We start from the raw sequence: 56,096 nt of genomic DNA on the forward strand, positions 1-56,096 counted from the left end.
GTCGCTCTTACTCCCATATGTGTCCCATTACCATCTACACCAGTAGCAGTTAAATTATTATTTGAAAGACTTGTAGCAGAACCTTTATCATTAGGATTCCATGTAACTGTATCCATTTATTTTATCATCTCCAAATTAACGAAAATTTCTTAATAATTAATTTTTACGTCTCCACTAAACTTTAAAAATATTTGTAAGTTAGTATTACTAGCATAAACAACATCATATTCGCTGTCTTTCACTTCTAACCAGCGCCCTTTGCCATCATATTGTAAATCAAGATTATCTATATTTTCTACATCTGAAATATCATCCATGGAAAGTAAATATGCAAACCTTATTTTCTTGTTTGTATTAAGCAAATTCCAATAGGTAGAATTTATAGCATTAAATGTGGCCACACTCATGCCCTTCTGCTTTACGTCTTCCACAGTTAAACTTATATTTTCCCAGTGATCAGTATCAAAAGTTTTCCATGTTTGTCCACCATCTACACTACATACTACTTTTACATTAGTTCCAGTGGCAGTAATTTTAAAATAATCTACATTATCTACGTAACTAAGGTCTTTATCTCCACTGGCAACTAAAAACCTATCTTTCGGTATTACTGTTAAATCTAAATATTTATCTAATCCATCCTCATCTTCTTGCATATCTTCAATGTTCTTAAAAATACTCTTATCTATTTCACAAGAATATTCTCCATTATCTGTTCCTATGTCCCCAACATATTGCATCTGATAATTATGTTCTGTTTTAAGATGTGCTGTATTGTCAAAAACAATCATATCATCAGACTGAAAATCACTTGATTCAGAATTACTAAATAAATTTAGAGTTTTTATAACATCCTGTTCAGCACTAGGTTCCCATTTTAAGACATTCACTCTTGGAACTTTGAAATCTACAGTATTTATAGGAATATCCACTTCATATGGAGAGTCTGCACTCCCTACTACACCCATTTTGCTTATTTGTTTTAAGCTTAGCCCTGCTACGTCCCCTATGTTTCCAATATCGATAGTAGTAAATTTTTGTTGATCTTCAGAATAAACTACAATTTGTTTATCTTTTTTATTTGCAACATTTACATCACTTAATTCTTCAAATTTAGTTATTCTATGCTGAATTATTTCATCCAGTATCTTCTGGCTGCTCCATCCTGTAGCTTGTGATGTCTGGCTATCATCCAAAACAACATCCTTATTTAAAGTCACGCTGAAAAATTCACTCATGTATCTCACCTACTCACTTATAACAAGTTGAAAATCTCTTACTGAGAAATTATGATTATCTACATTTTTAGTTATTTTTACAAATATGTCTTTGCTCTGACCTTGTGGCAAGTCCAAAGTTATAGTATCCGAATAAATTTCACCATCCAGACTCAGCTGAATTAAGTCGTTACTTGCAGTTTCTATTCCAATATTCAATCCTGTATAATCCACAGTATCTAAATTTTTAATAGTTATACTTTCATTCAAATCTTTCAATATGCCAGGACTTGTATTTGTAACAACTAAGCCATTATAGATTATTTCAAGTTCGTATTTGCTAAATATATATACATCACCATATTTTAAATCCAATAAGCCAGATCTATACAGTTCATTATTGTTAGTATCTTTAAAAACAAAATATCCTTGAATATTAGAATCTAAAAATATCTTACATTCTAAATTACCATCAAAAGTTCTAGTTTTAAGTAAATTATTATTTGTATCATACAGTTCACAAACAGTATTTTCAGGAAAGTTTTGCAGTATTACATAAGGGTTAGCATATACTCTATAGTTATTCAGAATAAAATCTTCATTGCTGTATTTCTCAAAACCTTGATGAAGTATTTCATCAGCAAAATTCATTCCACCTATATTGGTATAATTGATTCCATCATCTGATGTATAGGCTTGTATATAATTGTCCTGCTTTAGTATTTTCCAGAACCTATGCTGCTCATCTTGTTTTTTATCTTTAATACCAAAGGCATATTTTTCATTATCAAAATATATTGTAGAGTAATCATCTTCTCCCATGGGATTAAAGTTTCCTTTTTCTACTTCCAATACAAATTCGGGAAAATTGAAATCTCTTTCAATCTTATTATTTGAAATAAGTTTAACTTTTTCTGAAGCAATATCTCTAGTTACATTAGCACTTCCAGCAAAATCACTGAAAGAGGAGGTTAAGAAAAAATTCTCAACCTCCAGTAATCCATCTTTAACTTTTATAAGTTTCATGTAACCAGCTCCTATACATTAGGCTGCATCATGTAATCATATGGTACAAATTCAACTACCTGTACATTAGTAGTTCCCGTACCTTGGGCTATTAATAACTTCGCCTGATCAAGTGCATCTTGATAACAGTTAGTTGAATAGGTTTTTATAGGAACCCCTTTATCATCTGTTATTCCTCCATAATTTAGTTGCGCTAAATTCTTACTTTGTAATACTCCCCATTCCTTTTGACGTGGAGTTTTAAAATCTACTGTACTAGGAATTGCTGCCATTACCACCATCTCCTAAAATATTTTTCTTTTCTATATTTTGAGTTTCTAGATAATAATATCTTTTACCCTTTGCCTTGTTTAAAGCTTTCATTAAATCACTATTCTGAGCCATTCTATTAAAGTTTCTTTCTATATCCATAGCCTTTGAATTTCTCCAAAGTGGAACTAAATTGAAATGGTGTCGTTTTAAGTAATCTATCAAATTTGCTATAAGTAGGCCTACGGCTTGTAATCCATTATCCAAATTTAAAAAATATACTTTCTCTGCTTCCCATCTAATCCACCTGTAAGCCCTGTAATAATCTGCATTAGGCTTTAAAATATCTAAAGTATACCAATCATATAAAAGTTCCATTATAAACTGCATTGACTCCTTCCCGCTACAACACAACCACCCTTGTACATTGTCATGCCATGTCATAATCAAGATATTTACTAAATCCAGCATTATTTCAATGCTTACAGCATAAGCAGGAATATTCCAATCTATACCCCAGGTATTTCCCCATCCTATGGGATGATTTGTAAATCTAAGGTACTCATAATAAGAATTATTTAAAAGTTCCTCATTGTAGCTAAAATCCATATTAGGAATAATTAAATTGTCTCGTGGATCCGTTGAGTTTAGCCACCACCATCTTTTTGTAATCTCTATAAATTTGTTATTATTGACCTCTTTATACAAATCTCTATTAAAACTACCTAAGCTACGGCTTTCATTCTCAAATATATTAAGTACAGTAGCACCAGATAATGATTTTCCTGTTTGTCTGTAAATATTTATAAGGCCTATGCCCTTTAAATACTTATCCTGCATTTTATTTATCTTAGTAATTATTTCTCTGTTCAATAAAGTACTATAATCAAAATAAATATTCTTTTCTGTATATCTTATAAAAAGTTTACTGATATCCTTAAATATGTGATTAACCACTAATCTATCCAAGCCATAATTATCTACAATAACTGAAAGGTTTCTTCTATTATCTTTCCGTAATAATTTAGTTTTTAAATTTCTAAAAATCTTTTTTATGGTGACTCTATCCAGATTTATTAATCTGTAGGACATAAATATATTTCTCAATACTTCTCTTTTTAAACTAAATACAGCATCTCTATAGTCCATATGTTTTAATGCAATTCTATCCACAAATCTTTGATTATACTTACTTATATTTTTTATATCATACCTTTCATAAGATTTATTCTCATATAAAAAGGTCTGGATAAAATAGACTCTGTCAAAATATTTTTCTGATGATTTACCTATAAATCTAATTTTATAAGACAAAGTAAATATTATAGATTTATTCTTATCCATTGGCTTTTCACTTAATTTATGCATATAAGTATCATTTATAATTAAATTGAATAGTAAATTTTCCCTGTTGAAATGTACAAGAGAATCATTTCTGCTTATTTGTTTATCTTTAGATTCCTGCAAATTTTTATTTCTTTCCAATTCAAATTCGGTGAAGCCAGCATCTTCAAGACTTTTACTACATTCCACATTTATGATAATGTCATTTGTATTCCCCAATTCAATACTTCTGTCGATATTTAAAATTATATTTCTGAATTCTTCTAAAGATATTCCTGGGTTTATGTTTATGCCTCTATTTTCTGCTTTTAAACATTTAAAAATAGATTTACTGACATCATAATTGTTTCTACGTAAAAGCTTACTGCTATTTTTAACTATACTTTTATTCCAAACACTACGTAAAAGTTTATTTTCTTTACTCTTCTCAATCTCTTTTATGGTACTTTCACGAAGTAATTTTAGTCTTTCAGCTTTAAATATTTTTCCTGTGGTATCATATTCAAATGTAGCTCCAGAATAAACATCCCCTGCATATCTAAAATTACACAAGGGAACTATATGCAAGGGCATTTGACCACTTCCTATTCGGCAGCCTTATAACATCTAATGGCAACGCAATAATTTACATTTGAGCTATTATTCAAAAAATTAAATGGGGCTGTTATTTTAAATTTTTTATAGTTTTCCTCATCATCAGTATCCTTTGCATATACCAGTTTGTCCATATCATATATGCTGGATGCATCTCCAGCCAGAACATTTATCATTTTCCCTCTTTCCATATCAACTGGATGAACAAGAGTGATATCCGAAAATTGATGTTTTTTATGATTCCATCTTGAACCTTCAACATTACATTTATCCATAAATACATTTGTAGAATAAAAAGCCGGATAATGTGGCTGATATGGCATTCCTATCTTGTTTGCGATCATGCATACATCTGTTACTCCCGTGGCAGTTCTTTCACCATATGGGTTACTGTAATTTGGATCAATATCACTGGATGTAGTTATTCCAAAGTTATACACATCATCCGTGTAAGCCGAATCCTCTACAGGCTTTAATGCTCCAATATAAGCATAACTTGTCAGATAATTATTATAAGGTGCAACATCTGCGCTTGGATCTCCTCTAAGCACAAGATTTATACTGTCCTTGGTAACATTTAACCAATATTGTACTGGTAAAAAATCTTTTATTTCAGGTTGTAGACTTCTATACCAGGCCAGCCTATAATTATAGTTTTGTTGCACATCATCCGCTATATTTATGTCGTCACCTGCTTGATTGAGTTCTGTTGCTATCTGTAACCTTATATTATTCAATGCCTGTGCACCTATTACAGCACTTACATAGTCGCCGTAACCGCTACCTGATATGTCTGGATTTTCACCTGCCATTATTTCAAGAACTTGTGCATCTGCTCTATGCCCTGTACCTCCTCCTGCAATAAGATACATGTGTAAGCTTTTAAAATTTACTATAGCTTGTTTTTCTTCCACAGATAAATCTTTTGACACTCTATCAATCTTTACATAAAAAGTCTTTCCATAACTTGTGGTTGCTTTTATTATGCATGTATCACTTTGTTTATTTATTGTATATTCTGTCTGAACCTTATCTGTAGTACTTCCATCTGTTATTAAGTTTACAGTTTCAGGTTCTAAACTAGCACCAATATTATCTATACTGGATGGTACTACCAAATCCCATTTATAAATACCTGCATTCTGGGTTATCTCTGTAACAAGAGCTTTAACTAAGTTCTTTACACTGGTATTGCCCTCTACATAATAAAAATCCTCTGTTACTGCCATATAATTACCTCCTTATTCTCTAAATAAATCCTTTCTAACAAACATGTCTGTTATTTTTTTGGTTTTTAAATCTATACTACATACTCCATAGCCAAGAGAACTGCTATTCTCAACTGCAATATTATATTCTTTGAGGAGAACCACATTATAAGACCTCTTTTCATATATTTTCAGATTTATAGGGTTCTTTATGGGGCCACCATTGAAATCATGAATATATACTTCCAAAGTTTTATCATAGTGACCCTTAACCGATATTATTTCAGGATTACTATTAGTCATATGCTCTACATAGTCCCAATTGAGGTAAAATCCATTATAGGATTTGTTGTCAAAGAACACGTGCATATTTCCCATAAACCCATGGAGATCCATGTCTGTATCATTATTGTCTTCCCACTGCATACGGACTGCTATATCCCAATCATTTGGTATATCTCCAATGTCAGGATTTTCAGGTGCTGCAGGATCTATTGTAATTTCCTTTCCTTCTAAGTATTCTAAATCAATTACAGCCTGCCTGCTGTTTCCACTTAAATTGTGTAAAATAAAAGAAATAGGTATATTTGCATTTACTTTACAATAAGTATTAAAGTATTTATGTTCTCCTATTTCCTTTGTAGTCGCATTGTCTATTATTCTATTTTTATCTATTTCAATACTGTACCTATCTTCCTTTTTCCAACCTGTCTGGTTTAAATGTAGGCCAGTTAAAAAAACATCCTTATCAAAGACAAAATCTTTCTTATAATCACTTATAATTGCAGGTATATCCAGCAAAGCTGCCTGAACCTTTTGAGTACCATCATATTTATACATTATGAATTGTTCTATTCTATTTTTAAGCCCTTTGTACTTTTCATCTGGTAGCAAGTCCTCTATTTCACTTAATAGAGATTCTATATCTCCAGTATTCAATTGGGGGTATTTATCTTTCATTGCATTATCTACAATTTGCAGCAGATTCTTTTTCAATTCATCTTCTAATTCATCAAAATTTATAATATACTTTGGTAAACTCACTACTATGAATCCTCCAATATATTAAAATCCACCCACAATATTTTAGAAGAACCACTGACATTATTAAATACAAAGTATATTTTTTGGCCTGCAGTTACCGGATAAAAAACATTAAAGAACTTATTTTCTCCATATTCCTTAGTTCGGACACCAGTAAATAACACTGTATCTTCAACCCTTAAATCCCATGTATCTTGGAAATTCCACGCTGATTGAGAGGCTGTTATTCCAGTAATTCTTCCTGCTTTAGGTACTGTAAATTCTATGGTATAGGGACCTTCGGGTGCTGATATCTGAAGCATTTGTCCATATATTTTCTGTATACCACTTATACCTAGATTACCAGAAAGACCATCCAATTTAACTCCGAGAGCATTTAATGCTTCTATTAAATCTGTATAATTCACACCTTGTATTTTATCTCTTATCTGAGTAAGCAAGTCTTCCATATTATCTGTAGGTACTGTTATACTTCCAATATCAACATTTACTCCATTTTGCAGATAATCTTTTATAGCATCTGCCAGCTCATCAAAATTTATTACGTATGAAGGTAAACTCAATTAAACCACTTCCTAAATATAATCTATATTATCAACTAGATTATCCGAGTCTTTATTAATTTGTACTGTTTTAATACTACCATCAGGATAAGTTGTTTTTATTCTATAAACTTTCCCACTGCTATCCCTAATAAGTTCCTCACTCCACTGGTCTGTATCAGTTCCATACACACATTTAATAACTTTCTTTGTAGAAGGATCTCTCATTAGCTTAACCGGATATTCTACAAGTTCTCCCTTATACGGCTGCTCACCTGTATCTATAGATACCTTATTTCTAAGATTCCTTTTTCTTAGCTCCTGATTCAGTACATAAAGTACAGGCTCTCTAAAGTTCTTAAATCCATTATTAGACATAATTAACTTGCCTCCTTCATAACACCAGAAGCAATCAATTTTGGTATCTCGTAAATTGTAGTTTTATCTCTCATGCCTTCTAATTGTAAAGTATCTGTGTAGCCATCTCCTGTTACTTCTGTATCTATACCAACTACTAAATAATATCCCGGATTTGTATTATCTCTTAACAATTTTACTACCTGGCCTAAATCAATATTTTTATTACCTAAGGTTGGCAATACTGTAAGCGGGGTGCTCTTTCTCCAATACTCTAAATACTTCCATCCTGCCACAGCTTTTCTCTTTTCTTGGGTATTTGCCAAAGAATTGTCTATTATTTCATACCATCTTTCACCATTTAAATAAGAAGTCATACTTGGATCTTCAAATTTATCAAAGGCAATATAATCTTCATTTTTAATTTTTACGCTACAAGTTATTTTAAGAATGTTTTTCATTAGTGTTGCATCTCTGCCAGCATTGTCAGAGGAGTTATTCGTAGAATCTTTGTATACCCAGTCAAAGTGGTTAGCATCTCCACCGCTTTCTATATACGGAGGATATTGATCTTCCAAAACAATTGTACCTGCTTTATTGCATCTAATAATTGCATGCATTGTTTCTAAAAAACTTTGTATAACATCTCCATACACAGTACCTTCTGTTATTTTTAAGCTAGAAATACTATAATTAGTTCCACCCTCTTGATAAAAATTTAATCCCGCCCTATTCACTAAGTCTGCAATTACGTTCACCGCGGTAGTAACACCATAATTTATATCTTCATCCGTAGCATTTAAAAGTCTATAAAACATATCATGGCAATTTAGCGTTATTGTTTTATTTTCTTCGTTATACTCATATTTTTTTATGACTCCTGAAAGCTGAATTACATTATCAAAATAGATTTCAATATGAGCATAATTATCTATAATTCCAGAGTTACCTCCTTGAAATGCAGCTAATGGCAATTTTTCATATTCCATAATTACAGTTGCTTCCGTAACTTGTGTATCCCTTGCTCTATTTATCTTTACATCTATTAGACTATTTATAATCGTAATCTTATCTGCATCTTCAGTTCCATAGCTTACATAACCCATCTTTTTATATATAGTTATGCTATAACCCATTATCATCACTCACCCAACCTGAAATATCATGATTGCATAAAAGTTGTATAGCTATATAATATATATCTCCTTCAATTGGAGTATCTGGGTCAAACTTTTCCTGGATATATCCTTTGTAAGTCACCCCGAACTCGTTTATTAGTGTAAATCTTTCAGTACACCTACTTAGAAAGGTTAAATATTTTTGTGCATTAGCCTGAGTCTCTGCATCCGTATCTCCCTTAATTTGAAAAGATAAAGTACATTCAACTATACAATCGCTCTTAATATTCTCCTGAAACTGAGTATATCCAGATATCGTTCTGATTCCCTTTCTGAAATAAGCTGGCCGTGGTGGTTTATAATTTGTTATTACCGATCCTGTATCTATACCATCTGAATATAAAAATTGTACATTGAATCCATTAAGCCTTGATATATCCAATCATAAGCCACCTCCTAGTCCCTTATAACATCATTCATGAAGAAATCCACTAAACCATTTTTCAGCGAACTCTTAGCCATAGATCTTACTTCATCTGTAAGTTTTGCAGTACCTTTTTCTCCTGTATCGGCCACGGTTACATAAAGATTTATTTTTGGATCGAAATTAAGAAATTTACCTGCGCCAAGGTTGCTTAATTTTCCGTCCTGGCTACCTCCGTAAGTACTATTTGCTACAGCGTTATCAAGCCCTGAAAGGTTTAGCTTTGTATTGCCTAAATTTTTAATACCATTTGCCAACCTGGAGAATCTATTTCTAATAGCATCTTGCATTTTATCTAATCCATTTATATATCCTTGCCCTGTATTAACACCAAATCCATCAAAAATAGCTGACGGTGAATGTATCTCAAGTGCCTCTTTAAAAGTATTTTTTATAGAACTTGCTATGGATGACACTTTATCTTTTATCTTACCAGCCATGCTACTAATACCATCAAATAAGCCTCCAAAGATAAATTTACCTATAGCCTTCATATCCGCCCCCAGATCGTGAAAAATCATTACCCATCCTTTAGCTGATTTAGAAAGAAAGTCTTTAAATTCATCAAAATACATTTCCCAGCCTTTAATAGCCTTAGAGAAAAAATCACCAACGGATTTAAATATACTTTTTATAGCTTCTCCAAAAGCAGATGCATATTTTTTAAAAGCATCCCAATGTTTGATTACTGCATATACTATTAATCCAAGTCCAGCTATTACTCCAACTGTAATTAAAACAGGTGGATTTATAAGGGCTGGCAAGGCTGTAAAAATGCTTGTAGCACTCCTTAAACCGCTGAATACTTTTGATACTGCTGAAACTGCAGACCCAATTTTACTCATAGCTCCAACTACTGTAGCAGTTGATGTGATTATTTTACTAAAAATAATCATTGTAGGTCCAAATGCCGCAGCCATAATTCCTAAATAGACAATGGCCGTTTGGATAGGTCTGGGTAAATTAGAAAAACCATTGGCCAAAGCAGATATAAAATTTGCAGCTTTTTTTATTCCAGGTGCCAGAACATCTCCAATTCTTATTCCCATGGTTTCTATAGAACCTTTCATACTTTCAATAGCACCTTTGAGGTTATTCTGCATTGTGTCGGCCATTTCTTTTCCTGCACCGTCACAATTCTTAAGTCCCTTTTCAAGATTCCTAAATTTATCCGGTCCCTGATCCACCAAAGCAAGCATTCCTGACATAGCTTCCTGCCCAAATAAAGTTTCCATTACACTTGCTTTTTGTTGTTGAGTCAATCCAGATGTTTTATCTTTTAATTGCTGTATTACATCTCCTAAGGGAAGCATTTTACCATGTGCATCAAAAAAATTCATTCCTAATTCCTTCATTGTTGATGCTGCCGCTTTAGTTGGACTTGCTAAATTTGTTAGTGCTGATCTTAAAGTTGTTCCTGCCTGTGAGCCTTTAATTCCTGCATTACTTAATAGTCCTATGGCTGCAGTTGTATCTTCAAAACTAATTCCCAATGAATGAGCAACTGGAGCAATGTATTTCATTGCCTCCCCAGTATCAGTTATTCCTGCATTTGTATCTGCTGCTGTTTTTGCCAACACATCCGCAACGTGAGTAGCTTGACCAGCTTCCATCCCAAAACCTCTAAGTGAACTTCCTGCTATATCAGATGCAGTAGCTATGTCCACATCCCCTGCTGCCGCTAAACTTAACATTCCAGGCATGGCTTCCAATATTTCATTTGTTTTAAATCCTGCACTTGCTAAATTCTCCTGACCCTCAGCTGCTTCAGTAGCACTAAATGCTGTATCAGCTCCAAGTTTAATAGACTGTTCTCTTAATTTGTTCAGGTCATCACCTGTAGCCCCGCTTATGGCTTGCACCTTTGACATTTGAGCTCCGAAATCCATAGATGTTTTAACCGCCGCAGTTCCAACTCCAACTAAAGGAAGCGTTACAGCTGCTGTTGCTGTTTTACCAACGGTGTTCATTGCTCCACCCAAACTCTGTATTCTAGTCTCTGCAGAATTATTAGAATTCATGAACTGCTTCATCTGCTCTCCTGCACTACTTAAACCATTAGTAAATCTTGAAGTGTCTAATTCCATAAACGCAACTACAGAGCCTGCATTTATCGCCAATATACCACCCCCCTGTTTAGGGTATAAAAATAACACCCTAGATTAGAGTGTTTTATTATGTTTCATCATCCATTTAATCGTATCCTTGTTACTTTCATTACTACTTAAGTCAATATTTTCTTTATAATCCCACTTAGGAGTTCTAGGCTTTTCTTTAGAAAGTTCACTTAGTATATAATCACATGCTTCATCAAAACAAAATGCTGTGTAGTTATCTTCTATGCTTAAAATTTGGCTTGGTCTTGTCTTGTATGTCTTTGCCATCATTATCACTGAAAGAATCCTTTTTGATTTTACGAAAAGATTTTAATCCTTCCACCCCCAATTGACTATATGCCCAAAGTTCAAGCTTTTGCTCATCCGTAAGTTTCAAACCTGCTTCTTTTAATTGTTCTATGCTTGGCTCTATTAAAGTATTTTTGCATATTATATCAATAATATTCCCATACTCTTTTAAATCAACTTTTTGTATGTCTTCCTGATAGAACAGTTTTCTTGCCACCCCTAATAGTTGATTAGGTATTTCTCCTTCTTGGCATAATCCTAAAATAGAAAGTCTTTTTACCCTTACATGAATAGACTTCTCTCCAGCAAAAGGTCTTAATTCTATTACTTCTGTATATTGTTTTTTCAGCTCTTCCAAGCTTGTTACTCTTAATTCTTCCATTTAAAATCCTCCTATGCTGTAGTAAATTCAACCGTTACAGCAGTTGTATTCCCACTACTATCTGCTTTTCTAATTGATGCTGCAGTAGCTTCATAAGTAATTCCTGCAACTATACCAGTTGGTATAAAAGTAATAATTTTCTTAGTTGTATCCATGGTTACATTACCAGAAACAATTGAACCATCTGATTTTTTAGTAACTTTGAAATTAATAGCCGTAACATCTGCATCATTTACAGCATCAGCAAAAGTCCATGTTACCTTACAATCTGTCCCTATTGTAACTCCAGGAGTTCCTGTGGATTCATCCGGATTTGTAGGCACTGGTGGGCTAGGTACAGTAGGTATTGAGCCGTCACTTGTATCTCCATTAGGTAAAGTATCCACATATTCAATATATACTGGTTTTTCACCTTTTTTGGGTCTGCTGGTAGATTCAAATTCAGGAACATAAAACTTTCCATCTTCAAATTTGAATTCCACTGGTGTTCCCTTATTATGTCTAAAGCTAAATTTGGCATACTTAATAGTTGAAGAATCATAGTCTTTTTCCTCAGTGTATAAATTTAAAGTATATGGTACTTTATTTACTGCTTTTCCTACCTCGGCTCCTTCATATCCGCTGGATGTAGCAGTTCCTCCATCTACTAATGCCATAACTTCAGGTGAAAATGTATTATCTGTAAGTTTAATATTGTATCCTATGCATATATCATCTGTTCTATTTATAGCAATTATCCTGTTTTTAACTCTCAAAATATCTTCTTTACCTTTACTAAGATCCGGTTTGATATCAGCTTTTTCTGCTGTATCAAAAATAAAGGATTCGCCTGTAATTTCGTTTATAATTTCTCCCAATGCGATATTTGCAATGGGCATACTTTCTGTAGAAGTTGTAACATCTGACATTCTGTTTTACCTCCTTAATCTTTGAAATGTTTGATACTCAATTGTTTGCGTATATCCGCTCACTGTATCATCAATTACCACTGGTGTAATATTTCCTGTAGATCTTATATATTCTTTTAATTGACTCAAGAAGTTCTGGATCTGGCATGTATAAGGCTCCATGTCCGAATAATTTGTCAAAGGATAATAAATTATAATATCTAATGTCTGAGAGCCTATTTGATTACTGCCCTGAAAACCTGAAGTTCCTGTATTTTTTACTACAACATAAGGAGATGTGCATTTTCCCTCATGCTGTCCTGGGGAATACACATCTATTCCTCTGCTTTTTAATAATAAAAAAACACGTTCCCATACAGTACGTGGTATATATGTTCCATTTATATAATTTTGCAATAAATCTCCTAGAGATGCATATCTAAAACTAACTCCCATATAATCACCTTACTTTAAAAGATTAGCCATACCGCTCACAAATTCAGGAGTGAGTTTTCTAACTGTAGGTCTTAATATTGCATACTTTCCCTCATTAGCTAGTTCTAGTTGAGCAAATGAAGGCGATACTTCCATACCAACTTCATTATCTACACTTTTACCTTTAGCATGTGCCAATTCAAGGTATGGAGAATATTCCATATTGCCAGCCACAAAAGCACTACATTTGCTATTATCTTCCCATTTAAATCCACCTTTAATTGTCTGCCTTGCATTTCCCGTTCTGTTTTCCCATTTGGCATTACTCTTAGCATAGCTTTCCATCTTTTTACCAGAACTATCGCAATAAACTCCAACAGCTGCTTTCATTTTATTATTTACTTCTCCCATCATAGCAATCTTTTTTAATAAATCAGTTGCATCAAACTTAAATCCATTCATGTTCTCACTCCTTTCTCCTCAAATAAGTATCCCAGACAATGTCCTCAATGTTTCCCTTATCAATTATTTCATACATAACATCATCAAGAATAAAATAATCATGTTCTTTTATTTTTATAACCTCATCATCTACTATCAGTAAAAGTCTGTCCTGGTAATTTCTATTTAGATTCGCAGCTTCCGTACTATTGTTAACTATATTAATAGAAGTACTTCCTATATGGTAATACCCCCTAACAGCTGAAACATACTGATCTTCTTGCTTTTCTCCAAACACATTCTTACCCATTCTTAAAACTATTATATCTTTCATAAATGGAGTTACTTTCTTAATTAATTGATTTCTTATTCTCTGCTTTCTTGTTTCATCCCATCTCATTGGCCGTCAGCCCTTTGCATATTTGTAATATAATTCGGTGCTGGTTTAAATTGTTTTGCAAGTGTAAGCCAGTATTCTCTATTACTAGAAAGTTTTATATCGGATAAGGTAAGTGAATCATCTGCTACGGCCTTTTTCATACATCCTTCGTAACTTGCTTTTTGAATATCTCCATTATTTTTATCAAGAAGCAACTGCAAATCCTCATCATCAAAGTATGGATATCCTTTTTCCTGAAGATTAAATTTTAATATATCTAAATTACTAGCCACAACTCTCACCTACTTACCAGGTGGAGTTTGTGGTGGAACGGGATCTTGTGCAGCCGTTTGTGGAATATATTCTATATACCCTTTATCTTTAAACTCTTTCAAGTCAGATTCTCTTATCTGTAGTTTTTCTCCTGCCTTTTTAATTTGGTTGTCATATTTAATATTTACTTTTACAGTTACTTCAATCATAGTCTCCTTAGTTGATGCCATTTATATCAATCCTTTCCTTAAATAAATTAGGCATAGAGATTTTAATTTCTCTATGCTACTGTTGCTATAAATACCTCATCTGAATGTTCAAATGAAGGCATACAAATTTGAGATACTTTTGTCTGTATCTGCACTGGGTCTGTTTTCTTCACGGTTGTTACAGCTATTCCATTTCTAACTATTGAAACATTGGCAGATGCACCACTCATTAAATCAGCTTCTTCAGGAGTTGTACCATAATGTGTACTTCCAAGAGTTCCTTTAGGAATTAATGTTATCTTGTTATCTGGATAATATGGAAGTTGAGTAGTTCCATCTTCAGCAAAATACTTACCATTCTCAATGGCTACGCTTACCCCTAACTTATTTTGTAGATACGCAGTTATAATGGCATCTGTCATTATGGTTGTACCATCTTTGTTTATGTCAAGCTTTATAGCTTTATTCTGCTTTATTAAATTAAATGTAGCTTTAGTCATAACAAGTATGGATGGGGTTACTCCTTGATCTGTTTCTATGGTATTTACCCATCTTTCTATATCCCCTACAATATCAGCATTATCAAAATCATTCCATTTAGCAGTTCCAAGAAGTACTTGCTGGTGTCCTGTTGGTATTTCAAAATCCAAGGATATATCAGCATCATCTGTAGAAATATATATTTTACCATCTGATAGTAACTGCATCCTCATTCTCTCTGCTTGAATATCTGCACCATCAACTAAAGTAGATATATCTCCATAGATATTATTAAGAATAAGGTCTCTCATCTGTTGGTTGTTGGCCTGCATAGCTAAAAGTAAATTTTGTCTGTCTCTTTCCTTTATTACAACAGATTCCTTGAAAAACGGCATCTCTTTAGTCTTTTCATCAACACTAGCCCTTAATGCTCTAACTCTTACAGCTACATCAAAAGCACTTGGTTTTAAAGCTACAGCTTTATTCTTAGCACCCTTTATAAGAGTTATATCTATTCCCATTTGTTTTGATGCTGGAAATAAAGCCGCTCCTAATAAGTTCTGTGGTGGTAAATTTGTTATATATGTTGTTACATTTTCAGGATTTAAAACATCCATAAAATTAATAGGCATTGATTATCATCTTCCTTTCTATACTATTGATATAAGTTTCATTGCTGCAAGTGCTTCAGCTGTAGGCTGTGTAGGTATTTGTGTGCTGTCTATGATTCCATGTACAACCACAGGCACTGCTTCTGTTCCAGTGGAATTAGTAAAATTTACATCCTCATATACAAAACCATATGCAGTACCATCATTAACTATCTTACCTGTGTTATCTACAATACTTCCAGCAGGTAATATCTTTTTACCATTTGAATCAGATGTAATTAATGTGGCGCTAGCTTTAACAGGTAAACTAATAAAATGCTGCGCATCTCTAAGTATGTTTTTATTTTCTCCAAATATTGTTTTTGATGATTGAATACTCAATTTTTATCCCTCCTATTTTAATAAAAAATCGTCTATACCTTTGGCTGCTTTCTGCTGTTCTGTTCTTTGCTTTGCAAGTCTTTCGCCTATATTCATAACCTTATCTGTCGCTGAAGAACCGGGATTACCTATATTGCCAGTCCCACCTTTACTCTGATTTCCACTTTGATTTTCATTCCCAGCATCCCCATCAAACAAATAGCCATCAGATTCCTTCAAGCCTTCAAGTTGCTCCTTAAGCCCTATAATATCCTCACCATCAAGCTTTAAATTTTCTATATTCAAAAGAGCTTTTACAGTTTTAGGGTTTTTAACCTTGGCAGCTGCAAGAGCCTTATCAAGCTTGGTATCAAAGTTGATTTTTTCAATCTTCGCTTCATAATCCTTGGTTACGTTCTTGTTTTCCTCTTTCAATTTTTCAATTTCAGCCGTGAGTTCCTCATTTCCTTTAGCTTTTTCTTTTAAATCCTCTAACTGCTTATCCCTGTCCTTCAGCTGCTTTTTGTAATCTTTAATAGAATTATTGGCAGCATCCAGTTCAGATTTTTCAATATAACTCGTGCTATCCACCAAATCAACATCAGCATATTTCTTTTTAACATCCTCTGGTATCTGGGCAAAAGCAGCCTCTCCTAAAATTTCATTTAACTTCGGCATTACGCTGTTCCTCCTTATTTTTATTTATTAAGCCATTAATTTTAATTGTGGTTTCATCCTTCACTACATCAGGAACTCTTTCATCTTCCATGACTTCTTTTAAAATATTTATAAAACCATTGAAAGCATCAGTTCCCGTAATATCTACTTTTACAGATAGATCTTTTGGCATTGGTATACCTCCCTCCTAATTTAGAGCAAAATAAAAAGCCTTATTTCTAAGACTTATTAAGACCCGAATTCATACTAATGGGATTTAGCATAAAAGATTTCATTATATTTTCATGTATCTGTTCTAAGCTTGTGTGTATATCACCATACTCACCCATTTTAATAGTTATGGGAGTATAAGGTTTTGCTGCTGGTTCCATTAAAGAATTTGTTAAGGGAGAAGTGCAATTATTTAATAACTTCTTTGGAAGTTTCATAAATGCACAAGCTTCCCTTCTTTTATCGTTACAGTTTTTTACATTAGGACATTTCCTACATTTTTCTGACAATCTACTTATAGAACACATTGTATGTCTCCTTCCATACTTAGTTAAAACCCTGCTTTCCTATCCTCATAACATTTATTAACTGCAATAGCTTCAACTCTGTCCATATCAAAAATTACAGCACCATCTTCATCAGTAAATGAAATTATTTCCTTGCCATTTTCATGATTTTTAAACCTATCTTGAAGCATTTTTAGTATATTTTCTTTGGTGGTACCATTTATGCATTCACCACTTTTAAGCCATATTAGATAATCTTTCATCACCGGCTCCCTTCATACTTTTCGCTAAGTTCCTGCATTATCTCTTTATTTTGTTGGACTATTTCATCATACCTCTTTTGAAGCTGCTCTATTTCCTTGATGTTTTTTCTTACTCTCTTATCTGTATAAAATGAAGTATATTTCAGCTTACAGTATGGACAAATAAAATAGGTTCTCTGGACATTTTCATCTATCCATTTGGTCTTAAGCTTTTTTATCACAAAATTTTTATTACATTTATCACAGCGTATTTCTATATTTTTCATACTTTCACCTCTTAAGAGCTAAAATAATCACCATATTTCTCATACCAATCATCTAGATCTTTATCACTGCCACCTTTTACCCAAGTATTAAGCCTTGAACCTATATTCTCCAAGCTATCATCTAACAAGGGCTCCTGATAGCATAAACCATTCGGATGGTCCATTGGGCAATTTTTGAGTAAATACTCTTGTCCATCTCTTTTTTTACAAAGAGGGCATGTCCTGCTAGGTGCAAATACACTATGCCATTTTACTTTATTAACAAAAGGATTCCTTTCACAGCTTTTAAGCATTGATAGTGTATATGCATGGCTTATGGAGGTTCTTGCCAGTCTCTGTGCATTATAATCTATTGTTTTAGCTACATTAGGATAAACTTTTTTCCAGTCCCAATCTTTTTTAGCATCCGGATTTACATATGTCTGGAGGTCTTGAGCCAATTCATAAGCACTTTTCTTTTCTGCTATGCCTTTTTGAATTATCCTGTCAATGTCCCCATTTACCTTATTTTCATTAAACCATAACCTTTGAGAAAGCCCTTTACCATCCTTATAAAAGTTTCCTGAGACCATCTCTTTCAATACATCATTTGGAACATCAGAAAACATATCTTTAAAAGCCTTGCTCATTCCCAATCCATATTTCATATTAATCTGGTCAAAAAAGTCTAATTGTATTTCTGCAGCATTTTCAGCACTCTTTCTCATGTTTTCAGATACAACTGATTTAAGGACTATACTCATCTGCTCAATTTGTGCCTTTACAGCCTTTTTATAGTCTTTAGCCCATCTTTCTGTAAGGCTGCCTTTTTTAGCTTTATTAGCTTTTACCTGTAGACTTTTGGCAACATCTCTATATAAATCTCTTATCTGTTTATATTGCTCAATGTTTAATTTAGATTGTTTTTTCCTAGAATCATCAATTAACTTTTCGTATTCATTCATGGTATCACCCTATTTTACGTATAAAAAAATAGCACTTTGATGTGCTATACAATTAATTACTATTTAATTGCCCTGTATCCTGCTGCTTCTGCTTCTGTTGGTGTTTTAAAGTACTCATTATTACTTAGTTTTTGCATCTCTGTATTATAATAAGGATCTCCTGGCAGATGATATATCTTACTATCGGTATCCCCTATAATTGTTCCTTTCCCGTTTGCATCTACATATTGATTATTATTATCTGCGCTAACGGTGTTAGTTGCTGTAACATTCTCTATCGGAACAGCTGCAACTTCTTGAACAGGTACTTTTTTGACTTCCTGAATTGGGATGTCTTGAAATACAGACTGATTAATACTTCTAGGCTCAAGTGCTGTTATAGGACCATTTACAGATACTTGAGATGTTTTTACATTAGTATTTGTATTCTTTACCGGTATGTTATACTCTCCCAAAAACATTAGAAAAAATAATCCCAAATATAAAGCAGCATATAACCCATATCCTAATCCCGCCCGCCATTTTTCTTTAAAAAATATTGGTTTAACCATAGATATTATGAATAGTGCTAAAAATATAATTCCTGCAGCATAAAATACCCACTTAATCATAAGAATCTCTCCCTATTAAGATTATACTATTTATGCATATTGTACCATATTTTAAAGAATATTGTCAGTGTTTGGAACTATTTGTTCATTCTCAGCTGCTGTAATATTAGCTATATCTTTAATTATTTCATCCATTTCTCCATCTACATCCTCAGTATTTGAGAAGTCCTTGATGTAAGATTTATGACTTCTTACATTGGCTTGAACCTCATTCATAGCCAGCGTCTTTTTATCGTCAATATCCTCTGGGATGGGGAAATTATGATTAAACACAATATTAAATTCTAAATCATCCCATTCATGATTCCAATTCTTATAACAATTAAACTTACTGCAACACTTAATAATTAACCTAATCAAATCTTTAATTATCGGCTCCCAAGTATTCCATTTTTCGTTACACCTGGCTATTAAATCATTGTACAAATATTTCAATGCCTTAGCAGACGGAACATTTTTTAACTCTTCCTGCCTCGGCATATCTAGAGCTTCGTACATATCTTTTTCAGCTCTATCAAGAAACTTTTCAGCAGGATCGGCAGAAGTAAAAGAACTTTCAAGCCTTTTTGCATCTGCTGTATGTTCATCTATACTTTTCAAGGGTATTATTGCTCCTGGAGCCACCTTACAATCATTCACACTGTTTTCATCCGCATCTATAATTACTCTTTCACCAAACATATTAAACCTTAGAGCATCAGCATAATCAGAGACCTTCCTGTTATAACTATTCTGTGCATCTCTAAGAACCGTTACATCACTCTGCCCATGTATATCACCAAGCATTGCATCATTCAATACTACCCAGGCAGGAAGCTTATCAAGTTTTGTGTCTACTACTTGCGTAGATACTGGATTATCAAAATTACCATTGGCAAATGTCTCTATTTGGTGAATACAGGTATTGTTTTTTAAATTATAAGTGTGCCTGTACCATACTTGTTTATCCTTCTCCAAGTCTGCTGTGTCCGGTTCTTGAACAACCAGAATAATTTCTTGCAGCTTTTTATAATTATTTGATGTAGTTTTATAGGTAAAATCATTAATTGAATTATAAAAAATATTTATTGGTTGCTCAGGATTAGCTTCAATTCTTAAAAGTACTCTTTTCCTTATAGTACAATCTAAAAAAGCCTTTAGAGTATCACTCCAGAAGCTGTTATCTGTAAGTATTTTATCTATAAATTGCCTTAATTCTTCACATTTATCTTTATCTTTTATGTCATACGATTTGAATAAAATATCTGGAGGCGCACTAAACATAAACCTTGCTTGTTTGCGCAAAAGTGGGCCAACCTTATTTCGTATATCCTGTGCCGGTACATAATCAAGATCGTCACTAACTGTCCAAGATTGTCCAATGGTATCTGGATTGCTTATTGCCAGCTGTTCATCCTGGCATTTTCCCTTGTAATAGAAATAATCATTCTTGCATTGTCTTCTTTCCTTTAGTTGAATGGATGTTAATCCTAATAACTGTTGTTTAGTATTCATTAGAATACGGTACCTCCTTTCCTTGTATGATAGACGTTATTTTTAAGACCTCTGCCTTTGTTATAGACAGAATCAGCATATTTTTTCTCCTTGATATCAGCAACCTCATAACCATCAAGCCCATACCAGATAGCACTAAAAGTATGTGGATCTATGTTAAATTCATCCTCTATTATCTCTCCATTTTTATCTACTGCATATGTTAAATCTTTTAATTCAGCTATGGTATTAGTGCAATTGTCTGAACATATTACTTTCTTGAACCTCTTTATTTTCTTAGTATTCTGTAACCTGGATCCTTGAAACTTCTTAGCTCCTCTAATATTAAATCCTTGCTGCTTGTAATATTTAATTGTCTTAGGCTCCGCTGAATCTGCATTAATTAATTCATGGGTATTTTTGAATTCAGCTATTTCAATTGCAGTTTTATCATCTGTCATTTGATTTTTATAATATTCCCAGTAGATATAAAGTATTTTCTTATCATCATCAATGCACATTCTTACAATAGCGTTATATGATGTCTCAAATCCAAAGTCAAAACCAACTCTCTTGATTGGATTTTTTATATTCCCTATAGCTTGAAGTACTGCATAATGCGGAGCAACTTCAAACTGAGGGAGTACTCTTCTACCATTTATACCAAATCTGCCTTTTCTGGCTATTCTATATAAATCAGGGTCATAAGTTTTCAGTTCTTCAAGCTGCTCTATATAGCTTTTAGGCAAAAATAAATTATCATCTGCAAGTGAGTGATGATAATATGTGTTGTTTCTTATGACTATTCTCTTTTTATAAAGTTCTTGATCATCAAGTATGAATATTTTTTTCTTGTCATTTCTGAAAAAGTGCTTGTATGTCCAGTTATCCTTGCTTACAGGATTGGTTGACAGTATCATGTGCAATGATAGGCTTGGATGCCTTAAACGACCTAGAAGCTCCTTAAATCCTGCGTATTTTACCTCTGAACATTCTTCTATCCATACTATAGAAACATTGTTTATAGACTTAAGCTTTGAAGGCTTATCCATGCCTTTGAATATTATCTTAGATCCATTAGGAAATCTAACCTGCATTGGTGAAGCTGTGAACTTAATTCTATCATCAAGTCCCATATCTGTTACTATTTCCTCTAGAAGTGAATAGCAGCTATCTCTTATAGTGTCAAATACCTCTCTTACTACTAAGGCAGTTCTTTTTTCCTGTAATAATTTAAGGATTAACTTTAAAGCTACATGATAACTCTTTGATGATCCATAACCACCAACTAAAAAATAGAATTTATAATCCCAATTAAAAATGAAATCTTCAAAGCTAGGATTTACTTCTTTTTCTATAATCATTACTCATCACTTTTTCTCTTTATCATTATTTCTATAGGTTTATTACCATCATTATTTTTAACCTTGGCCACCTCGGCTCTCAGCTTCTCAATCCTCAATTTCTGTTCTTCCGTAGCCTTATTCCAGTTATTATGGAGCATTTCATCATATTGCTTTATAAGACTCCTTAACTCAGACATGGCCCTTGATTGTGCCTGTAGAAATGTGGCCTGCCTGTCCCATGCGAATTGGAACTCATACTCATATTCCTCCTCTGATTCATTAGTGGAAGTTTTCTCTGTACTTCTATCTTTTGTTTTAACTTTGGATTTTTTAAGTTCCTTAATCATTTCTGATTTTTCAGTAACATCCATAATCCTCTGGGACCTCGCTATGGCCGTGTACTGAATTATTATATTTTCCCACAGCATATCCAGCGGATCTTTAACCATAATATCCTCCACTATTTCTATTGTTTCAGGCGGAAAAATCTTAGAAAAAAAGCCATGTGTTTCAGCGTTTTTATTACCTTTCGGTACGCTGCTCACATGACCTTTTGAATTCTTATTCTTAGGTTGGGCACCTTTTTTTCGTTTGGAACGTTCCGTATTCTTTTGGAGCGTTCCATTCAATTTACTATCCCATTTATCTTTATTCTTCCACCCTCTTATAGTTCCAGGTGAAAGATTCAATATCTCTGCAATCTTTACTAAATCAATATTTCCGTCATTCTCTTTGTAAATCTCAAACGCTTTGTCCCGGTTCGGGCTTCTCTGCCTCGGCATGTCTACATTGTCACCACCTGCCTATTCGTTTTGTTTTGGAGATTACGAAGGGTTCTCAAGTGGATTTTTAAATACAGCCACTATTTGAATTCTATAATTCTCATCTAGTTTTCCATTAATAATAATTGAAGTCTTATTAATTTCATAATCAGTTATTTTATTATTATCAACCATAGTATAATCAAGACTGCCTATATTATTTAAGCCATCATTATGTTTTATAAATAATAATTCAGATGTCAGACTCATTATAAAATATTCATAATGAGTTTGAACAATAGGTTTATTATTATCATCAATTACATTAATTTCACCTCTACAAGCGTAATTTTTAAGTTTCTTTAATGCTGCATCTAGTTTTTTAAGTTTTCCAATACTATATTTACTTAGCATATTTATTTCTTCTTTTGAATAATTATTTTTTTTATCCATGATATCATCTCCTTTTTCATAACGCTTCTATAAAAAGAGTCAATATCCTTCAATTTTCGTTCGTCATTATTTGACTTAACTTTTAAATCCATACTTACAAATAGTATTTTTACACCTGCAGGTATGTACCTTCCTTAGCTTTCTATTGGGGCATTTCTCACAATGTTTTATAAACTCTTTCTTGCAATCCTTTCTATCTTCTGGTATCTTCCCACAACTCAAACAATCTTATGGGCATTCATGTATTGATGAATTACACTGCATACTTCTCACCTCGCCCTCTTAATAGCACCCTTGACTCTCCTGTAGCAGTCATGAGCCATCAATTTTTCTATATCATAAAAGGAGAGGTGTTCGCCCCTCCTGGATTCATTCTTATTTAATTTTTTCTTCTTAGGCTTTTCTTTTTCCATAACTCTCATCTCTTTTCTCCACGCAAAATAAGCACCCTGCCATTTAGGATGCCTACTCTGCAATATAATTTCAAGGGGATAACAATTTAATTAAGAATCTATTGGCGGTTGCACTTAAGTTTATCGTGCCCTGCAACCACAGGCACTAATGTAATTAATACTATTATTATTTAAGAAGTGTCAGTAATTATTATTTTATATTTTAATCCTTAAAGTTTTCTTAAAAATTTTTATAAATTTAACCCATGCCAAAAGACACCCAACATTATGTCAGGTGCCTTCACAGGAAATAGGCATGTCTGCAAATTCAACAATGCTTAAATCTATACTATATCATCTTAGCCTTAATCGACTATATACAGTATATAATACTTTTATATGATATTTGTCCCAAATATGTTCCAACTTTGTCCTATTTTTGTCCCAAATATGTCTCATTTTTGTCTCACTAAAAATTCTATGTTTCTTGATTTTTGGCAAGTATATTTCAATAATTTTAAATTCCTCTTAATTACTAACATATAGACATTTTAATTTTTAATATACACCTATTCATACTTTGTCAGACTAGACTATAGGAGTAAAAAGAGGAACTTTTTTTATTTTAAAATTAAATTATAGTAATTTAATTCACGATAAATGAAACTAAGCTATCAACGTAATTGATATTTTTTATTATCGTACTGTAACACGTACTGGTTGTACTGGTGTAAACCGTCCTGCTGTTTCTCTAACAATTTCTGTATATAAATTTCCAGCTTGAATCAAATCTTCCACAGTAATAACCAAAGAATATGGTATTTCATCATCATCTGCTACTCCCCAGCGTGTAAAAAGTTCCAACCATATTTCCCAGCTACCTGCACTAAAACTTGAAAATGTATTAGAGAAATGATAGCATGAATCCCATTTATTTCGGTTGTCTGCTACACGTGGATTATCTGTAACATTTTTGCCATTTGAATTTAATCTATGAATTGAAGTTCGAATATATGCCCCTGAATACTCACTACCTTTAGTTCTATCTATAGGTGGCTGAACAATACAAGTTACAGTTACTCTTGCTTTGGCCTCACCTCTTTTAATCTTTGCATCAGCTAAAACCGTTGGTATATGAAATTTAACCCTATTTTTTGTTAACCGATTCAGTGTTCCAATATGCAAAAATGATACTCTGTTTTCAGACGAATACATACTATTTCTCGGTGTAGACAATCCTCTCCCATATATGTTTCCAGCATAATTTACTTCTTCTTGTGAAATTCCATTCTTTTCAAACAGCGAAGTAACTCCATTATATAAAAGAGCTTGAGCTAGGCCTATATCTTCGTTTGGAACTGTCATCAAAATTTGGGCTAAATCACCAGCAACTGTTGGCGCTGTAAAACTTGTTCCTGACAATGTGCAATATCCAATATGTGACAAACATAAAGCATACGGATCGCTCGGTGTCATACCATTTTTTAATTGAGTAGCTCCATATGCTACCAAATCCGGCTTATAAAATCCACAAAATCCTGGCCCTCGTCTAGAATATGGAGCAATATCATTTTTCCCACTTACACTTCCATCATGAGCATAACCAACTGCAGCACCTACGGCTATTGCTAACATTGCATCAGCAGGTTCTGCAATTCTACTGTCATCATCATCCAAAATATCCTGTAAATCATTTTCAGTAAATACTAGTTTATGATTTCCTGCTGATACAACAAATCTAACCTCATATTTCTTAGTAAGTAAGTCTAATTCACATCCTAAGAAACTTATTTCATCTCCATCAATTGGTCGCTTTGCATTATATGAAAAATTAAAAATTTTAGCCACTGGAGCAAAGGTTTCTACAGCTTCCCGTATTCTTTGAATTACAATATTTGAAGCAGTTTCCCCTTCATCAATAATGTTAGCATCAATAATTTTTGCTCTAGGCGTAAGATATGAATCAGATATATGAAATCCAAGGTTTTCAAATGCCGCCCTACTCGCCACTGGAGTACCATGGCTTCCAAAAAATGAAGGTCGTTGACATCCAGCCGCTCTCCAATGCACTGGTACTATTGATGATAATCCATTTGGTAAGTCAACGCCGTCATCTAATATAACAACATTTGGTAAATCCTCAATTTTTATATTTGGATCTATTTCTAATTTTTTTTCAAACGGAAGAGATTTACTTGAAGCATATTGACTAAAAAACACAGTCTGTTCTATTCTGTATATAGCTTGGTCATCTGCTATTTCATTAAAACTATTCATTGGAACCATTGCCCTAATTATTGTAGTTCCATCAGTAAGTTCAAATGGATCACCTTGCAAGCTTCCATTTTTACTTATAATTCTCTCTGACAATTTCTTTTTAGCCCTATTTTTTACTTCTTCATCTAAATGTGGTAAAAGCATCATCTGAACATCAACTGAAATTTGATTTTTATTTTCATGAAAATAACGTACTAAAGAAGCCGACTGTTTATCAACTGATCTAAATGGTTCAAATTCATTAATATATTGAAAATCTTTTACAGTTCCATAATCTCTATACCTTATAATGCGTGTTTGCAACCTATTAAAGATATCTCTTTTAGTTGATACAATTGCATGATGACTATCCTTAACAGCATTTATTTTAAGACCTTCATCTTCTATTAATTTTCTCCTATTAGAAAAATCTTCCCCATCTTGCAATTCAACTTTAAAAGCTATAATATCCTCATCACAAAGAGAATCATTAGATTTTAATCTTTGAAATGTTTCGAGTATTTTTCTCAGCCCTTGAGATAATTTATTTCCATGTACCGCTGGCTCTAAACCATAGTCTTTATTTCTAGATGTCGGTGTTTTTGGTACCTTATTTACTTCTTCTTGAGGTATCCATAAATGTAATTTTGGTTCATCACTCATTATCTAATTCACCCCTATATTTCTTTACTTGATAATCCAAAGTATTATGTGATATTCCCATAGCTTTTGCAGCAGCACGCAATGATACTCCTCTATCCAGCATATCACAAATAACTTTCATGGATTCATTACTGCTATCCGAAAATTTAGTTAATTGTTGAATTAACATAGACATTACGTCTTCTGTTTTCAGTTTCTTGTCAATCAAGTATTTCTTGGCTGCTGCTGTTGCTAGCTCTTCTAATTGTGATCCATTAATGCCTTCTGAAACCTTTGCTATTGCTTTATAATCTATCTTTGACTCAATATTATATTTGCTAATTCCCCTTTCTATCAAAATCCGACGTTGTTCTTCATTGGGCAACTCTAATGTAATTACTACATTAAATCGCCTCCAAATTGCTGAATCTAAAAGATGCTCATGATTTGTTGCCGCTATTAAAAATACATTTGTAGGCATATTATCAAAGTTTTGTAGTAATGTAGTTACTACTCGCTTTAACTCACCTAGTTCATTACTATCATCTCTCTTTTTAGCAATAGCATCAAATTCATCTAAGAATAATACAATTCTTTGATTTTTTACTGAATCAAATACTTTACGTAAATTTGTACTGGTTTGCCCTAAATATGATGATACCAGCCCATCTAATCGAACATACGCAATAGGTAAATTTAATTCATGACCCAATGCATAAGCTGTCATAGTCTTTCCACATCCCGGTGGACCACATAACAAAACTCTATTAATGGGTGACATGTTATGCTTTAATAATTTTTCTGAATTTTTTTGTTCTAAAATAATCTGCTCTAAAATTTTCTTCTGATTATCTGGTAATATCACATCTCCAAATGATGTTTCCGATTGAACAATTTCATACAGTTCTAATAAATTGTCTTTATCTCTTGGTATATTCATTTGGGATGAAAAGGTAGTCATACTTGGGCTAAACTTCATTACGGTGCTTTCAGATTTTTTCTTATTTTCATAAGCTCTCTTCAATCTTAATGCCGTAGGCATATTGCCCTTTTTTTCTTCATCATTTACTAACTTGTTTAATGCTTCAATGAATTTACTTTCATCTCCGCTACAATGAGCTGCAATCAAATTTTCTATTAGCCCTGATTTCATAGTTACACACTCCTGCTTTTAATATTCGTACATATTCGGACATTTACATGTATATTATAGTTTTAAGGTTTGTTTTTGTCAATATAATTCGGACATTTTCGGACAACTTATTTTGATTATAATCATGTTTAATGCACCCAGCTCTAATATGTAATCTATAATTTTTATATATCCACTAATTTTTACAAAAATAAAAAGAACTCGCATATTACGAATCCTTTCTCAATTATCATTATATAAACTCTCCCACTTCACAATGTCCTCCAGTATCTCCCCACGCCTTCTATAAGCTGTACTTCTAACACCACCGTACATTTCATTGGCTATCCAGTTTATGCTCTTATTTATTTTATATTTGTAAATAACAAAATCCATCATTTCTTTCGATAGTGGAGGGACTGTCAGCACTTTTTTTAATGGAGCTATATTCCTTTTCAGCTGTCTTATCCTGGCCCTGTTCCTACGGAGTTTTCCACTTACATATTCCAGTTCATCCTCAAGCTTCTCAATTTCTCTCACAATGCCCTTTTCTGCCACGCTTTCGCCTGTAGGACTTGTCTGTACTCTCTCACTAAAGCTGGGGCTCATATGGCTATCTGGACTAACATAAACATTGCAATGTTTTATATCCCACTGGATACTTTCCTCTTGGTCCTGAAGCTCCCTGCAGTCAATCTCCAACAGTTCCATTTCTTTAAGATCCCTGAAATAGCCATATAGTTTTCCCTCTGTCTTTTTAAATGTCTCCTTGTCCACTGGCATTCCCTCCTACTTATTTATTACTTATGCCTAATCACCATCACTACCGTTGCCATTACTCCAACAAATATGCCCATGCATAGAAGATACATAATCACAAAATGCATTAATGCTTCCATGGCATCACTCCTTGTATTCCCACAAACTCAGCTGTCCTTTGGCCGGCACTGGCTTTCTTAAAGATTCAATATTATCTAAGATCCATGCATATCTGCCTGGTGAATAATCCCCAAAAATCAACTCTTTACCTTCTACTATAACTCTAGGAACATCAGTATATATAACGTCACTCTTTGATGATTTAACTTTAGTGCAATCTACTAAATTACATTTAGCAATAATCATCCCTATTGGCATTTCATTTATATTTATACTTTTAAGTGATTCTCTAATTATTGGATTTTTCAAAGCCTGTTTATCTATATTCTTACCTGCATGTATTAACAATGGTCCCCGATAATTTGTCCTCCATGATCTAGTTTCTATATGTTTCTCTCCCAGGGCTATAAGTGAAGCCCATGGCTGCCTGATAGTCAATACTTTCATACTGATACATCTCTCTTTCTCTCCATGTATAGAATTCCGGTCAACCCATCTCTTCCGAAATCCTCAATATGGTAATATTTCTCATGTTTCTTTACGATTCTTATCTTCTCCTTAAAGCTCCAATATGGCAGTGCCATTATCTTCGCTCCCCTAAATCCACCCATTACCACCATCCCCTTGTATAATAATTTCAATTTGGCATATATTATAGGTACTCTGTAATCATCACTGTTTTTCACTCTAGCCAGGGATTTTCACCCCTGGATTTTTTCTTTGTAAACTATTTAAATTTTAGTATAACAGTTTGAAATCTGCACATACTATAAATACCTACGTTCAGTTTCTATATTATTTTTCCAGAGAGAAGTCTCCCTGGTCTTTTTTTAATATAAAAGCACCGTAAAATTCATTTGAATAATACGGTACTTAATTAAAATCTATTAATCACAATATTTTTCATAGAAGCTTTAAACTCTATCTCTCAATAAATTTCATCAATTCTTCATTGAATTTATCTTTCTCATCATAAAATAAACCATGTCCACTAAATTTAAAAGGTATGAGTTTTGAATTTGCAATACTTTGTTTTTGTATTTCACCTAATTCAAATGGGACGATTTTATCATGAATTCCATGAAGGATTAAAGTCGGAACATTTATTTTTTCTAAATCTGAAAAAAACACTTCATTTATCCACGCATTTGCAACCGCAGCAGTAGCCCATCCTGACGCCTGTAGTCCTAGTTGAAAGAACCATTCTGAAAATGCCTGAGTTGTATGCTGGTAAAAAAACATATCTCCAAAACCCCGAAGCATTTCAGGGCGATCATTATATGTTCCTTGAATAAGTTGTAAAACAGTTTCTTTGTCTAAACCATAAGGAAAATTAGGACGTTTGATAAGACTAGGTGCCACTGCAGCAAAAAGAGCAAGTTTTGAAACTCCATAGCCTTTATGACGGGCCATGTATCTAACTGCCATTGCCCCTCCATTTGAATGTCCTGCCAGTGTAATATCATGTAATTTTAGTGCCTCAATTACACATCTCACATCATCTGATAATCTATCAAAGTTGTATCCATTCCAAGGCTTATCTGATTCGCCAAACCCTCTTGTATCTATCCCAATACATCTAAACCCCATCTTTGGAAGTTCATTAAATTGATATTCAAAAAGCTTATGGTTTCCTGGCCAACCATGTATAAATAATATGGTTTTATCCCCTTTGGGATTAAGATCCTCCACATAAATTTTTACCCATGGTTCCACCATGACATAATAACCCACTAAGACTCCTCCGATTTATAATATTTACCCCTACATACTATTCCCCAAATATAATCTTGTGAATATCTAAATTAATTTAAATTAAAGTACCGTACTATTCAATTTTCAAAGAACAATTAATTTTATTTAGTTATTTATAAATTAACTTTATCTCGCCTGGCCCTTTCCTCCATATCAGACTTTTCTTTCATTAACGCGACCACCTTCTTAAAGTCTCTCTCCAGCTCCGCAGCCCTGATTTTCTTTTCTATCTTTGCAATTCTCTGCCTGTAGAACTCGGTTATTATCATATTTTCACCTTCTTAAATTTCATCTGAGGGCACGGCTAATGTAACCATGTCCCCAAAATTTAATTATGAGATTATCTTTATTCCTTCCATATCCTTTAATTGTTCCTCTAAGTATTTCTTTATCCTACCCATGGCCTCATTTCTCCAAGCCCCTCCATCTGCTTCAAATAAGGCTGCTGCTGGTCCACTTTGCATTCTGAATATAAACTTACTTTCTGGCTGTTCAATCTCAGGAAATGTTCTGTATGGTGCAAGAATTACCGGGTTAGGTACAACCACATTATTTACACTTGCGACACCAGTTTTTATGGTAGCTGCCTGGCTTACTCCATCATCACCAACCTGTTTTACAGCTGAATCCTTTATGTTTCCAACTACTTTTAACAAAAGTGCTCTGTCTTTGTTATCTATAAAACTGCTCTGCAGCATGATATTAAACTCTTCTGGATCTATGAATCTATTAAAATAAATATTGTCTGGTAGTAACGATTTAACTGACATATAATTTTCTCGGTCCTTATCTTCTCTCAATTCAGAATAAAATTCCACTCTTTCAGGACTAACAACATGTATCAAATTTTGTCCACTATATTTGCTATCTATTCCCGATTTAATGTAATCCACCAAAGCTGTAAGTGTGGTAACTGTTATTGCTGCAGGTGTCGGCTCCTTTACTTTATATACCTGGTTAGTTGTAAATTTCTTGCCATCAATATCAAGAACCTTAATTTCACCTAAACCCACTAAATATTGCAATGCTTCTTTTTCTGTATAATTACCCATTTTTACATTCCTCCATATATTTTTATTTTATTATTTAACTATCTTTAGGCCGTCTGTATCTGTATTTTCTTCTTTCTTGCTCTTGGTATTAATAACTTCTCCAGTTTCCTGATCTACTTTAATGGCTTGCTGCCCCGGTATTTGTTTTTTGTATTCTGCTGCAACTATTTCACCATCAAGCTGTTTGTCTATTATTATGTTTGTGCGAACTCCTTCCTTTGGAGCCAATGTCGGCTTAGATACTATATCCACACTAGTTATATCCCTATCTTTGCTTGCCTCAAATATCATAGTTACAGTGACTTTCCTTTTAGTTTTCCATGGTGTATTAGGGTCTGCTATATTTTCCATCACCTCTTGAATAGCTTGGTTAACCCTTTCTGTAAAGGCTCCCCCTGCTAACTTTTCTAAGTTTAAATTTTTAGCCATAAATCATTCCTCCTTGTTTATTTGATTCAGCTTCACAACCACCTGAGGCTGTTCACTGTAAAATTTATTAACTGTTAGACTCACAATCTGCTTGTCATCCAAGTAAGCTATGGTATTAAGCGCATCACATATGATCTTTGCCACGTTGTCCAAGTCTGGTTTTTTATCCGGAAGCAGCTCATTGTTCAGCATCTGCTGTCTTTTTTTATTACTGGTGCTTTTCGGTATTTTATAAAACGCTATAATATGAACACGTATATATCCTTCAAGCATTGGAAGCCTGTTATTTACATAAAGCTCTTTTACATATGTCTCATAGTTCAAGGTCTTTTCAGGAGTATGTGCTGACTTAGTCCATCTGTTGAACTTCGGTCTTTGTTTACCCATTGGTTCTCCTGGAACTATTAATTCTACTGGATTATTCATGCTTTCTCCTTCTCTTTTATCTCTTTGAGTATTTCATCTAGCCTTTTAAAACTACCTGCTTTTAATTCAAAATATTGGTGTATATCCTTTGGCAGTCTCATGTAAAAACCATCAAAATCAATATCATTTCTGTTGGTACTATCTTCTCCAGATATATCTCCAGGAGCTTCGGCACTAATCCATACCTGTCCACCTTTTGTTTTAGTCACGTACATGTACTTAGCTCCACCATATGTCCTTGCAATATCCCTTAGATATTTAGTCAATGGAATTTGAAGTACTATTTTACTCAATTTATTCACCTACTTTACTAAAATACTAATACTCTAAATCTCTCATACATGGCTTTTAAACTCCTTTTAATTTTTAGGCAAGTAAATATACTACTTGTACCCTTAAAATTAAAATTTGCCTTGTTCTCGGTTGAATTCCACTACTTTCTGCCTATCCATCCTCCCATCCTAAAAGTTTCTTCTCCAAATCTTGCACTTGACTGCTGCTGTATTGCCGCCCCTTAAAATCAAATTTGCTGTCCTTCCTGGCATAAGTATTTTTCTTAACTTCACTTTTCCCGTTCTTGGCCCAGTTTTGAAGTATCTTAGCCATATACCCCTTTATAAAAGCATTTTTGTTTATAACAGTAAGCTGCAGTGCTTCTTTACACCAGTCATACCCATAGTCATTTATAAATATCTTTAAAGCAGACATATGAGCTGTTATACTTTCACCTGGTTTTAGGGTCTTGTAATATTTACAAAGTTCTAGCGCTTTTTCATCATGAGAGTTTCCGGTACCGGAAACTTTTTTTTCTCTACTCTCTCTTTTACTTTTCTTTACTTTACTTTCCTTTACTTTACTTTGGGGATTAATGTCTGCATTAACTACCTCATTATTAGAGTTAATGTCAACAATAACTAAGTTTTTGTATACATTAATGGTTTCATTGTCCAAAAGTAAGTATTCTTTGTATATTTTTACCTTTTGTCTTCTGCCCACTGCTTCTAAATAACGCTTCTGAATACCCTTTGAAGTAAGTACTTTACATGTTTCAAAAACCTTTTTATCGAACAAATCCCACTTAATACAATCATTAATGATTACATTAAGTGAGTTAATGTCTACATTAACCCTTTTTGAAAATAGTAATTGCTGTTTTTCAGTCCACTCATAGAAGTAACCGTGCTTATAAATCTTCATTAATAATTTAATTACTACACCAAAACCAACTAATCCATGCTGTGCTTCTATAAGTGCAACTTTATCATCTTGATCCATATCTACATCTAAAGGAAAATATTCTAATCCTTCTTTTTGAGGTCTAGCCAATGTATACACCTTCTCCCATAGCTCAATGCTCCTTACAACTCTGAATAATGTATTGCTCTGTCCAATTTCTTTATAGCCCTGCAGTATGCACAATGGCCGCACCTTTGGGGAGCCACTTTCCCATTCTTAACATCTAATACGTGCTGTATATTTTCTTTCACTTTCTGAAAGCCTCTCTCATAATCCTCAGGAGTAAAATATAATATTGCCTTATCAGGTGGAGACTGTTTTGTAACTGCAGCTATAAATCCATCAATATCCTTGATATTTGTCACAATTTCAATTCCTTTTTTATATATTGCTATTTGAACTAAATAGCCCCATGCTTCGGCAAAACTTACCTTTCTGTGTAATTCTTCATCCCATACCTTTTGAAAGTCTCTAGTGGTCTTTAAATCCACAAAATACCCGTCTTTTAAATTTAAGCAATCAACTTTAATTTTCCATGGAACCCCGAATAAATCAAAGGTAAATATCTTTTCTTTATCTCCTGTGTAAACTTGCTTAAAGGATTCATCCGTTTCTAAGCAATTTATCATTTCATTGGCCTGCTGGTATTGAGATTTTAAAGCTCCTGCCTTTGTAAATATCTCTGGATGTTCCTGCTTGAATCTGTCCAGTGTCCCTTCAAAATGGCTGTGTACATAAGAACCGACTAACAGAGGTGTAGAATCCTCCTGCTGGTATGTTCCATTGAGTATTGCCATCTGCCTAGCCTCACAGCCCCCGTATTGGGGAAGGAAGCCCTTAAATTGGCTTACCTCCATGTACTGTCTGTTTGCCTCCGGAGAGAAGTAATTTTCATCTGTTAGCTTCAAAAGTGTAGCTTCCATTACTCCTCACCATCTTTCATTTCAAATGGCGTTCCTTCAAACATATCTTTTTGATTTATCTCAGACGCATCTTCATTTTTAGATTCTTCTTTCTTGGAATCAGTCTTGCCTTTGAGCTTATCATCAAGCTTGGTTCTATGTTTTTCAGTCTCCTGTTTAGGAGATTTAATTTCAAAATAATCTTCTCTTTTGGACATACCGTCCTTTAAGGATTTATATACCTTCCTAAGCCTTATAAAATCATTCTCACTAAAAGCATCACTTGAACAACGAATATAACCTTCAAGCATTTCTTTTGTAACACTGAATTCTTTTTCAAAAGCTCCAACCATTTTTCTTACCCTGTCAATCAAAGGTTCTGTATTACCACTCTTGAGGGTCAATTCGCACTGTTCTATAGCCTTGTCTATTACATCCCCGGGTATTACCCCTAAGATGCAGGCTCTAAGCCTTCTTGCTCCATTGTTTGCAACCATTTCATAGATATCCCTGGGGTCAGTCAGCTTTTCATTTCCCTTTCTTCTGGAGTATCTAGTGTGTGGAACTTGAAATATTTTTGTCTGCCTTGTATTAGTCTCTAAATCCCATGCATAAGCCATAACCGAACTTTCATTATCCTTCTGGTCAAGCTCCATAATTCCAAAATCAATATTTCCCCAGTTTTGAGCCAGTGCCTCGGCAAGTCTTATTGAAGGCCCTGTGATCTTTTGCCCTCCCCTCGGATATTCATACATGGATTGTTCTGCCAGGCTTTTTCTCTGGCAAGCTCTCATAATACGGTTGTAAGATTCCACTTCATCACGTGGGAACTTCTTGGCCACATACATGGCCATTTGAACCTCCTGTGCTTCCCTACCTACCATCATTTCTGTTGTGGTTGATTTTACTGCAGGTGTTTGTTCTCCATAAATATTTGCTACTGCATTATTCATTTACTACCCCTCCCAATTTCTCAATTTCCATTTCTTCGCTATCTGTATGCTCTGTTATAAAATATTGATAACTATCATTCATAGCAGCTTCAAGGATTGTTTTCTGGTCTGATTTAAGGCTCTCAAATCTATCAAGGCATATAACCTTCAAATCCCCTGCCTGGGCTTTTGCTATTTTAAAAGCAAGTTCCAATTTTTCTCCGTCTGAAAGTCCATCTATCAAAGTTCCATTTATACGAATTAGTCCTTTTTCATCAACGGATATGCCATTGATAGGCATCTTTGCAGTCTTAAGCAAGTCCTGTGGAAGTGTTCTCGATTTTTCAATTCTTGTAGTTAAAATAGCTGCATATCTTTCTTTATCAGAAAGCTTATTATCTCTAATATCAAGGAGCATATCCCACTGTCTCAAGTAGGATTGCATTTCTGCTACTTCATCAGCCTTTTGCTGTAATGGTTCAATATCTACTGGTTCATGGTTCTCAATATATTCTCCAGCTTTACCAACCCTTATTTTCTCTTTATCAATTTCAGTACTTACCTTTTCATCAACTGCTTTTAACTCTTGTTTTTCCAAACTGTCAAGTGAATTAAGTTCCTCATTTTTCTGTGTAATCTTGTTGTTTTGAATATTAATTAGTTCTTTCTTTTCTTCCTTAAGCGTCTCAGCCTTCTTTTTCTCATTTAGCTTTAATTCTTCTGCCCTTTGTTTTATTTTCTGAACAGCCTCTTTTAGTTCAATCTCTGTATTTTTGTCAATATCTGAACAGTTCTTTTTAACTTCATCATCTAAATTTTTAAGCCTGCACTCTGCTTGAAATCTTTTATTTTCTGCAAGGTCTATAATGTCCTTGATATCCTGTCTCTGGTCTTTATATTTCATCTGAACTCTTGATTTATCACTTTCAGCATTGGCCTTTATAGCTGCAACCTTATTTTGAAAACCTTCTTGAAGTGCCTTTGCCTGTTCTATATATTGATTGATTTTCTGTGCCTCTGAAACTTTGTTGTAATACTCCTGGACCTTTTTATTTCTCCATTCTTCGCCATCATAATCAGCTGGAAGCTCCTTTTTAATTACCTGAATTTGAGTTTTTAACTCCTTGATAACCCTGTTGACTTCCTCCCTGTCCTTGAAATATTTAGTCTCTATAGCCTTTAAAACCATAAGTATATGCTGATTGTATTCAATGTTTGAAGGTATCTCTCCAAACCATTTTTGAATATCTTCCTGCGACCAATCAATTTGAAGCATGTTCAAAATGCTTTTTGTCTGCTCTTTAGGAGAAAGATTCACCCAGTCTATAGGTCTGAATATGTCTCCATTTATCAGCTTCCTTAAAAATCTTTCTGTGGAAGGAACCCCTTCATCACCTTTACGTACTTTTAAATAGTCTGCTTTTCCGTTCCTAATCTTACGGTTTATCTCAAGCCCATTATCCAATTCAACATAGAGAGTAGCTTCATCATCACCATGTCTTATAACTTCCGTACGTCTCTTTGAATTTGTAAATGCTGTTTCCAGCGCTTCAATAACACTGCTCTTTCCCGAACCTTTAGGACCTCTAAAAATATTTACCTTTCCTGCATCAAGCCCGAATTCTTTAAGCCCAACATAACTATTTATTTCAATCTTTTTAATTCTACTCATAATGTTCCTCCTATCTCATCAACTTCACACGGACTGAATATGGTTCTATCAAAGAAGCTAAATTCATCAGAACTCAACTGTAAAAGCCCATACCTTCCTACTTGCATTACCTTTGCTACTATGCCGTTACTTTTTATCTTTACTTTGCTTCCTGGTTTCATGGCTTACCTCCCTATTTGATTTTTCTCTCATTCATGATAAAATGAGAGTAACGAATTTTTACTTTTGGACCCTTTGCAGAGGGTTCTTTTTTGTTTGTAATAAAATTCTTACCTGTTCATCTGTAGCAAGTTCAATGTCACAAATAACTTCCCCGGTATTCGGATTATAAAGCTGACCCTCGTTGTCCATCTTGCAGTTTCTAACCAGTTCTATGGCTTCCTTAGTATCCAACTTCCCATCCTGAACAAGCTGTACCACTGTATCTGCTTTCTTTCTAATGGATTCCATTTACTCACCCCTTCTTAAATTTTTAAGATACTCTATAAACCCAGACATATCACCCTTAAATCCAGTTACTATATACTTCTTTGGAATATCATCAATAGTTGGTTCTTGAGACTCTTCAAAACCTTCAGCATATCTTTGAAATTTTAGTAAATCATTCAAGATGTCTCTGTATATACTTCTCTCAGCTCCTCCTATAGCTTTTCTTGTTTTACTTTCATACTGGTCTATCAAGCATTGTAAATATCCATTCATTTGTCCTTACCCTCCCTCATTTTCTCTACTATCAGCTTGTCAACTTCCCGACTAACTTCTAAAGTTCTTTTGTCCAGTGGACCATATAAAGCAACATATCTGTTCAGCTTTTCTTTTAATTGCTCCATATTAAGCTCCTACCCTTTTCTTTGCCTTATAAATCCTGCTGTACACGGTGTGTATGTTTGTATTGAATTTTTCTGCCAGCTCTCTTGACTTCCATCCTTGCTCCTTTAATTTCAACATTTCCTGTATCTCACTCTTTGGAGCACGTTTCTTATGCTTTATTCCCATTGATCTGGCTATTCCTCTATAAAATATATGGACTATAGTATCTGCTTTCACTCCATAATAACTACCTATCTCCTCATCACTGATGCCTTCCTGCCTTAGCCTCATAACATCTTCTATATCCTGCGGTGTCCATCTAAATTTAGGAACTTGCTTAAAATCAGGACCATCTTCCAGATATCTATCCAAGTATTTAAAAGCTACTTCTTGTGGGCATTCTTTCTCTGCAGCTATTAAAAGTGCAACCATGTTTTCAAATATCAACTTTCTCCCTCCCCTTTAATACCAGTCCCCATTTTTCATAATGTGTAACCAGTCACCGTCATTTAAAGTTACTTTTAGGTACTTTTCATCCATCCTCGATATTTTTATAGGTGCGTGATCCTCCGGGTACTCCCATGCCTTGTAAAATCTTGTACAGAACCTTTTGAAAAGTTCTTTGTCTGCGGCATCCAGCTTATTGAATCCTTTTACACTCTCTGGAATAAACATTAATTTTCCTCCTCTATGAACCACTTGCCATATAGAATTTCTTGAACTGAAATTGGTTCATCTGCTTGAGTTCTTAACTCCACAAATTGACTAACTAGATCTGGTTTGTAATCATACCTGCTCCCCCTAAGCAGACAATAAATTGACTTGCCTTCCGAAAAGGCCTTAAAAGCTGTCATTTTGTCTACTGGTTCATTTACCAACCTAAATTTGCTGTTCAGTGAAAAATCTGATAGTGCAGATTCATTTGCTTCATTTACAATTCTACCAACACTATTGGCGTGAATAATATCACCGCGATTTGTTCTGAAAGGCCCCTCTCCAACAAACTGAAATTTTAAATTTTTGTTTCTCCCCAGCTTGTCAATCATCTGTGCTAATGTGTATTCAGTCATTATTTCTTCCTCCTAATCTTTAATTGATTTTAGGCCATTCTTTTTAGCCCATAAGTCCAGATTTTTCTGTGCTACCTTTTGGGATTCAACCATAGGCATTGCTGGAGATTTTACCCTGTGCAGCCCGTTATTTTTGCTTTTTCTAAAAGTTCCATATTCACTACCCAATCCAGTACTTACAAATATTTCATTGCCTTTTTTATCTAGGTAATTCATTCTTCCTCCTCTCCATATCCTTTGCCATCTTCGCCTCTGTAAATAAGCTCCATACGATATTGTTCTACATCTAATCCACCAATCGGAACCATACCATTGTTATAAATCCAAATAGCATTCTTTAAATCATTATTAGAAAGCTTGCTTAAGTCCACTTATACAACCTCCCTACTAAAAGTCATTTGATCGTTAGATTCATGAACTTCTCTAAATAAAGCTCCTTGAAGTGCAATAGTATCAATGTATTTTAATGCTGTGCTATAATCTTTCCTTAAAATATTGTGATAAACTGTAACATTCAAATAATCCTTTAAGGTTCTCCAAATGTAGCTGTACACTCTTTTTCTTATTGATGAATCCATATATGCATTACTTTCATTTCCACAGCATAGAGTTTTTACTCTTTTATTAACTAATTTTTGGATTGTCTTAGCCTGGCCGTCACTTATGTTCATGGTTAAAGCTAGATTCTCAACTTTATTATCAAGCTGATTTAATTTTTCCTCATGCTGTTCTATAACTTGATACTGGAGCCTTAACTGATCCATTGGTGAAAGCTGTTTTTGCTCTTTAACTCTAAAATAAACATTTACCAATTCTCTTTGGACTTTCCATGCTAGATCATCAGTAAAAGATTTTACTAACATCAAGTATCCGGATTCAGTTATAAGTGTTATCTTGCTTGCATTTAAACCAATTCCGAAATTCGGAAGTTGTTTAATATCTCTTAACTCCTCACCAGCAAGTTCAAAATAATCTGTATTTTTTTGAAAATGTCCCTGGTTATCTAAGAATCTTTTGTTTGCAGTTCCTTCTAGCCTTTGGTGCAATGTATCAATGTCCTTAAAAGTTATAACTCTTTGCCCCTTAAATTCTTTAACCATTAAATCTTTGTTCTGAATTTTTATTAAGTTACTCAACTTCATCCCTCCTTAAAATCGGCTCATTCCATTTATGCTTTTCCAACCCGTCTATAATAAGGTCAACTTGATGCGGAGTCTTTGTTTCCCAAATTATTCTCGCAAGTGCTATAGTAAATCGTCTCTGGATTTCTTTCATACCCTCCATGGTCTGTGGCCAATTAGTTACTCCGCCTTTTACACCTGTCAATTTTCCCACTCCCTCCCTCATTCAGATTTTTGCTTTGAAAATTTAAAAGTCATAATTGCTTTAAGCACATCATCAAGTTCTTTACATATTTTTTTAAAGTCACAAGCTTCGTCGTCACTTATTCTCCCATCAGAGGCAATTCTCACAAGTAGCTTTTCACAATTGACATAGTCCCCTACTTGCGTCTGCAAATTCAAAATAGCAGTTGATAAATCTTTAATCTCAATATCAGGTAAATACTTTTGTCCTACTTCAGCACTTGTCTTTAGATGCTGATATGCAAGATACTGTGTGTTGTAAATCTCTATCATCTTAATAACTATGCGATCCGGCGGTATCCTTCTTCCTCCTTCATAAGCCCTTAAGCTTTCAACGCATATGTCCATGAGTTCGGATGCTTTTTCTTGGGTCAAGCCTGCACTCTCGCGTGCTATTTGATAAATATTTCTGCACTCTTTGTCCATTCAAATCACTTCCTTTTGCTGGTAGAATTAATTTATGAGATTACACTACCTGTTTTTGATTAAAATAGATTTCATTTTTATTCCCCTTATTGGGGACTTTAGGATTAAAAAAAATTTCTTCTATAGGCAAATTAAAAAAAGTTGATATTTTCTTAGCTTCATCTAATGTGAACTTTCTTTCGCCTTTTTCTTTCCTTGAGTATGCATTTGGGGAATTATACCCTAATAGCTTAGACATCTGCAATAATGTAACTTTTTTATTAGTCCTAAGCCTTTTTAAATTATCATACATAAATTTCTGCACCTCCTTATTCCCCATTTTGTCTACCTGTTAAATATATTATATATCCCCAATTTGGGAATGTCAATATAAAATTATCCATTTAGGGGAGTTTTATATTAAATTATTGATTTCCCGTACTGGGCATATATAATATAATTAAAGAAAGGAGCATTGAATATGTTTTCCTCAAGATTAAAAGAACTTAGATTAGAAAAAGGGTTAACTCAAAAAGAATTAGCCCAAAAACTTAATATGCAAAATACTGCCATCTCAAAATATGAGCTAAACGAAAGGAAACCAGATATTGATACATTAAACCAGTTAGCTAAATTTTTTAATGTTTCTGTAGATTATTTATTGGGTAATACTAATATTAAAAATGCAACCGATTCTGCTGATAAAATATCAGAATCACTAAATGATGATCCCGAATTAGCTCAATTTTGGGATTCATTAAAAGATAGAGAAGATTTAAAACTACTATTCAAACAAACTAGGAATATGGATCCTAATGACATAAAAAAAATAATCAGGATTATAAAAGCAATTGAGGATGAAGAAGATAGAAATGACGGATAATTATATGTTTTATTTATAAAAGAACTATCCAATAAAATTTTAAAACATTAAATTGTATTATTATGGGGGATGATGCTATGGACATATTGGATAAGCCTTTGTTAAAGGCGCTTTTAAATGAGGATATTCCTTTCTACGAAGTTATGAATGCCTTCGATATTAAAACCACTATACTTTTTAACATTCCAGCATGTATTCTGGGTTTTGTTTATTTAAGCAGACGTGGGAATTATCATCTTCTACTTAACGGTTCTGTAAATTATGAAACTCAATGCAAAGTTTTCATACACGAAATAAAACATATAGCTGATGATATGCCAAAACTTGCCTACATTATAGGATTAGACATGCAGTATACATACATAGAACGTTCTGCTGATGAAGTGGCAAATATGTTCTACAATACTAGATAATTTACTCAAATTTTTATTTGAGTTTTATTTTTACCTGCTGGAGAAAATTTTGTAATTATATGCTTATATTAGATGATTGCCTAATCATTTCATATTATATTTTATTAAAAGGTAGGGATTATATATGCAATATACACTTAATTACATACTTGAAAATTATCTCAAAGCAAAAAATGAGAATATTAAAGGAAATATAATAGCTAATTACATAAATAAAGATGCACTAGACAATATTCGTATTAAATCAAATATTGATACTTCTAAATATAAGCTTAAAGGCTCAGCTGGGCAAGGAAGATGGGCTGATATACCTTGGATCGCAGTATTTGATAAAGATATTACAACAACAGCAACTAAGGGTTATGATATAGTATATTTGTTTTGCGCAGATATGAGTGGTGTTTACATATCTTTAAATCAGGGGTGGACTTATTTTAAAAATAAGTATGGAGTAAAAGATGGAAGAAAAAAAATCAAATTAATATCAAATGCTTGGAAAAATATATTATCATCTACATTATCAGATTTTTCTTTTGAACCAATTAATTTAAAAGGAATTAGTAAAAATTCTGATCTAGCAGAAGGATATGAACTAGGACATATTTGTGGCAAGTTCTACGAATCAAGGAAAATTCCTAACGACTCAGAACTTATAAATGATTTAAGGAATCTTCTGGGAGTCTATAGAGAATTAAAAGGTCACCTTAAAGATAATTCTATAGAAAAAACAAATAATTCTCTTATTGTTAACTACGATTTAGGATTACTTAATAATAAAAATTCCGAAGAAGATTTAAATGATATTGACGATACAATTGAAAATTTTGAAAGATCATTTGTATTGATTGAAGATCATCCTCCACTAGACTTTTCTTCTAAAGATGATAATAATCTTGAATTTAGAACTAGAAAAATAGATTTTCTATCAAAAGCTAAAAATCAAAAAAAACTTGGCTTTGCTGGAGAATTAATGGTTATAAAATATGAAAAAGAAAAATTAATTGTTAATGGAAGAGAAGATTTATCAGAACAAATAAAACATGTTGCAAAAGAAAATGGTGACGGAGCCGGTTATGACATTTTATCCTTCGAAATTGATGGCACCAAAAAATTTATTGAAGTAAAAACTACTACCAAAGATAAGTCAACGCCTTTTATAATATCATCAAATGAAGTTAGGTTTTCGGAATTAAATAGTTCTAGTTATTACCTGTATAGAATATTTGATTTTAATAAACAAAATTCTACTGGGAAACTATTCATATTACACGGAGACATATCAAAGATGTTAAAATTAAAATCTATACAATATATTGTAAATGGAATATTAATCAATAGTGCTAATACTACTGAATGACTAAAATAACAATATCATATTGACTTTTTCTTAAACATTTACAACCTGCAGAATGGTACTTTTTACCTGTATTAGTTATGTAAACGGTAGCAGTCTGGTTATTGCTTTGTGATGTTTGTTGTGTCTGGCTTTGTTGAGCTGTGGCACCATAAAATTCTTTTAAATAATACGATGCGCTCTAATAAATGTTTAGTTTTTATAATTGAGTCCCAGAATAAAAATATTCAAAACTAACTCTGCCTCAGATTTGGCACAGACTAACATCTCAACATTTATAAAGTTTACAACACTTTTTAAATTTGCCTTTCATTTATCCATAAAATAACCCTGCTGAGTCTTTTATCTGTAAAGTTACAAATCTTTCTACCAAAGCTACTACTACAATAACTACGAATGACCCTTCATGAAAAAATAGCACCGGCATTCTGTTTCCTTAATCATCTAAGTGTTTTTCAGTTTTGGATAAAAATTTCCCCAATGCTTCATTGATATCAATATTCATGCGTTCAGCCAAAATAATCACCCACCAAATGCATTCACCAAGCTTATGTTCCAGTTCAGATTTAGTTTCCCCATTTATTGGCCAACGCCCCTGATAAGACATTGTCAGACGACCAACCAATCCAGCATCCGTTAGAAAAGCTAACACATCCTCCTCTACTGTCCATTCTTTTTTATAACACTGTCGTTCCAAATTATGGTATAATCTTCTTATTTGAATGGAACGTTCAATTGCTTCACTAAAATTCATATTTTTCATATTATCCCACCTCTTTCTAGTAAAATTCATTCATTTTTAAATTTATTGCCATTATAACTTGTTTAACCTGACAACTGTCTGCCATATTTATAAAAAATCCTGTTGTTAATTTATCTTTAAAGTTGAAAATGCAGATGAAATGGTCGGTTAAATTTGACTACTCTCTGGAAACTTAACTAATGAATAATAATTTACTATTGTGTATTAAATTACATTAATTACATAATACATTTGATTGTTTTTTGACACACAAACATGTATTTGCTAAAATCAACTTATTAAATCCTAATATGGGAGGTGTTTATTAATGAAAGCAGCTATATATTCAAGAAAAAGCAAATTCACTGGCAAAGGTGAAAGCATAGAAAACCAGATCGAAATGTGTAAGGAATATTGCAATAGAAATTACGATAAAAAAGTTGAGTTTATAATCTACGAGGACGAGGGTTTCTCAGGTGGAAATATAGACAGGCCACAGTTTCAAAAACTTATCTTGGATGCTAAAAATAATAAATTTGATGCTTTGGTATGCTATCGTCTGGATCGTATAAGCAGGAATGTTGCTGACTTCTCTGCTACATTAGAATTACTAGAGCAGCATAATATAGCCTTTGTAAGTATAAAAGAGCAGTTTGATACCTCTACACCTATGGGTAAGGCCATGGTATACATAGCAAGTGTATTTGCACAACTTGAGCGTGAGACTATTGCAGAACGTGTTAGAGATAATATGCTTGAACTTGCAAAGACGGGAAGATGGCTTGGGGGTCCACCTCCTATGGGATTTACTTCTGAGAAAATACTTTATTATGATTCTGAGATGAAGGAAAAGTCTATGCATAAACTATCCCCTATTCCTGAAGAATTGGAATTTGTAAAATCTCTTTATAAAAAATATTTAGAAGTAGGCTCTATACATAAAGTTAGAAAATATTTATTGCAAAATAACATAAAAACTAGAAATGAAAAAGATTTTAGTTCCAGGGTTATTGTATATATTTTAAGGAACCCTGCTTATGTTATGGCCAATAATAAAGCTATAGAATACTTACAAAATAAAAGCATGATAACTGCAGGAGCCGCAGACGGTAAACATGGCCTATTAGTTTACAACAAAAAGAATAAGAACAATATTCAAAATGATAAATCCGAATGGATTGCTGCTGTGGCCAGGCATTGTGGTATAATTGGAGCTGAAGAATGGTTAAAAGTACAACGTGAATTAGACAAGAACAGTAAGGCTATACCTGCATTGGGTAAATCTAATGTGGCCTTATTGACTGGCTTATTAAAATGCAAAAATTGTAATAATAATATGAGAATTGTTTATGGCGCTAAAAGTGAAGATGGAACTAAAAGATATTACTATGGTTGTCCTCTTAAGGCCAATTCTAATGGTACCAGGTGCAATAATAAAAATGCAAACGGAGCCAGGCTAGATGCTTATGTGCAACAAGAATTAAAAATGCTTACAGCTAACGAGGGATTATTAGTTAAGCAATTACAAGATTTTGAAAATAAGTCCACTAATAATATTGAATCTAAAAATGACATAAAAGCTTTGGAAGGGGAAATATCTGAAAATGAAAATGCCATAGAAAATCTGGTTAAACAATTGTCCCAGAACGAAAATAGTGCTGCAGCAAGTTACATATTTAAAGAAATTGAAAAATTAGATAATGAAAATAAAGAGTTAAAAAACAAATTAGCAATAGTTGAAATTAAAACTACTGAGTCTAATGAAGAATCTTTTGATATAGATTTAATGATTGATACTGCAAGGCAATTTAACAAAGTAATTGATACTGCAGATACCAAATTGAAAAAGTATTTGATATCTACACTGGTAAGCTCTATATATTGGGATGGTGATAAGCAAGAAGCCGAAATAAATATATTTGGCTCTAAAAAAAACTAAAAAATAGCATGTCCAATATATCGCAATTTTGTTCCACGAGCAGTAGGCCCTGTTATTAAAATAAGTCCATGGTCACTATTAAGCATATTTTTTATTTTCTCTTCATCTTTTTTTAAAAAGCCAAGCATACCAAGGTCCTTTATTTTATTATCCCTATATAAAATTCTTAAAACTATTTTTTCTCCATATATAGTTGGGAGGGTGGATACCCTGAGATCATAATTGAAATTTCCCTTAATATATTTTATCTTTCCATCTTGCGGCATTCTTTTCTCAGCTATGTCCATATCCGCCATTATTTTTATTCTTGTACATAAGAGAGGGTATATATTTTTAGGTACTTTTATGTACTCACGTATAATGCCATCTATCCTCATCCGTATAGTTACATTTTTCTGAAAAGGCTCTATATGCAGATCGCTGGCTCTTTCATCTATAGCTTTATCTATTATATAATTGGCTGCTTTTACTACTGGGGAACTTTCAAGTTTATACCTATCTGAAATGTTTTCTACCGTCAACTGTGAAATGTTTTTGTTCAATTTTATGTCTTTCAAGGCATGATCTAAATTTTGCTTGCAATAATATTTATTTATCAATTCATATATTTTTTTCCTGCTGGCTTTGAAAAACTTCAATTGAATACCTAACATGAACTTTAACTCTTCCACCAAAGTGATATCTGGAATTTTATCTGTAGCTATAATGATTTGCTCATTAACTTGTTGCAATGCAATTAAACAATTGTCCCTGGCTATTTCCTCAGGTATCTTTTTCACTACATCAGATTTTAATGAAATGCCTTCAATATTTATTTCCTTTAAATCCATGGGAAACATCTTATTTCTCTCTCCCTATAAAATTTTTATCCGAAAGCTACCATTGCCAATCTTTCCCAGTTTGTTAAAGTTGAGGATGATAAGCACTGCTATACCCCTGGATTGGTTCTTCTAAGGTTTAATGTGGAAATCATTCTTTGTAGAAAGGCTTTATCAAACCTAAGAATCACTTGATATTCAAAATTATATCCCATTATTGTATTTTCTAGTCATTATAAATAAAAAAAATATCATAAAATTTACTCATAAGTGTAAACTTTATGATATCCTGAGAACAGTCCAAAATCATTATTCTATTTTTAATTTTCTCCATAAATATCATATTTCCCCTCATGATCAGATATAATATCTATAGATTTTTTATTGCTGCTATACATAAATATGTCCTCATTATTTTCCCTATCCCCTATACCGATAAAATACACATTTCCACTTTTATCCTGTGTCATACCATTGAGTACCGCGATTTCGCCTGGGAAATCATAGGTTATTCTACTGAGTTTGCCATTATTTTGTGTGAACTTATAAAGTGAATCAATGTTTTCATCATTCTTTCCAATAAAAAATACATCTCCACTTTTTTTATTTACCTCGGAATTATATATTTGTTGAAATTTATCACTTAAAAGTTGAAATTGTTCAGATTTGTGATTATAATAATATAAATTCAATTCATCCTGATCTCGTGACAAAAATAACAGATTACTTCCTATAGAAGTAAAATACATACAGTATCCTCTGGTATTATCTAAATATACCTGCTCCTTATCCCTATTAAAATCATATAAATATATTTTATCAGAATTTTTTTGGCCTTCTATATCTCCATAATATATTATTCTATGGTCATCCAGCCATTCATATAAATTTCCTGAAACCAAAACTTTAGATTTAAGCTCAATATACTTTTTGTTTTTTATATCATATACTTTCATACCCTGTGCACTGTCAGCAGCGGAACTTTTAAAAGTTCTATAAGCAATCTTATCCCCTGAAGGATCCATTTTTATATCCAGTGCAGTAAAGAAATCCTTAATTTCACTTTTAGTATTTTCATATAATATAACTATTTTATTGTTTCGCTGTTCAGCTTTATCCATGCCAACCAGATAGACATAAACAGATTTTTGCGCATTATATTTCATTTCTGATATGTGATCAATGGTTCCCTCTTTAAATAATTGGTTATTATTTATGTTAAATATATCTCCTCCGTTTTCCCTACTTTCAATCACTGTAACATCAGAATAATTTGGCATCTTTATATTTTCGCTTTTATATTTATTCTTGGTATTACTACATCCACTTAAGGCAAAAATATTTAAAAATGCTGCTGCATAGAATATTACCTTCATGAAAATTTTCATTACATATCATATTCCCCTTTAAAAGAAACTTCTGCAGGCCCTGTCATAAATACATTATTCCCTTTTATCTCCACAAAAATGTTTCCTCCCGGTACTGTAACTTTAACTTTTTTACCCGTAAGATTAAGCTTATTTGAAGCTACAACACAGGCACAACTTCCTGTTCCGCAAGCCAGTGTAGGTCCTGCTCCTCTTTCCCAGGTCTTTACTTTAATATTGTTTCTGTCTATGACTTCACAAAAATTTACATTAGTTCCCTTTGGGAATGCAGAATATTTTTCCACAGCTTCCCCTTCTCTTACCTGGTATTTCTCAAGCCTTCCAAATATAACCGTATGGGGTACTCCCATGAGTAATGAAGTAATTTTATATGTTTTTCCATCAACTTCTATTTCTTGATCTATAATTCTCCTCTTAAAATCAGCTGGAATTTTATCTGCTTCAAAGGATGGAATTCCCATATCAATAGTAACTTCTTTAACTTTATTTTCATCTACATTTAAAAAAGCTTCTTTTATTCCATCTCCTGTTTCTATTTTTATATTGAAACCTTCTACTAAATTATGTTCCCATACATATTTTGCAAAACATCTTATGCCATTTCCACACATGGATGCATAAGAACCATCAGAATTAATTATTATCATTTTAATCTGTGCAATTTTACTTTCCCTAACTATTAATACGCCGTCTCCCCCTATTCCAAGATGTCTATTACAAAGCTTAACTCCAAGCTTACTTTCTCTACCTAAAAATTTATTTTTCCTATCGTCAATAACTATAAAATCATTTCCGCTTCCCTGCATTTTAGTAAACTTCATCTTAAAAATTTCACCCTTTCGTAAAATTTTATATATTCAAATTAAGTTTACTACCGTACTAATTTTTTATCAATAAAAATTTACTGTACCGCCAGTATAGATCCATGAAAAATAGTATTTTATGTATTATTTTTCCAAGCAACTTTATTTAATAAATTTTAGATGATATAATTTATTAAATGTGCAATATACTAGATGATATAGAAAGAAGGATGACAATATGGCGTTAGATGGTATTTTTATATACAGCATTTTAGAAGAATTAAAGAACGACCTAGTGGGAGGACGCATTGAAAAAGTCAATCAACCTGAAAAGGATGAAATATTAATAAGCATAAAAAACAATAAAAAAAATTATAGGCTTTCAATCAGTTCCAGTCCCGTATATCCTAAGATTCACATTACAGACAGGAATAAATCCAATCCCATGCAGCCTCCTATATTTTGTATGGTGTTGAGAAAATACTTGAATTCCTCAAAATTAATTGACATACGACAATTGGATACAGACAGGGTGGTATTTTTAGATTTTGAAAGCTCTGATGAATTGGGATTTAATAGTATCTATACATTAGTAGTAGAAATAATGGGCAGGCACAGTAATATTACCTTGATTCGCCAGAGAGACAATTTAATCATGGACAGCATAAAACATATAACACCTGAAATCAACACTGTTAGATCCTTATTTCCCGGAATTAAATATATATTTCCGCCAACTTCAAATAAGTTGAATCCTTTTTGTTACTCTAAAAATGAATTTAAAATTTTTATACAAAATCACATAAAATACATAGATAAAAATTTCTTTTCTACAGTATTTACGGGCGTGAGCAGTTCTTTTTCCAAAGAATTATTTCACAGGTTGGATGATTTAACTTTATGCGACAGCTTAAATATTTTTGACGAAACCAGTGTTACTATTTTATATGGTTTCAGCAACAAAATTTTCACCCATCTTAAAAACCAGAATTTTTATTTTGCTTTCTATAAAAAAGGCCCTGTGATGAAGGATTTTTATTGTGAAAGATTGACTTATCTAAGTAATTGCGTGGAAAAACATTACTCTTCACCTTCAAAACTTATAGAAGAATTCTACTATGAAAAGGATAAAGCAGATAGGTTAAATAATAGAAGCTCTGATCTTCAAAAACTTGTAAATATAAATCTAGATCGCTGTACCAAGAAAATTAAAATCTTAACCCGAAATATTGAAGATGCCCAGAATAAAGATACTTACAGAATTTATGGAGAACTGCTGACCTCCAATATCTACAACATAAAAAAAGGGTATTCTCATATAAAAGTTCAAAACTATTACAGCAACAGCGTTGAATATATAGACATAAAATTGGATGAAAATAAAACTCCTTCTGAAAACATTCAGCGTTATTTTAAAAAATACAACAAGCTAAAGAAGACAGAAAAAGCTGCCAGAGAACAATTAATCATGGCAGATGAAGAACTGGAATATTTAAATTCAGTAATGACCAATATAAAGAATTCGGATAATTACGACGATATTGAAGAAATAAAAAGGGAACTTATGTCAACTGGATATATTAAGTTAAAAAAAACAAATTCCAAAAAGAAAATCAGAAAATCCAAACCCATGAAATTTCTGTCCAGTGATGGCATAGAAATATATGTAGGGAAAAACAATCTTCAAAATGATTATCTTACTCTTAAATTTGCAGATAAAAGAGACATATGGCTCCATACAAAAAACATACCAGGTTCCCATGTAATAATAAAAAATTTTGGCACAGTTCCAGACAGCACTTTAGAAGAAGCAGCTATGCTGGCGGCCTACTACAGCAAAGCTAAGGGCTCTCCAAAAGTAGCTGTAGATTATACAGATATAAAAAGTATTCATAAGCCAAATGGTTCAAAGCCGGGAATGGTAATATATTATACTAATAAAACACTATATGTGGATTCTTCAAGCCCATCTATAAAACAACTGGAATAGATGGCCTTAAAAAAAGCTTGAAATATTATAAAAATTATCTTATAATTAATTAGAATTTAATATCCTTTAAAATGATCCAGTGAGATCAGTAAGGTAAACTTGGTAGACATTTTTATGCCCTCTCACTTGGAGAAGGGCTTTTTTATGTCCTCATATATGTAAACTATGACTATTAACCAAATAAAAGGAGGTGATACCTTTGAAGTTAAAGGCACTTATTTTAGATAAAAAAGCTATGGACAGAACCTTAACTAGAATATCTCATGAGATAATAGAGAAAAATAAAGGTATAGAAGATATAATACTTGTAGGTATAAAGAGAAGAGGATATCCACTGGCCAAGAGAATAGCGGAAGATATTTATAAAATTGAAGGGGTTAAATTAGAGGTTAAATCCGTTGATATAAGCCTCTACAGGGATGATTTAAGCACTCTTTCAGAGCAGCCTCTACTAAAAGAATTTACTATAAAAGACGTAGAAAACAAAAAAATCATACTGGTGGATGATGTGATTTACACTGGGCGAACAGCCAGAGCTGCCATAGATGCCATCATACATTCAGGCAGACCAAAATTAATACAACTGGCAGTTTTAATTGACAGAGGCCACAGGGAACTTCCCATAAGGGCCGATTATGTTGGTAAAAATATACCTACTTCCCATGAAGAAATAATATCTGTAGAAATTTCAGAAATAGATAAAAGTGATTCAGTGAAAATATATGAACTGTAAAACTTTTAAAATAGTCCTGAGAGACTAAAAAAGGAGTGTCGTAAATGAAAGATTTTGTAGATGTTGAAGATAAATTACCCATAGGAGCTACCATACCTCTCAGTTTTCAGCATTTATTTGCCATGGTAGGTTCCACAATACTGGTTCCCATATTAACAGGTATGAGTCCGTCCATAGCATTATTCTGCAGTGGTATTGGAACTCTGCTCTATATAATATGTACTAAGGCGAAACTACCTGCTTACCTGGGTTCTTCCTTCGCTTTTATAAGCCCTATACTCATAGCCTCTAAAAACTATGGCCCATCAGCTATGCTATCCGGTGTAATAGCTGCAGGCTGTGTATATGTAATAGTAGCTGGCATAATAAAATTTTGCGGAGTAAATTGGCTTAACAGAGCCCTTCCTCCTATAGTAGTAGGATCCATAGTAATTGTAATAGGCTTGGGGCTGGCCACCACGGCTATAAACTGGTCTGGATTTAATCCAGCCTATACAACATCTCAAATGCAAAGTATACCAAGATGGGCCTGGATGACAGTTTCCGGGATCACATTGGCTGTAGCTGTAATTGGAAGTATGTATTTTAAAGGTTTCCTTGGAATAATACCTATATTGATAGCCATAATAATAGGATATATATCTGCAATAATCTTGGGAGTTATACCACAGCAATCTCTAAAATCCATAATGAATGCCCAGTTTTTTAAACTGCCATCTTTTATGTTTCCAAAGTTCAATATAAATGCCATGATACTTATGGCTCCAATTTCATTTGTAACTTTAGCGGAACACATAGGCCATATTTATGTAACAAATAACGTAGTGGGACGTGACTTTACAAAGGATCCAGGCCTCCACAGATCCATATTGGGAGATGGATTGGCTACAATATTTGCAGGTTTTGCAGGTGGTCCTCCAACTACAACTTACGGAGAAAATATAGGAGTTATGGCCATAACCAAAATCTACAGTGTCTGGGTCATAGGCGGTGCCGCAATAATAGCTATTCTACTCTCTTTCATAGGTCCAGTAGCTGCACTTATCGAAAACATGCCCATGCCTGTAATAGGTGGTGTAAGCATACTTCTCTTTGGTATAATCGCTTCTTCCGGATTCAGAGTACTGGTAGAAGAAAAAATAGATTTCAGTAAAAACAGAAATTTAATACTCTCTTCTGTTATAATAGTAATAGGTATTGGAGGTGCTTCCATAAACTTCAGTGTGGGTGGATCACCAGTGCAGATATCAGGAGTTGCCCTTGCGACTATTATTGGAATAGTATTAAATTTAATATTACCTGAAAAAAGTGCAGCAGAACTAAATGACTCAATTGATAAAAGTGAAAGAAAAATAGGATAAAAATATCACCCAATGCCCATTTCTTTTAAATACAGGTATTGGGTGATATTTTACACAGAGGAGGAAATAATCTATGAGAATATATTCCTGGAATGTAAATGGCCTCAGAGCCATTTCAAAAAAGAATTTTTTGAAATGGGTAGAAATTGAAAATCCCGATATATTATGTATTCAGGAAACTAAACTGCAGGAAGTTACTTTAGAAGATAACTTAAAAAATATAAGAGGATATCATTCTTATTTTAGTTTTGCTGAAAAAAAAGGTTACAGCGGGGTAGCAGTTTATACCAAATTTGAACCCATATCCATAAAACATGGAATAGAAATTTCAAGATTTGACTCGGAGGGCAGGATTTTGGCAGTTGAATTTAAAGACTTCACCTTGCTTAACATATACTTTCCAAACGGGCAGATGAGCCAGGAAAGGTTGGATTATAAGATGGATTTTTACAATGCAATACTGGATTACTGCAATCTTCTTGTATCCCAAAATAAAAAGCTCATAATATGTGGGGATTACAATACTGCACACACTGAAATGGACATAAAAAATGCCAAAGCCAATGCAAAAAATTCAGGGTTTCTTCCTATAGAAAGGGAATGGATAGATAAGTTCATAAAAAATGGATATACCGATACTTATAGGTATATGAATCCACAAAAAATAGAATATTCCTGGTGGAGTTATAGATTTAAAGCCAGGGAAAGAAACGCAGGCTGGAGGATAGACTACCACTTTGTTTCAAATAACCTGCTGCAAAAAGTAAAAAAGTCAACCATACTGACTGATATTCCCGGTTCAGATCACTGTCCTATTATGATTGAAATAGAATTTTAATTTCAAAAAAAGTACTGGATTTAATATGAAAATGCTTCTCACCTTTTTCTCAATACTTTTATTATTCTTTTAAAATAATCCGGTACTTCTGTTTCAAATTCCATGTATTTTCCTGTTGAAGGGTGTATAAATCCTAATTTTTTAGCATGAAGCAACTGTCCATTTAAATTAAATCTCTGTTTTTTATACCCATATACCGGATCCCCCACTAGAGGATGACCTATATATGACATATGCACTCTGATCTGATGTGTCCTTCCTGTTTCCAATACACATTTAATTAAAGTATTGTTTTTAAATCTTTCCAAAACTTCATAATGGGTAATTGCTCTTTTTCCATCATGAACTACTGCCATTTTTATCTTATCCTTAGGGTGTCTGGCAATGGGCCTATCCACAGTACCCTTTTCCTCTTTTATAACTTCTTCTACCAATGCCACATATTCTCTGGTCATAGAATGATCTTTTAACTGCATGGCCAGCTTATTATGGGAATTGTCATTTTTGGCAACTACCAGTATCCCAGAAGTATCTTTATCTATTCTATGAACTATTCCAGGTCTCATAACTCCATTTATACCTGATAGATCACTGCAGTGATTTAAAAGAGCATTTACCAGTGTACCGGTATATACTCCTGCTGCAGGGTGTACTATCATTCCCTGAGGTTTATTTACTACAATAAGGTCTTTATCCTCGTAGAGCACATCAATAGGTATGTCTTCTGCTTTTATATTCATATGTACGGGCTCTGAAAATGTCATGATAATGTTGTCTTTATTTCTAACCTTATAATTGCTTTTTTTTACTTTCCCATTCACTTTCACCAATTCATCTTCTATTAAATTCTGGATATAATTTCTGGATTTATCCGGAAAATATTTGCATAGAAATAAATCCAACCGTATTTTTTCTTCCTCACCACATACTGAAATCTCTTTAATCTCCATACTTTTCTTCCTTTAACAAATAGAATACCAACAATATTGTTCCAACTACAACTAAAACATCTGCTATATTAAATATGGGAAAATAATAGATATCCTTAAAATGAATTGAAATAAAATCAACTACATATTTATAAACTAACCTGTCTATTAAATTTCCCAGCGCCCCACTTATTATAAGCGAAAAACTTATTCTAGCCATAGTGGATTTTGGTTTATGTCTCAGCATATAATATATCATACCTGCTACTACTGCTGTTGTAATGAACGTTAAAAAATAAAGCTTATCTTGTAAAATTCCAAAAGCCGCACCCCTATTTTCCAAATATAAAAATGAAAATACATTTTTTATTATAACGATCTGAGAAACATGAGTTAAATTTCCAATAGCCCACATCTTAGCCATTCTATCTATTAGAAGTCCTATCAATATTATAGATATTTCCATTGGTTTCCTCCCGGTCTGCAATTTATACAAGTTATCAAGTAATTCCTAGGTACGGTGGAACTTTCTTACTGTGATAAATTCATAATCATATTTTTTAATATTTCAGTAGAATTTCTTATAGCAATAGGTGCAAATTTTTTATAATCCATACTGGCACCGTTATTGGCATTATCTGATATGGATCTTATTATTACAAAGGGTATATTATTTAAATAAGCTACTTGAGCAATACTTCCACCTTCCATTTCACAGGCAAGTGCATTAAACTCCCTATTTAAATACTTTATTTTTTCCGTACTGCAAATAAATTGATCTCCCGTAACAATTCTTCCTGTAAAGTTTTTTATATTTTCTATTTTTTTGCATGCCATTTGAGCCCTTTCTATAAGATCTCTATCGCACTTAAAATCATATGTATTCATTCTAGGTATTTGACCTATTTTATCTCCAAAAGCAGATGTATCCACATCATGTTGTACCAGGCTGTTTGCTATAACTACATCTCCAGGATATATATCTTCTGCTGTACCTCCTGCCACACCTACATTGATGATATTGTCCACATTAAAATCATCTATGAGTATTTGTGCACAAATAGCTGCATTTACTTTTCCTATTCCGCTTCTCACTACCACTATCTCACTATCATAGAGTTTCCCGGAATTAAATCTCATATTGGCTTTCACTTGAACTTTTTCTAACTTCATCTTGGATAAGAGTATTTCCACTTCTTCATCCATGGCTCCAA

At 33.2% G+C, this 56,096-nt stretch carries 76 protein-coding genes (1 of these 76 running past the window's edge); 8 read left to right on the top strand and 68 right to left on the bottom strand.

Features of this window, described 5'->3' with window-relative positions; translation table 11 throughout:
• Positions 1-149 precede the first annotated feature (149 nt).
• From AB8U03_RS00005 to AB8U03_RS00305, 61 genes are all read right to left on the bottom strand, one after another.
• Positions 150-1,238: a signal peptidase II gene (locus AB8U03_RS00005; RefSeq protein WP_369702491.1), complete on the bottom strand. Its 1,089-nt coding sequence runs from the start codon at positions 1,236-1,238 to the stop codon at positions 150-152.
• Between the two features lie 9 nt (positions 1,239-1,247).
• Entirely contained in the window at positions 1,248-2,243 is a 996-nt protein-coding gene (locus AB8U03_RS00010; protein WP_369702492.1) for a hypothetical protein, read from the bottom strand.
• Between the two features lie 11 nt (positions 2,244-2,254).
• Positions 2,255-2,515, bottom strand: a complete 261-nt coding sequence (locus AB8U03_RS00015) for a hypothetical protein (RefSeq protein ID WP_369702493.1) — start codon at positions 2,513-2,515, stop codon at positions 2,255-2,257.
• Positions 2,499-4,409 carry a hypothetical protein gene (locus AB8U03_RS00020; RefSeq protein ID WP_369702494.1) on the bottom strand — a complete coding sequence of 637 codons (1,911 nt, stop codon included), beginning with the start codon at positions 4,407-4,409 and terminating at the stop codon, positions 2,499-2,501. Before AB8U03_RS00020 ends, AB8U03_RS00015 begins: the two co-directional genes overlap by 17 nt.
• Positions 4,410-4,420: 11 nt before the next feature.
• Positions 4,421-5,659 (bottom strand): hypothetical protein, encoded by a 1,239-nt coding sequence (locus AB8U03_RS00025; RefSeq protein ID WP_369702495.1) that lies wholly within the window; start codon positions 5,657-5,659, stop codon positions 4,421-4,423.
• A 12-nt stretch (positions 5,660-5,671) separates the two neighbouring features.
• On the bottom strand, positions 5,672-6,682 hold the full coding sequence (locus AB8U03_RS00030; protein ID WP_369702496.1) for a hypothetical protein: 1,011 nt from the start codon (positions 6,680-6,682) through the stop codon (positions 5,672-5,674).
• A gap of 2 nt (positions 6,683-6,684) precedes the next feature.
• Entirely contained in the window at positions 6,685-7,245 is a 561-nt protein-coding gene (locus tag AB8U03_RS00035) for a hypothetical protein (protein WP_369702497.1), read from the bottom strand.
• Positions 7,246-7,257: 12 nt separating this feature from the next.
• A complete protein-coding gene (locus AB8U03_RS00040) occupies positions 7,258-7,602 on the bottom strand; it encodes a hypothetical protein (RefSeq protein WP_369702498.1) in 345 nt (114 codons plus the stop codon).
• A 2-nt stretch (positions 7,603-7,604) separates the two neighbouring features.
• Positions 7,605-8,717 (bottom strand): hypothetical protein, encoded by a 1,113-nt coding sequence (locus AB8U03_RS00045; protein WP_369702499.1) that lies wholly within the window; start codon positions 8,715-8,717, stop codon positions 7,605-7,607.
• Positions 8,707-9,141 carry a hypothetical protein gene (locus AB8U03_RS00050; protein WP_369702500.1) on the bottom strand — a complete coding sequence of 145 codons (435 nt, stop codon included), beginning with the start codon at positions 9,139-9,141 and terminating at the stop codon, positions 8,707-8,709. The genes AB8U03_RS00045 and AB8U03_RS00050 overlap by 11 nt, the downstream gene beginning before the upstream one ends.
• 14 nt (positions 9,142-9,155) lie before the next feature.
• Entirely contained in the window at positions 9,156-11,303 is a 2,148-nt protein-coding gene (locus tag AB8U03_RS00055; RefSeq protein WP_369702501.1) for a phage tail tape measure protein, read from the bottom strand.
• Between the two features lie 42 nt (positions 11,304-11,345).
• Complete coding sequence (locus AB8U03_RS00060; protein ID WP_369703029.1) at positions 11,346-11,567, bottom strand: hypothetical protein; 222 nt, start codon at positions 11,565-11,567, stop codon at positions 11,346-11,348.
• A complete protein-coding gene (locus AB8U03_RS00065) occupies positions 11,515-11,970 on the bottom strand; it encodes a hypothetical protein (RefSeq protein WP_369702502.1) in 456 nt (151 codons plus the stop codon). Before AB8U03_RS00065 ends, AB8U03_RS00060 begins: the two co-directional genes overlap by 53 nt.
• An 11-nt stretch (positions 11,971-11,981) precedes the next feature.
• Positions 11,982-12,878 (bottom strand): hypothetical protein, encoded by an 897-nt coding sequence (locus tag AB8U03_RS00070; protein ID WP_369702503.1) that lies wholly within the window; start codon positions 12,876-12,878, stop codon positions 11,982-11,984.
• Positions 12,879-12,884: 6 nt separating this feature from the next.
• The gene (locus tag AB8U03_RS00075; RefSeq protein ID WP_369702504.1) at positions 12,885-13,313 is read right to left on the bottom strand and encodes a hypothetical protein; all 429 of its coding nucleotides are present in this window, start codon (positions 13,311-13,313) and stop codon (positions 12,885-12,887) included.
• Between the two features lie 9 nt (positions 13,314-13,322).
• Positions 13,323-13,754: a hypothetical protein gene (locus AB8U03_RS00080; protein WP_369702505.1), complete on the bottom strand. Its 432-nt coding sequence runs from the start codon at positions 13,752-13,754 to the stop codon at positions 13,323-13,325.
• Between the two features lie 4 nt (positions 13,755-13,758).
• The gene (locus AB8U03_RS00085; protein WP_369702506.1) at positions 13,759-14,133 is read right to left on the bottom strand and encodes a hypothetical protein; all 375 of its coding nucleotides are present in this window, start codon (positions 14,131-14,133) and stop codon (positions 13,759-13,761) included.
• Positions 14,130-14,405: a hypothetical protein gene (locus tag AB8U03_RS00090; protein WP_369702507.1), complete on the bottom strand. Its 276-nt coding sequence runs from the start codon at positions 14,403-14,405 to the stop codon at positions 14,130-14,132. Before AB8U03_RS00090 ends, AB8U03_RS00085 begins: the two co-directional genes overlap by 4 nt.
• A gap of 9 nt (positions 14,406-14,414) precedes the next feature.
• Entirely contained in the window at positions 14,415-14,615 is a 201-nt protein-coding gene (locus tag AB8U03_RS00095; protein WP_369702508.1) for a DUF7210 family protein, read from the bottom strand.
• Positions 14,616-14,665: 50 nt separating this feature from the next.
• Positions 14,666-15,691 carry a major capsid protein gene (locus AB8U03_RS00100; RefSeq protein WP_369702509.1) on the bottom strand — a complete coding sequence of 342 codons (1,026 nt, stop codon included), beginning with the start codon at positions 15,689-15,691 and terminating at the stop codon, positions 14,666-14,668.
• A gap of 33 nt (positions 15,692-15,724) precedes the next feature.
• On the bottom strand, positions 15,725-16,066 hold the full coding sequence (locus tag AB8U03_RS00105; protein WP_369702510.1) for a hypothetical protein: 342 nt from the start codon (positions 16,064-16,066) through the stop codon (positions 15,725-15,727).
• Between the two features lie 12 nt (positions 16,067-16,078).
• The gene (locus tag AB8U03_RS00110; RefSeq protein WP_369702511.1) at positions 16,079-16,723 is read right to left on the bottom strand and encodes a phage scaffolding protein; all 645 of its coding nucleotides are present in this window, start codon (positions 16,721-16,723) and stop codon (positions 16,079-16,081) included.
• A complete protein-coding gene (locus AB8U03_RS00115; protein ID WP_369702512.1) occupies positions 16,707-16,895 on the bottom strand; it encodes a hypothetical protein in 189 nt (62 codons plus the stop codon). The genes AB8U03_RS00110 and AB8U03_RS00115 overlap by 17 nt, the downstream gene beginning before the upstream one ends.
• Positions 16,896-16,941: 46 nt before the next feature.
• On the bottom strand, positions 16,942-17,241 hold the full coding sequence (locus AB8U03_RS00120) for a hypothetical protein (protein WP_369702513.1): 300 nt from the start codon (positions 17,239-17,241) through the stop codon (positions 16,942-16,944).
• Positions 17,242-17,264: 23 nt separating this feature from the next.
• Positions 17,265-17,483 carry a hypothetical protein gene (locus AB8U03_RS00125; RefSeq protein ID WP_369702514.1) on the bottom strand — a complete coding sequence of 73 codons (219 nt, stop codon included), beginning with the start codon at positions 17,481-17,483 and terminating at the stop codon, positions 17,265-17,267.
• Positions 17,483-17,749 carry a hypothetical protein gene (locus tag AB8U03_RS00130; protein WP_369702515.1) on the bottom strand — a complete coding sequence of 89 codons (267 nt, stop codon included), beginning with the start codon at positions 17,747-17,749 and terminating at the stop codon, positions 17,483-17,485. The genes AB8U03_RS00125 and AB8U03_RS00130 overlap by 1 nt, the downstream gene beginning before the upstream one ends.
• 11 nt (positions 17,750-17,760) lie before the next feature.
• Entirely contained in the window at positions 17,761-18,693 is a 933-nt protein-coding gene (locus AB8U03_RS00135) for a structural protein (protein WP_369702516.1), read from the bottom strand.
• A 59-nt stretch (positions 18,694-18,752) separates the two neighbouring features.
• On the bottom strand, positions 18,753-19,304 hold the full coding sequence (locus tag AB8U03_RS00140; protein WP_369702517.1) for a sunset domain-containing protein: 552 nt from the start codon (positions 19,302-19,304) through the stop codon (positions 18,753-18,755).
• A 51-nt stretch (positions 19,305-19,355) separates the two neighbouring features.
• Positions 19,356-20,798 (bottom strand): phage portal protein, encoded by a 1,443-nt coding sequence (locus AB8U03_RS00145; protein ID WP_369702518.1) that lies wholly within the window; start codon positions 20,796-20,798, stop codon positions 19,356-19,358.
• The gene (locus AB8U03_RS00150) at positions 20,798-22,141 is read right to left on the bottom strand and encodes a PBSX family phage terminase large subunit (RefSeq protein ID WP_369702519.1); all 1,344 of its coding nucleotides are present in this window, start codon (positions 22,139-22,141) and stop codon (positions 20,798-20,800) included. Before AB8U03_RS00150 ends, AB8U03_RS00145 begins: the two co-directional genes overlap by 1 nt.
• Complete coding sequence (gene terS / locus AB8U03_RS00155) at positions 22,141-22,905, bottom strand: phage terminase small subunit (RefSeq protein WP_369702520.1); 765 nt, start codon at positions 22,903-22,905, stop codon at positions 22,141-22,143. Before terS ends, AB8U03_RS00150 begins: the two co-directional genes overlap by 1 nt.
• A gap of 42 nt (positions 22,906-22,947) precedes the next feature.
• Positions 22,948-23,337, bottom strand: a complete 390-nt coding sequence (locus tag AB8U03_RS00160; RefSeq protein WP_369702521.1) for a hypothetical protein — start codon at positions 23,335-23,337, stop codon at positions 22,948-22,950.
• Between the two features lie 269 nt (positions 23,338-23,606).
• Positions 23,607-23,750, bottom strand: a complete 144-nt coding sequence (locus AB8U03_RS00165) for a hypothetical protein (RefSeq protein WP_369702522.1) — start codon at positions 23,748-23,750, stop codon at positions 23,607-23,609.
• A 675-nt stretch (positions 23,751-24,425) separates the two neighbouring features.
• Positions 24,426-26,648 carry a S8 family peptidase gene (locus AB8U03_RS00170; protein ID WP_369702523.1) on the bottom strand — a complete coding sequence of 741 codons (2,223 nt, stop codon included), beginning with the start codon at positions 26,646-26,648 and terminating at the stop codon, positions 24,426-24,428.
• Entirely contained in the window at positions 26,641-27,780 is a 1,140-nt protein-coding gene (locus tag AB8U03_RS00175) for an AAA family ATPase (protein WP_369702524.1), read from the bottom strand. Before AB8U03_RS00175 ends, AB8U03_RS00170 begins: the two co-directional genes overlap by 8 nt.
• Positions 27,781-28,002: 222 nt before the next feature.
• Positions 28,003-28,542 carry a transcriptional regulator gene (locus AB8U03_RS00180; RefSeq protein WP_407064930.1) on the bottom strand — a complete coding sequence of 180 codons (540 nt, stop codon included), beginning with the start codon at positions 28,540-28,542 and terminating at the stop codon, positions 28,003-28,005.
• 120 nt (positions 28,543-28,662) lie between these two features.
• Positions 28,663-29,085, bottom strand: coding sequence for an ASCH domain-containing protein (locus AB8U03_RS00185; protein ID WP_369702526.1), 423 nt, complete (start codon positions 29,083-29,085; stop codon positions 28,663-28,665).
• Positions 29,082-29,324 (bottom strand): hypothetical protein, encoded by a 243-nt coding sequence (locus tag AB8U03_RS00190; protein ID WP_369702527.1) that lies wholly within the window; start codon positions 29,322-29,324, stop codon positions 29,082-29,084. Before AB8U03_RS00190 ends, AB8U03_RS00185 begins: the two co-directional genes overlap by 4 nt.
• Positions 29,325-29,559: 235 nt before the next feature.
• Positions 29,560-30,372: an alpha/beta fold hydrolase gene (locus tag AB8U03_RS00195; protein WP_369702528.1), complete on the bottom strand. Its 813-nt coding sequence runs from the start codon at positions 30,370-30,372 to the stop codon at positions 29,560-29,562.
• A gap of 134 nt (positions 30,373-30,506) precedes the next feature.
• A complete protein-coding gene (locus AB8U03_RS00200) occupies positions 30,507-30,662 on the bottom strand; it encodes a hypothetical protein (protein ID WP_369702529.1) in 156 nt (51 codons plus the stop codon).
• A gap of 63 nt (positions 30,663-30,725) precedes the next feature.
• Positions 30,726-31,445 (bottom strand): hypothetical protein, encoded by a 720-nt coding sequence (locus tag AB8U03_RS00205; RefSeq protein ID WP_369702530.1) that lies wholly within the window; start codon positions 31,443-31,445, stop codon positions 30,726-30,728.
• 30 nt (positions 31,446-31,475) lie between these two features.
• A complete protein-coding gene (locus AB8U03_RS00210) occupies positions 31,476-31,874 on the bottom strand; it encodes a replication terminator protein (protein WP_369702531.1) in 399 nt (132 codons plus the stop codon).
• A gap of 3 nt (positions 31,875-31,877) precedes the next feature.
• The gene (locus tag AB8U03_RS00215; protein ID WP_369702532.1) at positions 31,878-32,300 is read right to left on the bottom strand and encodes a RusA family crossover junction endodeoxyribonuclease; all 423 of its coding nucleotides are present in this window, start codon (positions 32,298-32,300) and stop codon (positions 31,878-31,880) included.
• Positions 32,297-32,602 (bottom strand): hypothetical protein, encoded by a 306-nt coding sequence (locus AB8U03_RS00220; RefSeq protein WP_369702533.1) that lies wholly within the window; start codon positions 32,600-32,602, stop codon positions 32,297-32,299. Before AB8U03_RS00220 ends, AB8U03_RS00215 begins: the two co-directional genes overlap by 4 nt.
• Positions 32,603-32,744: 142 nt before the next feature.
• Positions 32,745-33,626, bottom strand: coding sequence for a DUF4373 domain-containing protein (locus AB8U03_RS00225; RefSeq protein ID WP_369702534.1), 882 nt, complete (start codon positions 33,624-33,626; stop codon positions 32,745-32,747).
• 32 nt (positions 33,627-33,658) lie between these two features.
• Positions 33,659-34,459: a PD-(D/E)XK nuclease-like domain-containing protein gene (locus AB8U03_RS00230; protein ID WP_369702535.1), complete on the bottom strand. Its 801-nt coding sequence runs from the start codon at positions 34,457-34,459 to the stop codon at positions 33,659-33,661.
• Entirely contained in the window at positions 34,459-35,391 is a 933-nt protein-coding gene (locus AB8U03_RS00235) for a hypothetical protein (RefSeq protein WP_369702536.1), read from the bottom strand. Before AB8U03_RS00235 ends, AB8U03_RS00230 begins: the two co-directional genes overlap by 1 nt.
• The gene (locus AB8U03_RS00240; RefSeq protein WP_369702537.1) at positions 35,384-37,042 is read right to left on the bottom strand and encodes an AAA family ATPase; all 1,659 of its coding nucleotides are present in this window, start codon (positions 37,040-37,042) and stop codon (positions 35,384-35,386) included. The genes AB8U03_RS00235 and AB8U03_RS00240 overlap by 8 nt, the downstream gene beginning before the upstream one ends.
• The gene (locus AB8U03_RS00245) at positions 37,039-37,203 is read right to left on the bottom strand and encodes a hypothetical protein (protein ID WP_369702538.1); all 165 of its coding nucleotides are present in this window, start codon (positions 37,201-37,203) and stop codon (positions 37,039-37,041) included. Before AB8U03_RS00245 ends, AB8U03_RS00240 begins: the two co-directional genes overlap by 4 nt.
• 58 nt (positions 37,204-37,261) lie before the next feature.
• The gene (locus tag AB8U03_RS00250) at positions 37,262-37,492 is read right to left on the bottom strand and encodes a hypothetical protein (RefSeq protein ID WP_369702539.1); all 231 of its coding nucleotides are present in this window, start codon (positions 37,490-37,492) and stop codon (positions 37,262-37,264) included.
• A complete protein-coding gene (locus AB8U03_RS00255) occupies positions 37,493-37,744 on the bottom strand; it encodes a hypothetical protein (protein WP_369702540.1) in 252 nt (83 codons plus the stop codon).
• Positions 37,741-37,872 (bottom strand): aspartyl-phosphate phosphatase Spo0E family protein, encoded by a 132-nt coding sequence (locus AB8U03_RS00260; RefSeq protein ID WP_369702541.1) that lies wholly within the window; start codon positions 37,870-37,872, stop codon positions 37,741-37,743. Before AB8U03_RS00260 ends, AB8U03_RS00255 begins: the two co-directional genes overlap by 4 nt.
• 1 nt (position 37,873) lies before the next feature.
• A complete protein-coding gene (locus tag AB8U03_RS00265) occupies positions 37,874-38,299 on the bottom strand; it encodes a hypothetical protein (RefSeq protein WP_369702542.1) in 426 nt (141 codons plus the stop codon).
• A 15-nt stretch (positions 38,300-38,314) separates the two neighbouring features.
• Positions 38,315-38,527, bottom strand: a complete 213-nt coding sequence (locus AB8U03_RS00270) for a hypothetical protein (protein WP_369702543.1) — start codon at positions 38,525-38,527, stop codon at positions 38,315-38,317.
• A complete protein-coding gene (locus AB8U03_RS00275; protein WP_369702544.1) occupies positions 38,527-38,922 on the bottom strand; it encodes a hypothetical protein in 396 nt (131 codons plus the stop codon). Before AB8U03_RS00275 ends, AB8U03_RS00270 begins: the two co-directional genes overlap by 1 nt.
• Before the next feature lie 12 nt (positions 38,923-38,934).
• On the bottom strand, positions 38,935-39,138 hold the full coding sequence (locus tag AB8U03_RS00280) for a hypothetical protein (RefSeq protein ID WP_369702545.1): 204 nt from the start codon (positions 39,136-39,138) through the stop codon (positions 38,935-38,937).
• Positions 39,135-39,293: a hypothetical protein gene (locus tag AB8U03_RS00285; protein ID WP_369702546.1), complete on the bottom strand. Its 159-nt coding sequence runs from the start codon at positions 39,291-39,293 to the stop codon at positions 39,135-39,137. Before AB8U03_RS00285 ends, AB8U03_RS00280 begins: the two co-directional genes overlap by 4 nt.
• Complete coding sequence (locus AB8U03_RS00290; RefSeq protein ID WP_369702547.1) at positions 39,294-40,058, bottom strand: ORF6C domain-containing protein; 765 nt, start codon at positions 40,056-40,058, stop codon at positions 39,294-39,296.
• Positions 40,051-40,257, bottom strand: coding sequence for a hypothetical protein (locus AB8U03_RS00295; protein ID WP_369702548.1), 207 nt, complete (start codon positions 40,255-40,257; stop codon positions 40,051-40,053). The genes AB8U03_RS00290 and AB8U03_RS00295 overlap by 8 nt, the downstream gene beginning before the upstream one ends.
• Before the next feature lie 8 nt (positions 40,258-40,265).
• Complete coding sequence (locus AB8U03_RS00300) at positions 40,266-40,712, bottom strand: helix-turn-helix domain-containing protein (protein ID WP_369702549.1); 447 nt, start codon at positions 40,710-40,712, stop codon at positions 40,266-40,268.
• A 40-nt stretch (positions 40,713-40,752) separates the two neighbouring features.
• Positions 40,753-41,004 (bottom strand): helix-turn-helix transcriptional regulator, encoded by a 252-nt coding sequence (locus AB8U03_RS00305; protein ID WP_369702550.1) that lies wholly within the window; start codon positions 41,002-41,004, stop codon positions 40,753-40,755.
• Between the two features lie 168 nt (positions 41,005-41,172).
• On the opposite strand from AB8U03_RS00305, the gene AB8U03_RS00310 reads away from it, so the two are divergent.
• From AB8U03_RS00310 to AB8U03_RS00320, 3 genes are all read left to right on the top strand, one after another.
• Complete coding sequence (locus AB8U03_RS00310; RefSeq protein ID WP_369702551.1) at positions 41,173-41,574, top strand: helix-turn-helix domain-containing protein; 402 nt, start codon at positions 41,173-41,175, stop codon at positions 41,572-41,574.
• Between the two features lie 77 nt (positions 41,575-41,651).
• Positions 41,652-41,987: a hypothetical protein gene (locus AB8U03_RS00315; RefSeq protein ID WP_369702552.1), complete on the top strand. Its 336-nt coding sequence runs from the start codon at positions 41,652-41,654 to the stop codon at positions 41,985-41,987.
• Between the two features lie 124 nt (positions 41,988-42,111).
• Positions 42,112-43,344 carry an MrcB family domain-containing protein gene (locus AB8U03_RS00320; protein ID WP_369702553.1) on the top strand — a complete coding sequence of 411 codons (1,233 nt, stop codon included), beginning with the start codon at positions 42,112-42,114 and terminating at the stop codon, positions 43,342-43,344.
• 433 nt (positions 43,345-43,777) lie between these two features.
• Here the strand turns inward: AB8U03_RS00320 and AB8U03_RS00325 are convergent, their stop codons facing one another.
• Positions 43,778-44,104 (bottom strand): nucleoside triphosphate pyrophosphohydrolase family protein, encoded by a 327-nt coding sequence (locus tag AB8U03_RS00325; RefSeq protein WP_369702554.1) that lies wholly within the window; start codon positions 44,102-44,104, stop codon positions 43,778-43,780.
• 307 nt (positions 44,105-44,411) lie between these two features.
• Between AB8U03_RS00325 and AB8U03_RS00330 the strand changes: the two genes are divergently transcribed.
• On the top strand, positions 44,412-46,022 hold the full coding sequence (locus AB8U03_RS00330) for a recombinase family protein (RefSeq protein ID WP_369702555.1): 1,611 nt from the start codon (positions 44,412-44,414) through the stop codon (positions 46,020-46,022).
• On the opposite strand, the gene AB8U03_RS00335 is transcribed toward AB8U03_RS00330, so the two are convergent.
• From AB8U03_RS00335 to dapF, 3 genes are all read right to left on the bottom strand, one after another.
• Entirely contained in the window at positions 46,019-46,852 is an 834-nt protein-coding gene (locus tag AB8U03_RS00335; RefSeq protein ID WP_369702556.1) for a GspE/PulE family protein, read from the bottom strand. The genes AB8U03_RS00330 and AB8U03_RS00335 overlap by 4 nt on opposite strands.
• 308 nt (positions 46,853-47,160) lie before the next feature.
• On the bottom strand, positions 47,161-48,228 hold the full coding sequence (locus AB8U03_RS00340; RefSeq protein WP_369702557.1) for a beta-propeller domain-containing protein: 1,068 nt from the start codon (positions 48,226-48,228) through the stop codon (positions 47,161-47,163).
• A complete protein-coding gene (gene dapF / locus AB8U03_RS00345) occupies positions 48,228-49,049 on the bottom strand; it encodes a diaminopimelate epimerase (protein WP_369702558.1) in 822 nt (273 codons plus the stop codon). Before dapF ends, AB8U03_RS00340 begins: the two co-directional genes overlap by 1 nt.
• 220 nt (positions 49,050-49,269) lie before the next feature.
• On the opposite strand from dapF, the gene AB8U03_RS00350 reads away from it, so the two are divergent.
• From AB8U03_RS00350 to AB8U03_RS00365, 4 genes are all read left to right on the top strand, one after another.
• On the top strand, positions 49,270-51,021 hold the full coding sequence (locus AB8U03_RS00350) for an Rqc2 family fibronectin-binding protein (protein WP_369702559.1): 1,752 nt from the start codon (positions 49,270-49,272) through the stop codon (positions 51,019-51,021).
• Between the two features lie 199 nt (positions 51,022-51,220).
• Positions 51,221-51,754: a bifunctional pyr operon transcriptional regulator/uracil phosphoribosyltransferase PyrR gene (gene pyrR, locus AB8U03_RS00355; protein ID WP_369702560.1), complete on the top strand. Its 534-nt coding sequence runs from the start codon at positions 51,221-51,223 to the stop codon at positions 51,752-51,754.
• Positions 51,755-51,798: 44 nt separating this feature from the next.
• A complete protein-coding gene (gene uraA, locus AB8U03_RS00360) occupies positions 51,799-53,115 on the top strand; it encodes a uracil permease (RefSeq protein WP_369702561.1) in 1,317 nt (438 codons plus the stop codon).
• Positions 53,116-53,188: 73 nt separating this feature from the next.
• Positions 53,189-53,953: an exodeoxyribonuclease III gene (locus AB8U03_RS00365; protein WP_369702562.1), complete on the top strand. Its 765-nt coding sequence runs from the start codon at positions 53,189-53,191 to the stop codon at positions 53,951-53,953.
• A gap of 38 nt (positions 53,954-53,991) precedes the next feature.
• Here the strand turns inward: AB8U03_RS00365 and AB8U03_RS00370 are convergent, their stop codons facing one another.
• From AB8U03_RS00370 to AB8U03_RS00380, 3 genes are all read right to left on the bottom strand, one after another.
• Positions 53,992-54,903: an RluA family pseudouridine synthase gene (locus AB8U03_RS00370; RefSeq protein ID WP_369702563.1), complete on the bottom strand. Its 912-nt coding sequence runs from the start codon at positions 54,901-54,903 to the stop codon at positions 53,992-53,994.
• A complete protein-coding gene (gene lspA, locus AB8U03_RS00375) occupies positions 54,893-55,348 on the bottom strand; it encodes a signal peptidase II (RefSeq protein ID WP_369702564.1) in 456 nt (151 codons plus the stop codon). The genes AB8U03_RS00370 and lspA overlap by 11 nt, the downstream gene beginning before the upstream one ends.
• A 65-nt stretch (positions 55,349-55,413) precedes the next feature.
• Positions 55,414-56,096, bottom strand: the 3' portion of a protein-coding gene (locus AB8U03_RS00380; protein WP_369702565.1) for a 5'-methylthioadenosine/adenosylhomocysteine nucleosidase. It continues 16 nt past the right edge of the window; 683 of the gene's 699 nt are visible here — the last part of the coding sequence; its start codon lies beyond the right edge, outside the window; it ends in the stop codon at positions 55,414-55,416.

The organism is Clostridium moutaii (genome assembly GCF_041205085.1).
Lineage (GTDB): Bacteria > Bacillota > Clostridia > Clostridiales > Clostridiaceae > Clostridium_B > Clostridium_B moutaii.

Bases quoted from the DNA above. Each gene is read 5' to 3' on its own strand.
- AB8U03_RS00260 (WP_369702541.1), bottom strand. From the start codon at position 37,872: ATGGAGCAATTAAAAGAAAAGCTGAACAGATATGTTGCTTTATATGGT.
- AB8U03_RS00365 (WP_369702562.1), top strand. From the start codon at position 53,189: ATGAGAATATATTCCTGGAATGTAAATGGCCTCAGAGCCATTTCAAAA.
- AB8U03_RS00070 (WP_369702503.1), bottom strand. From the start codon at position 12,878: ATGTCAGATGTTACAACTTCTACAGAAAGTATGCCCATTGCAAATATC.
- AB8U03_RS00150 (WP_369702519.1), bottom strand. From the start codon at position 22,141: ATGATTATAGAAAAAGAAGTAAATCCTAGCTTTGAAGATTTCATTTTT.
- AB8U03_RS00235 (WP_369702536.1), bottom strand. From the start codon at position 35,391: ATGAATAATGCAGTAGCAAATATTTATGGAGAACAAACACCTGCAGTA.
- AB8U03_RS00230 (WP_369702535.1), bottom strand. From the start codon at position 34,459: ATGGAAGCTACACTTTTGAAGCTAACAGATGAAAATTACTTCTCTCCG.
- AB8U03_RS00370 (WP_369702563.1), bottom strand. From the start codon at position 54,903: ATGGAGATTAAAGAGATTTCAGTATGTGGTGAGGAAGAAAAAATACGG.
- AB8U03_RS00300 (WP_369702549.1), bottom strand. From the start codon at position 40,712: ATGGACAAAGAGTGCAGAAATATTTATCAAATAGCACGCGAGAGTGCA.
- AB8U03_RS00005 (WP_369702491.1), bottom strand. From the start codon at position 1,238: ATGAGTGAATTTTTCAGCGTGACTTTAAATAAGGATGTTGTTTTGGAT.
- AB8U03_RS00135 (WP_369702516.1), bottom strand. From the start codon at position 18,693: ATGAATGAATACGAAAAGTTAATTGATGATTCTAGGAAAAAACAATCT.
- AB8U03_RS00320 (WP_369702553.1), top strand. From the start codon at position 42,112: ATGCAATATACACTTAATTACATACTTGAAAATTATCTCAAAGCAAAA.
- AB8U03_RS00180 (WP_407064930.1), bottom strand. From the start codon at position 28,542: ATGCCAGTGGACAAGGAGACATTTAAAAAGACAGAGGGAAAACTATAT.
- AB8U03_RS00125 (WP_369702514.1), bottom strand. From the start codon at position 17,483: ATGAAAGATTATCTAATATGGCTTAAAAGTGGTGAATGCATAAATGGT.
- AB8U03_RS00330 (WP_369702555.1), top strand. From the start codon at position 44,412: ATGAAAGCAGCTATATATTCAAGAAAAAGCAAATTCACTGGCAAAGGT.
- AB8U03_RS00270 (WP_369702543.1), bottom strand. From the start codon at position 38,527: ATGTTTATTCCAGAGAGTGTAAAAGGATTCAATAAGCTGGATGCCGCA.
- AB8U03_RS00160 (WP_369702521.1), bottom strand. From the start codon at position 23,337: ATGGATAAAAAAAATAATTATTCAAAAGAAGAAATAAATATGCTAAGT.
- AB8U03_RS00280 (WP_369702545.1), bottom strand. From the start codon at position 39,138: ATGAATTACCTAGATAAAAAAGGCAATGAAATATTTGTAAGTACTGGA.
- AB8U03_RS00350 (WP_369702559.1), top strand. From the start codon at position 49,270: ATGGCGTTAGATGGTATTTTTATATACAGCATTTTAGAAGAATTAAAG.
- AB8U03_RS00305 (WP_369702550.1), bottom strand. From the start codon at position 41,004: ATGTATGATAATTTAAAAAGGCTTAGGACTAATAAAAAAGTTACATTA.
- AB8U03_RS00085 (WP_369702506.1), bottom strand. From the start codon at position 14,133: ATGAGATGGGATGAAACAAGAAAGCAGAGAATAAGAAATCAATTAATT.
- lspA (WP_369702564.1), bottom strand. From the start codon at position 55,348: ATGGAAATATCTATAATATTGATAGGACTTCTAATAGATAGAATGGCT.
- AB8U03_RS00250 (WP_369702539.1), bottom strand. From the start codon at position 37,492: ATGGAATCCATTAGAAAGAAAGCAGATACAGTGGTACAGCTTGTTCAG.
- AB8U03_RS00170 (WP_369702523.1), bottom strand. From the start codon at position 26,648: ATGAGTGATGAACCAAAATTACATTTATGGATACCTCAAGAAGAAGTA.
- AB8U03_RS00275 (WP_369702544.1), bottom strand. From the start codon at position 38,922: ATGACTGAATACACATTAGCACAGATGATTGACAAGCTGGGGAGAAAC.
- AB8U03_RS00110 (WP_369702511.1), bottom strand. From the start codon at position 16,723: ATGCCGAAGTTAAATGAAATTTTAGGAGAGGCTGCTTTTGCCCAGATA.
- AB8U03_RS00045 (WP_369702499.1), bottom strand. From the start codon at position 8,717: ATGGGTTATAGCATAACTATATATAAAAAGATGGGTTATGTAAGCTAT.
- AB8U03_RS00200 (WP_369702529.1), bottom strand. From the start codon at position 30,662: ATGATAATAACCGAGTTCTACAGGCAGAGAATTGCAAAGATAGAAAAG.
- AB8U03_RS00115 (WP_369702512.1), bottom strand. From the start codon at position 16,895: ATGCCAAAAGATCTATCTGTAAAAGTAGATATTACGGGAACTGATGCT.
- AB8U03_RS00245 (WP_369702538.1), bottom strand. From the start codon at position 37,203: ATGAAACCAGGAAGCAAAGTAAAGATAAAAAGTAACGGCATAGTAGCA.
- AB8U03_RS00080 (WP_369702505.1), bottom strand. From the start codon at position 13,754: ATGAATGGATTTAAGTTTGATGCAACTGATTTATTAAAAAAGATTGCT.
- AB8U03_RS00015 (WP_369702493.1), bottom strand. From the start codon at position 2,515: ATGGCAGCAATTCCTAGTACAGTAGATTTTAAAACTCCACGTCAAAAG.
- terS (WP_369702520.1), bottom strand. From the start codon at position 22,905: ATGCCGAGGCAGAGAAGCCCGAACCGGGACAAAGCGTTTGAGATTTAC.
- AB8U03_RS00095 (WP_369702508.1), bottom strand. From the start codon at position 14,615: ATGGCATCAACTAAGGAGACTATGATTGAAGTAACTGTAAAAGTAAAT.
- AB8U03_RS00060 (WP_369703029.1), bottom strand. From the start codon at position 11,567: ATGGCAAAGACATACAAGACAAGACCAAGCCAAATTTTAAGCATAGAA.
- AB8U03_RS00040 (WP_369702498.1), bottom strand. From the start codon at position 7,602: ATGTCTAATAATGGATTTAAGAACTTTAGAGAGCCTGTACTTTATGTA.
- AB8U03_RS00205 (WP_369702530.1), bottom strand. From the start codon at position 31,445: ATGGGTAATTATACAGAAAAAGAAGCATTGCAATATTTAGTGGGTTTA.
- AB8U03_RS00340 (WP_369702557.1), bottom strand. From the start codon at position 48,228: ATGAAAATTTTCATGAAGGTAATATTCTATGCAGCAGCATTTTTAAAT.
- AB8U03_RS00075 (WP_369702504.1), bottom strand. From the start codon at position 13,313: ATGGGAGTTAGTTTTAGATATGCATCTCTAGGAGATTTATTGCAAAAT.
- AB8U03_RS00315 (WP_369702552.1), top strand. From the start codon at position 41,652: ATGGACATATTGGATAAGCCTTTGTTAAAGGCGCTTTTAAATGAGGAT.
- AB8U03_RS00255 (WP_369702540.1), bottom strand. From the start codon at position 37,744: ATGAATGGATATTTACAATGCTTGATAGACCAGTATGAAAGTAAAACA.
- AB8U03_RS00175 (WP_369702524.1), bottom strand. From the start codon at position 27,780: ATGAAATCAGGGCTAATAGAAAATTTGATTGCAGCTCATTGTAGCGGA.
- AB8U03_RS00240 (WP_369702537.1), bottom strand. From the start codon at position 37,042: ATGAGTAGAATTAAAAAGATTGAAATAAATAGTTATGTTGGGCTTAAA.
- AB8U03_RS00215 (WP_369702532.1), bottom strand. From the start codon at position 32,300: ATGAATAATCCAGTAGAATTAATAGTTCCAGGAGAACCAATGGGTAAA.
- AB8U03_RS00145 (WP_369702518.1), bottom strand. From the start codon at position 20,798: ATGAATACTAAACAACAGTTATTAGGATTAACATCCATTCAACTAAAG.
- AB8U03_RS00335 (WP_369702556.1), bottom strand. From the start codon at position 46,852: ATGGATTTAAAGGAAATAAATATTGAAGGCATTTCATTAAAATCTGAT.
- AB8U03_RS00100 (WP_369702509.1), bottom strand. From the start codon at position 15,691: ATGGATGTTTTAAATCCTGAAAATGTAACAACATATATAACAAATTTA.
- AB8U03_RS00010 (WP_369702492.1), bottom strand. From the start codon at position 2,243: ATGAAACTTATAAAAGTTAAAGATGGATTACTGGAGGTTGAGAATTTT.
- AB8U03_RS00020 (WP_369702494.1), bottom strand. From the start codon at position 4,409: ATGCCCTTGCATATAGTTCCCTTGTGTAATTTTAGATATGCAGGGGAT.
- AB8U03_RS00325 (WP_369702554.1), bottom strand. From the start codon at position 44,104: ATGAAAAATATGAATTTTAGTGAAGCAATTGAACGTTCCATTCAAATA.
- AB8U03_RS00025 (WP_369702495.1), bottom strand. From the start codon at position 5,659: ATGGCAGTAACAGAGGATTTTTATTATGTAGAGGGCAATACCAGTGTA.
- AB8U03_RS00210 (WP_369702531.1), bottom strand. From the start codon at position 31,874: ATGGCTAAAAATTTAAACTTAGAAAAGTTAGCAGGGGGAGCCTTTACA.
- AB8U03_RS00140 (WP_369702517.1), bottom strand. From the start codon at position 19,304: ATGATTAAGTGGGTATTTTATGCTGCAGGAATTATATTTTTAGCACTA.
- uraA (WP_369702561.1), top strand. From the start codon at position 51,799: ATGAAAGATTTTGTAGATGTTGAAGATAAATTACCCATAGGAGCTACC.
- dapF (WP_369702558.1), bottom strand. From the start codon at position 49,049: ATGAAGTTTACTAAAATGCAGGGAAGCGGAAATGATTTTATAGTTATT.
- AB8U03_RS00185 (WP_369702526.1), bottom strand. From the start codon at position 29,085: ATGAAAGTATTGACTATCAGGCAGCCATGGGCTTCACTTATAGCCCTG.
- AB8U03_RS00165 (WP_369702522.1), bottom strand. From the start codon at position 23,750: ATGGAAAAAGAAAAGCCTAAGAAGAAAAAATTAAATAAGAATGAATCC.
- AB8U03_RS00130 (WP_369702515.1), bottom strand. From the start codon at position 17,749: ATGAAAAATATAGAAATACGCTGTGATAAATGTAATAAAAATTTTGTG.
- AB8U03_RS00120 (WP_369702513.1), bottom strand. From the start codon at position 17,241: ATGTGTTCTATAAGTAGATTGTCAGAAAAATGTAGGAAATGTCCTAAT.
- AB8U03_RS00065 (WP_369702502.1), bottom strand. From the start codon at position 11,970: ATGGAAGAATTAAGAGTAACAAGCTTGGAAGAGCTGAAAAAACAATAT.
- AB8U03_RS00310 (WP_369702551.1), top strand. From the start codon at position 41,173: ATGTTTTCCTCAAGATTAAAAGAACTTAGATTAGAAAAAGGGTTAACT.